The following is a 56,728-nucleotide window of genomic DNA, read 5'->3' on the forward strand; positions in this document are numbered from 1 at the left end:
GTTCCTCAACATTTCTGAATACGTGACCCTGGGGTACTCGGTATTCGTCCCCGCTACGGCAGAGCTGGAGAGCTGGCGGCCGGCAATCACCAAACAGATCGAGTTGCTGATCAAGACCTTCGACATCCAGTTTGGCCTGATTCACCCCGAGTACTTCGTCACCGCTGACGGTGAAATGTACTTTGGTGAAGTGGCCTATCGTCCGCCGGGGTTCAAGGCGTTTGAGTTGATCGAGCGCGCTTACGGATTCAATGCCTACCAGGCATCCATGCTGGTATTCGACCCGAAAAGCACGAAAGAAGAAGTCGACGCCTTCTTCCCCCGCGAAGTGGAAGATGCCAAGGGCTATGCGGGTTGTTTCGGCGTCTATCCACGCCGCCGTGTGGTCAGCAAACTGGAAATGCCGCCGGAAACGATCGAACATCCCTACTTTGAATCGCACGAACTGGTCGCGCCGGCAGAAGAGACCGTTCCAGACCGGTCAGCCTTTGGCACCCACTGGGGTCTGATCTTCTTCTTCGGCGATGATCCGATCAAGATGCGGGATCTGTTGAAAGCTCAGGAAGATCTGGACTTTTACGTCTAGCGAGAAGCCCGCCACCACCTTCCGGTTGTGGCGGGAATACCGTCAACTGCTGCGAAACTCTGCCGCCATGTCCTGCAACTGTGCCGCCAGACGGGCCAACTCGGCGCTGCCTTCGGCGACATGCTGAGAGCCCGCGTGGTTCTCTTGTGCTATTCCCATAATCGACGACACATTACCGCTGACCTGATCAGCAACAACGGATTGCTGTTCAGCAGCGCTGGCAATCTGGGTACCCATCTCGGTTACCTGATCCAGAGCGGCCGAAATGTCTCTGAGTTGCTCCGCGACTTTTTCCCCAAGAGCCCGTGTGTCCTCGACCTTTTCTCGTCCGGACTGCATGGCAGCCGTTGCCTCCTGGCTTTCCCGCTGCAGCGCACTGATGACTGTGGTGATTTCTTCAGTGGAATCCTGGGTTCGCTTGGCCAAAGACCGGACCTCGTCAGCCACTACCGCAAACCCTCGGCCTTGCTCACCGGCTCTGGCTGCTTCAATCGCCGCATTGAGAGCCAACAGATTGGTCTGGTCGGCAATCGAGGTAATGACCTCTACTACCTGGCGGATGTCTGAACTGCGTTGCGCCAGATTGGCAATGCTGTCAGCGATACGACCAATCTCCTCAGACAGCTCGGCCAGACCCCGGCTGCCGTCCTCGCCGAATTTCCGCCCCGTGTGGCTGAGCGTTTGGGCATTGGTCACCGCTGACTGGGTTTCGGTGGCGCTGCGCGATACGTCGGCAGCCGCAGCGGCCATCTCGTTCATGGCGACAGCTACCTGGTTGGTCTGCTCGGTCTGGGCTTCAATGTTCCTCTTTGTCTGTACGCTCACAGAGGACATTTCCTCTGCCGCTGAGGCGGTTTCTTGAGAGGCGGCGGTCAAGCGTGAAAACACCTTGTCGATCCGGGCGACAACATCGTTAACGCTGAGCGCAACATCCGCAATCTCGTCTTTACCAATGACCGGCACCCTTACCGACAGGTCAGAGTGATGGGCAAGCTCATCCATGGACTTCCGTAACGCTTCCAGCGGCGTTTTGATCGAGCGGTACATCAGCAAGCCATACCCAACCAGGAGCAGCAACATCAAGGCAGTGGTACCGATATAGATGCGGTTGGATTGGGCATACAGTCGGGCCACCTGGTCCCTGGCTACGCCGGCTTCGTCGATCTGCAGGGCGACCAGTTCGGAGATCTTGTCCGTTACCGGATCTATGGCCAGGTACAGCGGTTCGATGCTGCTGTGCAATTCTTGTTCAGCGCTGCCAGGGTAGCGCGACAGCTGCGACAGGGCTGTTTCGATTTCGCGATTGGCCGGGCGAAACAGCGCCTGGGTCTGATCGACAAGGGTGCGCTCTGTGGCCGTTAATTCGGTAGCCAGGTATTCCTGCCAGCGGCTATCAATCAATTGCCGGGCCTGAGTGATCTGCTCGGCAGCCTCGCGGCCACTTACCATGCCGGCATTGGCCTTGTTCACCGCATCAATGACCAATACTGCGTAATTGTCCGAAATGTCTTTCAGATCCTGCAGAGGAACGACGCGGTCGCTATAGATACCGGTGACGCCGGCGTTGATATTCTTGAAAACCAGCAAGCCGTAGAGGGAAAGGCACAGCATTGCGGCCAGGGGAGTAACGATAACGACAATCAGACGATTTTTGATCGACAACAAATTAAGCACAGCAGTGTCTCCACTTGAAGGTAACAAGCAACATTCAAACTACGTGGGATAAAGGGATCTAACGGGTCATTGTCGCCGGGTTATGTTTCAGCGAAACACTGCCAACGGCTTGATCTCAGTAACTCGGTTATTTCGTATCGACATAAAGGCGGGGGACTTTAGCAGATTTTGTCTCAAGGCGTCATACAATCACGGTTGTGTTGCCCTGATATGTTCAGCGCCAGACCTTGCTTGCTGAATGTAATCCGCGTGTCGGGCCATAGCGGCGGGCGCGGCGGCGGGCGCGCTCACAGGCTGAGTCGTGGCAAATACGACTTGCCTGCAGGTTCTCGACGCCGGCCATCGTGAAGGGTTACATTGAACGCTTCTTGACTTGGCCGCCCCGATCCCGGGAATTTACCGCACAAGGCGTTTGATTTGTCTACAGGATTCCTGCGATGAAGCAGCCGTTGCAAAACCTCGAGCAACTGCTTGATCACATCGGTGAGCTGGCGCGTGACAACGATCGGGTATCGATTGCGATGGTCGTAGAGTCGATCGGCAGCCGGTCCTTTGGACCGATGCTGATGCTCATTGGCATGATACTTTTTTCGCCACTGAGCGGCGTGCCGGGCATGTCGATTTTCATGGCAACGGTCGTCTTGCTGGTAGCGGTACAAATGTTGATTGGAAGAAAGCATTTCTGGTTGCCGCAATACATCCTGACTCGCTCGGTCAACAACGCCAAATTACAGAAGGCGCTGGACTGGCTCAGCAAGCCGGCCCGGGTCATAGACCGGGTGCTGAAACCCCGGCTGACATTTCTGGTGCGAAGAACAGGCAGCTACGGAGTAGCCGCGCTTTGCGTCGTGGTGGGGCTGGTCATGCCATTCATGGAACTGGTGCCATTTTCCTCATCGGCCGCCGGACTGTCCTTCCTGGCACTCGGGCTTGCGCTGGTCGTGCGTGACGGGCTGCTGGTACTGTTTGCGCTTGCAGTGCTCGGTACCGCTCTGGCGTTGGTAGGTACTAACCTGCTTGGATAAGGTGAGGAACGCACCTCGATTTTTTGACGACGTCATCGGCACTTGCTTCGCGCTGAGCAAGGCCGGCATCCCAGAGAATCCTCGCTGATATGGCCTTGTGCTGTGATGGTGTCAAGGTACAGGTGTAACGCTGTCAAAGTAGGGGGTATATGCGCATTCTGGTCATTGAAGACAATAAAGATATCCTGGCGAATGTGCTGGATTACCTTGAGCTCAAAGGCTTCTCGGTGGATTGCGCCCAGGACGGTGTGACGGGGTTGCACCGGGCGGTGAGTGCACACTATGACCTGATTGTATTGGATATCATGCTGCCCGGTATGGATGGCTACCAGGTCTGTAAGCGATTGCGTGAAGATGCCGGGTTTGCTACACCGATCATAATGCTGACAGCGCGTGATGCGCTGGATGACCGTCTGCAGGGGCTGCACTCTGGGGCCGATGATTACCTTGTCAAACCCTTTGCATTATCCGAACTGGTTGCACGCATCTATGCGATCTTGCGTCGCAGCCAAGGTAGCTCTGCACAGCAGTTGAGCGTGGCAGACCTGAGCTACGACCTGGATACACTGCAGGTCAGGCGAGCGGGGCAGCTTTTAAAGCTGAATCGCACCGGTCTCAAGCTGCTCGAACTGCTCATGCGGCGAAGCCCTGCGGTATTACGTCGAGAGGTGCTGGAGGAGGGGCTGTGGGGCGAGGAACTGCCACAAAGCGATAGCCTGCGTAGCCAGATCCACCAATTACGCCAAGTGATTGACAAGCCTTTTGCGGCACCTTTGATCCATACCGTGCATGGTGTTGGATACTGTCTTGCCGAGCGAGCGGAATGATGCCTGCGCAACCACTAGCCCGGCGGATTACCATTGCTTTCACGCTTATGACGCTGGTAGTCAGTGGCGTTTTTTCGCTTTCCATTGTTGCTATTGTCCACTTCCTATAGCTCCTCCCCTGGCGCCGGATTACCCCGAAGATGAAGTGGGTTATCTGGCCGCTTCTTTCGACGCCTCATTTGGCCAATTGCGCAGTGCATTGCAGCGTGAGCGTCTGTTTACCAGCGACGTCAGCCATGAATTGCGTACCCCCTTGATGATTATTACCTCTTCGTCCGAGTTGCTGGAGGCGTCAACATTGGCGGCCCGTGAGCGTCGTCAGGTGACCCGGATAAAGCGGGCGGCCGAAGAGATGCGTGGATTAGTCGAAACCTTTCTGTTACTGGCCCGGTCGACCTCGCGCTCTGAGCGTCTTACAGGCAGCGCAAGCCTGTTACAGAGAGCTCAATGGCAATTTGAACAGTGGCAAGCCGCCTTTGATGACAAGGGACTCGACTTTCAGTTGCTGCTCGAGGATGACGATGAAGGCGAGTATCACCCCGGTCTGCTCAGTACGATCGTATCCAATTTGTTGCGCAATGCGTTGCACTACACGAACGAGGGAGAGGTACGGCTTGTGCTGACAACTCACGGGTTCCGGGTTGAAGACTCCGGGCAGGGTGTGCCCGGCGCACAGCAATCAGATATTTTTCAGCCTTTTTTCCGCGGCAGCGAGGCACGGGGTGAAGGTTTTGGGTTGGGCCTGTCTTTGGTCAAGCGCATTTGTGAGTTGCAGGGTTGGGACGTGCAGATGTATTCGCTGACCCCCGAAGGAAGTTGTTTCGAAGTGCGACTAAAATAGGTATCCAACGGTTTTTTCACATCTTTTTGACGCAGCATTGATCCGCGGGCTCTTAGTCTGGTGGCAACTTTTCAGAGGATTGTTGCCATGTCAGAAAACAACACGATTGAACTCGATTTTTCCAGTAAATACGACCAGCAACATGCTCAGCAATACCTCGTGAAGCATCAGGACGGTTTAGCCCGCCGACTTTCAAACTGGCGCGACATGCAATTGGCCCGCAAGGCGTTGAAAGACGCGGGAGAACCTGGCCTGGTTCTTGACCTGCCCTGTGGAGCTGGTCGCTTCAGGCCCGTTCTGGCTGAAGCACCCCAACGTACGATTCTGGCCGCTGATTATTCCAGTGACATGCTTGAGACGGCGCGTAACGCACAGCCACCCGAGCTGGTTGCCAGAGTTAAGATGTTCCAGACCTCCGCTTTTGACATTGACCTCGGTGACAACGCTGTGGACAGCATTTTCTGCATGCGGCTCATACATCACGTGGCATCCGCAGAGCATCGTCTGGCCTTGCTGCGCGAGTGCGCGCGCGTCACCCGAGATACATTGATCATTTCCCTGTGGGTTGATGGCAACTTCAAAGCCTGGAAACGTCGTCGGCTGGAAGCACATCGCTCTGCCCATGGGCGTCCGGGCCAGAATCAGAATCGTTTTGTTGTGGCGCGAAGCGCTATTGAAGCAGAATTTCGCGAGGCGGGTTTTTCGCTGGTAAACCGGCATGATTTTTGCCTGGTTATGCCATGTGGCGCGTCTATGTACTGCGAAAAAACGCGGTGTGATTCCGACCGGTCCCATAACTGCCGTCAGAACGGGTTGTTAACACCATAATCCACGAAGGCTGCTCAGGTGCGTGCATGGATTGTGGGGCAATTTCACTTCAGTGAAGTCCATATGAACTTCACTGAAGTCAGGCTGATAACCAGGCGTTCTTAGGTACCTGATGCCGGGGCTGGACCGCCCGAACCTTGCGGGGGCGTTTGATTCGTGCCACTCGAGGATGTGTTTGACGGGAACTGTCTGCCAACGGCATAAATAGCTGTGCCGGCGAATTCCATGAAACTTTCAAACTCGGAATCAGCATAGATATTGCCAGTGCTCAGATCCACTGACATAGTGGTGACCCTGCCATCAGCCTCGCCACCAAGCCGTTCATGCAAGACTTTTTTGGTGCTCTCGTTTACTTGATAATACTTTGTGGCTCCATCGATGTTTCTCATTATTGCTTCAGACGCAGTGGAAACAACCGGGTTGTTCTGAAACCCGTGAAGGGAAAACATCTGGCCGGGGTTGACGGTAAATGTCTTGCCGGTTGCGGCGTGGGTAATGATCAGTTGGCCGCTGGTACACACCATATTGCCTGCCGTGTCGATTGCCCAGGACGTACCCGCTACCTTCAGGGTTGCAACGTCGGTAGCAAAACTGAAGTCTGCGCCTTCTCTAAGGCCGAGCAGAGACATGGTATAAAAACCTGAGACCGCTTCAAAATGACCACCGAGCACCTCGCCGGCTTCGGACACCTTGTACGAGGTCATTTTCAGCCGCGCATTCTTGCCAAGGTTAATGTTGTTCGTCTCGTCGCCGGTGAGGATTACTTTGGCAAAGGAGTCATCACCGGTTGTCAGTTCATCCCCTTCGAATACCAGGTCGCCAACTGCCAGGGTTATCGTTTCCCCATCGCGAATCGCCTTCATTTGTCCGGTTTGAATGGCGACGATGCCAATGGGACCAGCGGCCTCGTCAGCGTGAGCAGGCGAAACGCCGACTATGATTGCAATCATGCAAAGACTTAAGAAAAAGTTGCGCATTAGCCTGATTATCCAATTGGTTGGTTTTTAGTCTGTGTGTGAGGCACTAGATCGCAAAAGGTCGCAGAGTTTACTGCAATCTGACGTGCGCTTTCAGTATAGAGGCGGGGGCATGCCTGTCAACGTGATTGCCTTTCAAGTCATGCAGCCGGCGTGGGGCCACACAATCGACTCCAATCTGGTGCACTGGTTTCATTCTGTTTATCTGAGGTCATACCGGTTTGCTTGTGCGCATGCATGTGAACTCTGATTGATCTCGCATTGCCTTTGCCAGTGTTGACGCATCCTTGCCTTATGCTGCCTGCACTGTGTTGACCCTTCTTTGAATAGTCCGCAGCTGGCCCTTGTCTCCTCTACCACGGTTACATAAGGTTGTGCGCGCTGGGCAGTGCTTTGCTGAGAAGCTTCAGGGCCCGGCATGCTGATTGTGTTTACTGTCCCTGATGGTCGATAGTTCGCATCATTGAATACTGTTTGTCTTTCAGCGCTGTTTTCTGCGGTGTCATCAATCCACTCTATTTCAGCTACTGGATCAGGCTTGCAGTTTTGTTGCCTGATAACCTTGCCCAGTTCGGACTCGCTATCCTTGTAGGCCTCACACAACCCCCATTCGGTACTCTGGCTAAGCATCTCGTTCACTTGTTCCAGGTAAATATCCTTTGCAGCCTCGGCGGCTTCTCCAATATTCATGCTCTGGTCTGTTGCCAGTACGGGTGCTGACTCTTGATTCAGGTTCGCTGTGGGCTGTGTTAGCTGTTGCTCGTGATACTCCGCCCATCCGTTCCTGTCGGCCATATAAATAACGCCACCTATCACGCTGACGGCCAGTAGTATTGAGACACCTATGGGGCTTTTCTTCTTTCGACTTCGCACCCTGGTGGGTGCGTCGTCAATGCATGGTTTCAGGCTTTCCATTTGTCGCTTTATATTCTCATCCATGTCCGTTCCTTCGGGCGTACCAGCGCCTGGCTATTGCTGAATATAGTGGAACAAAGCTGACGGATATGGAAGGTTTGGTCTCTCCTCAAATTCCGGGCACAAAAAACCCCGACAATCACCAGGATTGTCAGGGCTTTTCGTCTTGCTTGTTTGGTGGAGCCGGGGGGATTTGAACCCCCGTCCGCCAGTCCGCCACTATCGGTTCTACATGCTTAGCCGTCTCAATTAAGTTAACTCCGCACCGCCCGAGAGGCAGGGTGTTTGGAGCGAGTTACGTGATGTTTAGTCGCTTCGTCCGTAACATACTAGGCGACGATCCTGTTCTATATGACAATCACTTCGAGTTTACAGGCATCCTCTAATGATTGCTGGAGCCGAAGCTACCAGAAGTGCGACTAGGCTGCTTACGCAGCTAGTTGAGCACCATAATTGTCGTCATTGGCAATTATATAGGTTTGCAACAGTGGATTTACGAGTTCTGTTACCAACTCGGCATGCCCCTCAAGCTTTGTAACCGTCGTCGAATCCTAATCGGCCCCAAGTCTTGCTGGTCTGTTACTAGGACAGCATTCTACGTGAGTGGTTCCACGGTTGCCAGTTGCTTTCGCGGCTGGCGGTGATTCTGTCCCTGAAATCTATCTGTGGGCGAACCGACGGATTTCAAGGGCTGGTATCGCAGGGCAGGGGGGCTTGCGGTGTGTGTTCGGCCAGAAAGCTGACCTGATCGCGGTAGTCCAGGGTCAGTTGCAGGCGGCAGGCCTGGCTGTTGTCGTACATGGTGGTGTTGTCGGCCATGGCGCGGTACAGGCCGCACTGGTTGGTGCGGTAGCTCTGCCATTGCTGCTGGGCGATCATGGCCTGCAGCTTGACTGCCGGGCACTGGTTGTCCAGCAGCGTGGCCTGGCGGGTCTGGGCCAGGTGCTCGAGTTGTTCGGTCTGTTCGCCGAGGCAATCACCGGTTGTTGCGTCCTTGCCCTGGGTGTCGGGGTGCTGTTGGCAGTAGGTCAGTATGTCTGTGAAGCTGGCGCTGGCCAGGTCGGGTGCGGAGCTACCCAGCGCAGAGGCGCTGAGTAGCAGGCTGGTAACGAGCAAGACTGCGTTGCGGCGAGTAATCGACATGCCGGGTTCCCTGGGCTGGATGGGTCAGGCGCTTTCGCCAACGGCCGCTGCCTTGTGGGCAGCTTTGTCTGGCACCGGGTAAAAGCGTAGTACACCATCGTCGATTGGGCTTTTGCGCATCACCTTACGGTCTTGCAGGTAATTCTGATAGACCTGCCAGGGTACGCGGTCGCCCTGCTTGGGCAATACCCTTGAGGCTCGCTGCACATAACCGGAGGTGAAGCTGAGGAAGGGCTCTTCGGCCACGTCAGGGTCACGCTCGGGGATGGCGACTGCCAGCTGGTTGGCATCCATATGGCGCAGCAGGCGGCAGACATAGTCAGCGGTAAGGTCGGCCTTCAGCGTCCAGGAGGAATTGACGTAACCGAAGGCCATGGCGCAGTTGGGTACACCGCTGAGCATCATGCCCTTGTAGGCCATGGTGTCGGCCGGGTTGACCGCTTTGCCGTCTACCTGCACCTGAATGTCGCCGAGCATATTCAGTTTGAGCCCGGTGGCAACGACGATCAGGTCGGCAGGCAGGGTGTTGCCACTCTTCAGTTGCACGCCATCGGCAGTAAAGCGTTCGATATGGTCGGTGACCACACTGGCACGCCCCTGGCGGATGTCCTTGAACAGATCGCCATCCGGAGCGACGCAGATGCGCTGGTCCCAGGGGTTGTAGTCCGGGGTGAAGTGTCTGGTATCCACATCCGGCCCCAATTCGTCCGATGCCATCTGAATCAGGCGCTTTTTGAACATTGCCGGGCGGCGCTTGGCCAGGCGGAAATAGAAAATGCCGAGCAGGATGTGCTTCCATCGCGTCAGGCTGTGCGCGACGCCGGCGGGCATGAACCGCTGCATTGTCAGGGCCATCTTGTCGCGCAGCGGGCGATTGACCACATAGGTCGGCGAGCGTTGCAGCATGGTGACATGCGCAGCCTCTTTGGCCATCGCCGGGATCAGGGTAATGGCGGTGGCACCGCTGCCGATGACCACGACCCGCTGGTTGCGGTAATCGAGGTCTTCCGGCCAGAACTGCGGATGCACAATCCGGCCCTTGAAGCTCTCTTCCTGCGGAAAATCGGGGCGATAGGCTTCCTCGTAACTGTAGTAACCGCTGCACAGGTACAGAAAGCGCCCACGCAGGGTGCTGTGTTGCGCGTTGCCGGCGCTGTCCGTATGCGCGACCTCCAGGGTCCAGCAAGCCTGTTCACTGGACCAGTCGGCCTTGATCACGCGGTGGCCGAGGCGAATGTGGTCACGAACGTGGTACTGGTCGGCGGTTTCGTTGATATAGGCGCGAATGTCCGGGCCGTCGGCGATGGCCTTGTCGTTGGTCCAGGGCTTGAAGTCGTAGCTCAGGGTGTACATGTCCGAATCGGAACGGATGCCCGGGTAGCGGAACAGATCCCAGGTGCCGCCGATGGCGTCGCGTGCTTCCAGAATGGTGAAGCTTTTATCCGGGCATTGCTGCTTCAGCCGAACGGCTGCGCCAATGCCGGACAGGCCAGCGCCAACGATGATGACATCCAGCAGGGTGTCCGGTTGCGGTTCGTGTGCACTCATGGGTAATGCTCATTCTTGTTATTGAGTAATTACTCTAAACTAAAACGCGCGTTTGAGTTTGGCAAGGGCTATCAGGATAAATGATAGGCAAAAAAAAGCCCCGCAAAGTGCGGGGCAAGTTGTGCGTGCTTTGAACCTCAGGACGGGCAGGTGGAGCTTTCCTGCCCGGTTACAAACTATGACTGGGGTAAAAAAGGAAAGTTCAGCGAATTTGGAAAAATTTATCGATTACTGTCGCGAACGATGCGCTGCTTCTCGCGATTCCAGTCCCGCTCTTTCAGCGTCTGACGCTTGTCGAAGTCTTTTTTACCGCGGACCAGAGCGATCTCGCATTTGACCAGGTGCTTTTTCCAGTACAAGGCCAGCGGTACACAGCTGAAGCCTTTTTGTTGCACACCGCCAAGCAATTTATCCAGCTCGCGGGCTTTCAGCAGCAATTTGCGCGTGCGCGTCGGGTCGGCAATCACATGGGTGCTGGCCGTGGTCAGCGGGCTGATGTGGGCACCGAGCAGGAAGGCTTCGCCGTCCTTGAGCAGAACGTAACTGTCGATCAGCTGGGCTTTGCCCGCGCGCAGGCTTTTCACTTCCCAGCCGGTCAGGGCAATGCCCGCCTCGAAGCGTTCTTCAACGAAATAATCGTGTTTGGCCTTCTTGTTCAGCGCGATGGTGCCGCTGTTGGCCTGGGATTTGGTTTGCTTGCTCATAGGCCGCGCATTATAGGCAGTTCGGAACCGTTCGGCTATGGCTGTGGTGCAAGGCTTGTCCTGTATGAGCAAAATCTGCACAATGCCCGGCGTTTCAAGCCTGACGGGGTGGCCCTCAAGTAGCCGCCGCTGTCCCCGATGGCGCTGGTGCTGTTACGCTATCAGGCTCCTGCGGGACTTTTGCTGCTTGTCCTCGCCGAATTTATCAAGTGAAACTGGCATGACTCATATTCAGCGCTCTGCGCTCTTACCCTATGCCGCGCCGCGGTTGTTTGAACTGGTCAACCGGGTGGAACATTATCCCGAGTTCCTGCCGTGGTGTTCTGCAGCCCGGGTGCTGGAAGAAAGCCCGGAGCACATGCATGCCAGCCTGACCGTGGCCAAGGCGGGGATGACGCAAAGCTTCACCACCCGCAACAGCCTGGTACCCGGCCAACGCATCGAGATGCGCCTGGAGCACGGGCCATTCAAGGAATTGCACGGGGTGTGGGAGTTCAAGGCATTGGGCGACAGTGCCTGCAAGATCAGCCTGGATCTGCATTTCAGTTATTCCGGTCCGGTGGTCAAGGCGACCCTCGGGCCTCTGTTCAATCAGGCGGCCAACACCATGGTGGAAGCCTTTTGTCTGCGCGCCAAGGAGGTTTACGGTGGCTGAACGCACGCTGGCCATTGAAGTGGCCTACGCCCTGCCGCACAAACAGAAAATTCTCGGTTTTACCGTGCCCGAAGGTACCAGTGTGCGCGAGGCTGTCCGCCTGTCGGGGATCGACGCGCACTTCCCCGAGCTACAGCTGGATGAGTGCCCGGTGGGGATTTTCGGCAAAGCGGTACCCAAGCCGGATGAGCGCGCGGTGAACAGTGGTGAGCGAATCGAGATTTACCGGCCCCTGATAGCGGACCCGAAAGAAGTGCGCAAACAGCGCGCTGCCAAGGCCAAAGCCAAGGCAGCAGAAGAGAAAACAGCGGAGTAGGCGGCTTTACTCGCCGGTGCCCAGCGGAGCACCCAGATCGGTATCGGTCGAGTCTTGCTGCGGCGCAGCATTGCCCATAATGGCTTCGTCACGGCTGGTACCCGGCGTGAAATCGCCGCTCAGCGCAACCAGGCGATCATCTTCAAACACCAGGCTGATACGTTCCTGCACCCGTTCCCGGTGGCCCGGCGTCATGCTGTAGAGATAATCCCAACGGTTTTCATGGAAGGTGTCGGTGATCAGCGGGGTGCCCATGATAAAGCGCACCTGGCTGGTGGTCATGCCCGGGCGCAGCTGGTCTACCATGTCCTGGGTTACCACGTTGCCTTGCTGGATATCCAGCTTGTAGACACCGGGAAAGCCACAACCGGCAAGCAGCAGAGTGCCGGCACATACAAAGATACAGAGGAATCGGTTCAGGCAGTTTGGCATCGCGTGGTAACATCCACTATCTTGATGAATTGAATGATCCGAATCATACCCGACTGATCCCGCCCTGCGAAGCATAGAACGAGAATCTGCCATGGTTGAAAATAGCGAACTGCGAAAAGCCGGCCTCAAGGTCACCCTGCCGCGTGTCAAGATTCTGCAGATGTTGGACCATGCAGAAGAGCGCCACATGAGCGCTGAAGATGTCTACAAGGCACTGATGGAAGCCGGCGATGACGTTGGCCTGGCCACCGTTTACCGGGTCTTGACCCAGTTTGAAACCGCCGGCCTGGTCGTGCGCCACAACTTTGATGGCGGCCACGCCGTGTTCGAATTGGCCGACGGCGACCATCACGACCACATGGTCTGCGTCGATACCGGCGAGGTCATTGAATTTTTTGACCCGGCCATCGAGAAGCGGCAAAAGGAAATCGTCGAAGAGCACGGCTACGAGCTGGTTGACCATAACCTGGTGCTGTACGTAAAGAAAAAAGGCGCCTGAGCCCCTTGCCTGCAGCCGCCTGGCGCGGGTCGTTTTTCTGCCTGACACACCTTGAATGGGAGTGTTTTCGGTGGGCTGCAAGCGAACTTTTGCCCCCATTCACAGTCCTAGAAGGCAGTGATACACTTGGACGTCATTTTTGGGGAGTTCGCGCATGAGTACTGCGTTACAACCGATACATAGTCTGGTGCCCGGCGGCAATCTGGAGGCGTATGTCCAGACCGTGAGCGCTATTCCGATCCTCAGTGTCGATGAAGAGCGCGAACTCGCCGATCGCCTGTATTACCACGAAGATGTCGAAGCGGCCCGCCAACTGGTCATGTCGCACCTGCGCTTTGTCGTGCATATTGCCCGCAGCTATTCCGGTTATGGCCTGGCCCAGTCCGATCTGGTGCAGGAAGGCAACGTTGGCCTGATGAAGGCAGTCAAACGCTTCAACCCGGAAATGGGTGTGCGTCTGGTGTCCTTTGCCGTGCACTGGATCCGCGCCGAGATTCACGAATTCATCCTGCGCAACTGGCGCATCGTCAAGGTCGCTACCACCAAGGCCCAGCGCAAGCTGTTCTTCAACCTGCGCAGCGCCAAGAAAAAGCTCGCCTGGCTGAACCATGACGAAGTGGAAGCCGTTGCCGCTGATCTGGGTGTGGCCACCCGCGAAGTGCGCGAGATGGAAAGCCGGCTCTACGGCCATGACCTGGGCTTTGATGCCGGCGCCGATGATGACGACGACGCCAGCTATGCCCCGGTGCACTATCTGGAAGACAAGCGTTATGACCCGTCAAGCATGCTGGAATCAGCCGACTGGTCCGACAATTCCACCGGGCATCTGCAGGCCGGCCTGTCCGGGCTGGATGAACGCAGCCGGGATATTCTCTATCAGCGCTGGCTGGCTGAAGAGAAAGCCACCCTGCACGAACTGGCGGCCAAGTACCAGGTGTCGGCGGAACGTATCCGCCAGCTGGAAAAGAACGCCATGAACAAATTGAAGAAGAACCTGGAAACCGAGATGACGTTCTGACGGCATCTCCCGGTTATCCACCAAGGGCAGCTGCGTGCTGCCCTTTTTGTTGCCCACTGGGTTACTACAAAGTCAGTTATCGGAGATGACATGAATCGTTCGCTCGGCTTCCCATTGGTCACCGTCCTCAGTCTGGTGGCCGTGGCCTTCTTTGCCCTGGGCTATTACTTCTCCCGTGGCGAAGCAGCCGACCCGCTGCAGTGGCATGAGGAATACGAAGTCAGCCTGTGGCAACCACTGCGCGAACAGCAGCTGCTGCTGGGCGATGTCAGCCGGGTACTCGGGCCGGGGCAGTTATGGATGATCAGTGCCGAGGGCGAGCCAGCGCTGGTCAGCCGTTACCGTCTGGAGACCGACGGCCAGAGCTGGCGCGCGCAGGCCACGGTGCAGTTGGCTGCCGAACGGATGGACAGCCTGGTCGCAGCGCAGGACTGGCAGCCGGATATGTATGATCAGCCACTGTCGAACGAAGTAGCGCAGGCATTGAAAGACTACCCGATTATCCGCATGAGCATGCAGCCGGCAGAACCGATCGACGTCAACCAGGTACAGAGCTCATTCGGCAACCCGGACATGCGCCTGGAAATCGCCGGCGGCGAAACCTGGATCTATCAGGCCTCTGGCGCGGTAGTGGCGGTCAGTGATGAAGAGGCGCACTCGGTTATGTTCGGGCTGCGTTGAATCGCTGAGCCACCCACGCACGTCGGGCAGTCGCAACCAGTCCGGGCGTGACCACTCACGGCCTTTTTCCATCTGCCGCAAATAATGCGGGCCGCCCAACTGGTTCATCTGCTGTTGAATCCATTGCGCCCGCTGCTGCACATGCGCCGGCGGTTGTGCCGCACTCCAGTTGCGCGGGCTGGGTAATACCGCCGCCAAGGTGGACGCCTGCCGGGTAGACAGGTAGCTGGCGCCGATACCGAAATGCTTTTGCGCCGCCGCTTGAACTCCAAACACACCGTCGTCCCACTCGGCAACGTTCAGGTAAACCTCCAGAATGCGCTGCTTCGGCCAGAGCAGCTCGATCCAGATCGTGTACCAGGTTTCCAGACCCTTGCGCAGCCAACTGCGCCCGGACCAGAGAAACACATTCTTCGCCGTCTGCTGGCTGATGGTGCTGGCGCCACGCAGGCTGCCACCTTCGCGATTGTGCTCCAGCGCCATGCGGATCGCCCGCAGGTCAAAACCGTGATGGTCGGCAAAGTGCTGGTCTTCGGCAGCAATCACCGCCATTTTCATGCTGTCCGGAATTTCCCGGTAGGGCCGCCACTGCTGTTGCAGGGTAATCGGCGTGCCCTCACTGCGCGCCTGAATCCAGCGCTCGACCATCATCATTGAGCCGGGCAGGGGCACCCAGCGAAAGGCGATCACCGGCAAGATGCTGATAACCATCAGAATCAGCAGCCACTTGAAGATTTTGCCCAGAGCTTTTTTCAGTATTCTTGTCACGCATCGGGCTCCCGAAGAGTTGCCTGGCCACCGTGCGCAGCTTAGAGTGCTGGCCGGGGTGCATTGCTGCGGCCCAGTATAAACCGGAGGTTTTCCCCATGGCCAAGTGGTTCCTGTTGTTATCAGCAATAAGTGGCTTTACCGCCGTCGCTTTTGGCGCCTTTGCCGCCCATGGCCTGCGCGGGCAGCTGCCGGCCAATCTGCTGGCCGCCTTCCAGACCGGCGTGCAATACCAGTTCTGGCACACCGGCGCACTGATCGGTGTCGCCCTGCTGTTGCTGCAATGGTCGCACAGCCGCCTGTTCAAGGCCGCCGGCATCGGCTATATCACCGGCATCCTGCTGTTTTCCGGCAGCCTCTACCTGATGGCACTGAGCGGCATCACCGCGCTGGGCATTATCACTCCCTTCGGCGGCGTCAGTTTTCTCATCGCCTGGCTGCTATTCGGCCTGGGTGTGTGGCGGCAACTGTAAACAGCCGCTCTGCACCCTTGCAGGCTCGGAAAAGCCGGCGCATCGCGGTATCATAGCCAGCTGATCCACCTCTTATCGAGTGCCCCATGCAGATTCAACTCAATGGCGAAGCCTATGACCTGGAACGCCCGGTCACCCTGGCCGAACTGCTGGAACGGCTGGAGCTGGCCGGCAAGCGACTGGCCATCGAACACAATCTGGATATCGTACCGCGCAGCCAATACGCCGAGACCACCCTGCAAGCGGGTGACCGGGTAGAGATTGTGCACGCCATCGGCGGTGGTTAAACAGCGCCCCTGCCGGCATCGGCAATTACCTGACTGCGGGAGACAGCATGACTGATATGTCGCAAGACGCCTTCGAGATCGCCGGCGTTCGTTACAATTCGCGTTTGCTGGTCGGCACCGGCAAATACAAGGGCCTGGCCGAAACCGGCGCCGCGATTGAAGCCTCCGGCGCCGAGATCGTCACCGTCGCCATTCGCCGTACCAACATCGGCCAGAACCCTGGCGAGCCCAACCTGCTCGACGTGATCCCGCCGGACCGTTACACCATCCTGCCCAACACCGCCGGCTGCTATACCGCCGACGACGCCGTACGCACCTGTAAACTGGCGCGCGAACTGCTGGATGGCCACAAACTGGTCAAACTGGAAGTGCTCGCCGACCAGAAAACCCTGTTCCCCAACGTGGTGGAAACCCTCAAGGCCGCCGAAGTCCTGATCAAAGACGGCTTCGACGTCATGGTCTACACCAGTGACGACCCGATCATTGCCCGCGAACTGGCCGCCATGGGCTGTGTTGCCGTGATGCCGCTGGCCGGGCTGATCGGTTCCGGCATGGGCATCTGCAATCCCTGGAACCTGCGCATCATCCTGGAAGAAGCCACCGTCCCGGTACTGGTGGATGCCGGCGTCGGCACCGCCTCGGATGCCACCATTGCCATGGAACTGGGCTGCGCCGGCGTACTGATGAACACTGCCATCGCCCACGCCCAGCAACCGGTACTCATGGCCGAAGCCATGAAGCACGCCATACTCGCCGGCCGCGCCGCCTACCTGGCTGGCCGTATGCCACGCAAACTCTACGCCAGCGCGTCGTCGCCGCTGGATGGCACTATTACCTGAGAACGCGCTTACGAACTGCTGCGCGTCGGCACTACTGCGTTAAAAACAGGCTCGGCATGCTCATTTACTCGTTGTAAACTCCGCTGCCTCGCCTGCTTATGTGACCCACATGGATGTGGGAAATGCCGAAAGCCCGAAGGGAACGGGCTTGGCCCTTGTATTGCTCTAGCTCGCGAGCTCGTAAACACGTTCTACGAACTCTTTATTTTTGAGGCTTATCGATGACTGACCAGCCCGCCGCCCCGGAACACCGCCGCAGTATCCGCAGCTTCGTCATGCGCGCCGGGCGCATGACCGAAGGCCAGCAGAAAGGCATGGATCAGGGCTGGCCGCGCTTCGGCCTCAGCCTCAAGGATGGCCAACTGGATCTGGACAGCGTGTTCGGCCGCCAGGCCCCGTGCAACCTGGAAATCGGCTTCGGCATGGGCAACTCCCTGCTGGAAATGGCCCAGACCGCCCCGGAACAGGACTTTATCGGCATCGAAGTCCACCGCCCCGGCGTCGGCGCACTGCTGAACAACGTCCTCAAAGCCGGCATCACCAACCTCCGCGTGTACGACTGCGACGCAATTGAAGTGCTCGACAAAGCCATCCCCGACGCCAGTCTCGATCGCCTGATGCTGTTCTTCCCCGACCCCTGGCACAAGAAAAAGCACCACAAGCGCCGCATCGTGCAGCCAGACTTTGTGCAAAAAGTCCGGCAGAAACTCAAACCCGGCGGCATCTTCCACATGGCCACCGACTGGCAGCACTACGCCGAATACATGTTGGAAATCATGCAAGCGGCCCCCGGCTACCGCAACCTGGCTGAAGACAACACCTACGTCCCCCGCCCGGAAGAACGGCCAATCACCAAGTTTGAGAAGCGTGGTGAGCGGCTAGGGCATGGGGTGTGGGATTTGAAGTTTGAGCGGGTGGGGTGAGGGTGATTTGATTCTATAAAATACATTGAGCGATAACGATTGATCGCTAATTGAATAGATTTAGCGCTCCATTTTATGGTGACTTTGGCGTGTCTTCGAAAAACCTTGATTGCTTGATTTCTTGGGTGTGTCTGTTGTCAATCAACATTGAGTGAGTGATAGTTGTGCCTTCGAGGGATCTATTAATCAGGGTTGCGTATTTTGGATAAGAGGCAACTATCAGAGCGGGATATCTGCACCAAGTTCATCATGCCTGCTATACAGCAGGCAGGTTGGGAACAGCATCAGTTCCGCGAGGAGGTGAGGCTCACTGATGGTCGAGTCATGGTTCGGGGCAAGCTGGCTGCACGGATCAAGAATCCTGAAGCCAAAGGTGGCCCCAAGCGTGCTGATTTTGTCCTCTACGCCAGACCTAATATCCCGATTGCTGTCGTTGAGGCCAAACAGGCTAAATTCTCTGTGGGTCACGGTATGCAGCAGGCGCTGACCTATGCTGAAATGCTGGATGCTCCATTTGCTATCAGCAGCAATGGTGAAGGCTTCTTGCTTCATGATCGTACCGGACTCACCCAGCCCGTCGAGCGAGTGCTGCAGCTCAGCGAGTTTCCTCCACTGGAGGATCTTTGGTCTCTTTACCAAGAGTGGAAAGGCCTGACCGCCCCCGAATCTGTCAAGCTGATTGAACAACCTTTTTATACAGACGCCACTGGCCGTGCGCCGCGTTATTACCAGCGCGTAGCAATCAACCGGGCTGTTGAAGCGATAGCTAGAGGGCAGGAACGAGTTTTGCTGGTCATGGCCACAGGTACGGGCAAAACTTACACTGCGTTCCAGGTTATCTGGCGTATGTGGAAGGCCAAAGCCAAGAAGCGCATTTTGTTTCTTGCTGACCGCAACATCCTTGTCGATCAAACCATGCAACAGGACTTCGCTCCTTTTGGCGAAGTCATGCACAAGGTTTCCAATCGCGAAATCAAAAGAAACTACGAAATTTACTTGGCCTTGTATCAGGCCGTCACCGGTAAGGAAGAGTGGAAACAGATTTATCGGCAGTTCCCCGCAGATTTTTTTGATCTTATCGTTATTGACGAGTGTCATCGTGGCAGTGCTGCCGATGACTCGGCCTGGCGGGAGGTACTTGATTATTTCAACAGTGCCACTCACTTGGGGCTCACGGCAACGCCAAGAGAAACCAAGGAAGTCAGTAATATCACGTACTTTGGCGATCCGGTTTACACCTACTCGTTAAAGCAGGGCATTGAGGACGGTTTCCTTGCCCCTTACAAAGTGATACGCATAGCTACTGACGTTGATGCCGTCGGCTATACGCCCGAAAAAGGCAAGGTCGATAAACTTGGTCAAGCGATTGAACAGCGTCAATACAATACCAAGGATTTCGACCGAAACCTGGTATTGGAACAGCGTACCAAGCTTGTTGCCACCAAGGTGTGGGAGTACCTCAAGGCTGTTGATCCGATGGCAAAAACCATCGTCTTTTGTGACGATCAGGATCACGCTGAACGGATGCGTCAAGAGCTGGTAAAGCTGATCCCTGCAGCCGCAAGTAACCTCCGCTATGTTATGCGCATCACCGGGGACGACAACGAAGGTAAGGCCCAGCTCTCTTACTTCATTGACAATGACGAGCCGTATCCGGTCATAGCTACTACCTCTAAGTTATTGACCACAGGGGTTGATGCCAAAACCTGCAAGCTGATTGTGCTGGATCAGAATATCAACTCCATGACGGAGTTTAAGCAAATCATAGGCCGTGGTACCCGCCTGCGTGAGGATTATCAAAAGCTGTACTTCACCATTATGGATTTCAAGGGCGCCACCCGTCTTTTCGCAGATCCGGATTTTGATGGTGAACCAGTAGTGATTTACGAACCCAAACCTGGCGAACCGGTAGTGCCGCCAGATGATCTTGAGCCACCGACTACAGGCGAACCTGAACCGACGCCATATGGGCCCGGTACTAGCGGTGAAGGAGCTGATGACGATGCAAACGGGGGGGAAGGAGGGCAGGGACGCACCAAGTATGTGGTTGACGACGTCAACGTGCGTGTTGCCGTTGAGCGTTCTCAATACTTGGATGCTGATGGCAAGCTCATCACCGAGGATTACCGAGTTCTTCTCAAGGACGATATAAAAAAAGCCCTTCAGGCAGAGTTCGGCAGCCTTACCGACTTTTTGCGCCGTTGGAACAGCGCCGAGCGTAAGCAGGCAGTGCTGGAGGGACTGGCCGAACAGGGCGTGCCTATTGAGATATTGCAGCAAGCCGTGGCCAATGGCAGCGAGCTGGATGTTTTCGATCTTGTCGCTCATGTAGCTTTCGACCAAAAGCCTCTGACTCGCCGCGAGCGTGCCAACAACGTCAAGAAACGAGACGTTTTCGGCAAATATGGAGATCAGGCCCGCGCAGTACTGGAGGCCCTGCTCGACAAGTTTGCGGACCACGGCGTGCAAGACATTGAAGACGCCAAGGTATTGGAGCTGCCGCCATTTGATCAGTTCGGCAGTAAAACCCAGATCCGTCGCGGCATCTTTGGCAGTCTTGAACAATACACTCAAGCGATACAAGAGCTTGAAAAAGCCTTGTACGACGATAAAAGCGCCTGAACTTAGTTATCTATAGGACATTTCATGAATCTCAGCAGTACCATCAAGTCCATCCAGGACATCATGCGCAAGGACGACGGCGTAGACGGTGATGCCCAGCGCCTCGGCCAGCTGACCTGGATGTTGTTTCTCAAGGTTTTCGATCAGCGTGAAGAAGAATGGGAAGACGACAACAAGCAGTATAAATCGCCGTTGCCTGAGCGCTACCGTTGGCGTAACTGGGCGGCGTACATCGTGGATGCGGATGGCAAAAAGAAGCCACAGATCGCCGGCAGCGAACTGATTGCTTTCGTTAATAATAAGCTATTCCCCGCCCTTAAAGATCATATTGATGCTAGTCAGAGCCCCCAGCACGCGGTAGTACAAAGTGTCTTCGCAGATGCCAACAATTACATGAAATCTGGCCCGCAAATGCTGGCTGTGATCGAAAAGCTGGAAGATGCCATCAACTTCCACGACTTCAAGACCCGTGCCAGCCTGGGTGACGTGTATGAACAGATGCTCAACGATTTGCGAGGCGCAGGCAATGCAGGCGAGTTTTATACTCCGCGCGCCATTACTGCCTTCATGGTTGCACAGGTTAATCCCAGCCTTAAAATGCGCGAAAGAGTACTTGACCCAGCCTGTGGTACCGGAGGGTTTTTGACGGCTGCGATTGATCATTTTCGCAAACAGATCACCACCAAATCTAGCACTAAAGACGAACGTGCTCTCGAGGAGCTTATTCAAGGTTTCGAGAAGAAGCAGCTACCGCATTTGTTGTGCACCACCAATATGCTGCTACATGGCATTGACGTACCTAGCCAGATCCGCCACGAAAACACCTTGGGCAAGGGATGGAATGAATGGAACGCCAACCATAAAGTTGAGTGTCTTATCACTAATCCGCCTTTTGGCGGATATGAGGACGACACCGTTGGGGGCGACTACCCGGCCGACCTGCGTACCCGCGAGACCGCCGACATGTTCATGGCGCTCATCGTCAAAAAGCTCTTGAAAGAGAACGGCCGCGCTGCCGTGGTGCTGCCCGATGGCTTCTTGTTTGGCGATGGCATCAAAGGCACGCTGAAAAAATTGCTGCTGCGCGACTGCAAGCTGCACACCATCATCCGCCTACCTAAGGGGGTATTTGCGCCGTACACCACCATTAAGACCAACCTGCTGTTCTTCACCAAGGGCAGCACGGTGGATGATGGCACTGAACACTTCCACACCGATACCATCTGGTTTTACGAGCACCCCTATCCGCCTGGCTACAAGAGCTATTCCAAAACCAAGCCCATCCGGCTGGAAGAATTCAAACCCGAGCAAGACTGGTGGGGTAGTGAGGCTAACGACTTTACCGAGCGCGTGGAAAACGAATTCGCCTGGAAGGTAGATTTCAAAACCAAGCGCGAACAGGCCGAAGCTGCCGCACGACCGCAATGGCAACGCGCTGAAGATCTGAACAACCAAGCTTCCGCACTGGAAAGCGAAGCGGGCGACTTACGCAAGAGCTTGGTAGGCACCACTGATGCTGCCTATCGTGAAAAGATCGACGCCCAGATCGCAGAGTTACGCGCCAAAGCCGAACCACTGCGCCTGCAAGCGCGCGACGCACAGGTGGCGGGCGATCGCCTCTACTGGCCGATCTTTAATCTCGACATTAAAAACCCCAACGCGCCAGAAGAAGAAACCCACGATCCGGATCTGCTGCTGGAAAAGTATAAAAAGTTGTTGGGCGAAATTGAAGAAACCGAAAACCAGCTTAAAAGCGAACTGGCCGCAGCGCTGGCGCATCACTTTGTGAGTGAGGCCGACTGATGGAAGCGCAGCAGTTTTTGGCGGAATTTGGGCATATTGCCAATGCGCCAAGTGGAATCGATCGTTTAAGGGATATGGTCCTAGACTTGGCTGTTCAAGGTCGCTTGGCTCTTTCGAGCGAAAGCAAGGAATCGACGTTAGGTTTGCTTGATGAAATTGGGCGCTGGAGGGCCAGTCAAACTCAATCAAAAAAAGGACGTCGTGCAAAATTCGAAGTGCCGATCTCAGATCTAGATAAGCCATTTTCAATTCCAGAGCATTGGGTCTGGGTGCGCAATTCCGACATATTTAGCTTAACCAAAGGCAAGAATCCCAAAGATCTGGGTCCAGAAGGAAAGTACCCGTACTTAGATATTGAAGCTCTTGATCGTGGAAATATCCAAAGATACACAAATGACGAGCAAGCTCCCCGCTCATCAAAAGCCGATATTTTGGTGGTCTGCGATGGCTCGCGAAGTGGTCTTGTCTTAGATGGGAACGATGGTGTCATTGGTTCAACTTTAGCAAGAGTTGATACTCTCCCTACGATTCAACATTTCGTGAAATTGCTCTTCCTGCACGGCTATCGACGGTTTAATGCGGAAAAGAAAGGAGCGGCCATTCCTCACTTGGATACAGCACGTTTACTTGCTAGGCCCTGTGGATTGCCTCCGATAAGTGATCAGGAAAGCATCGTCGCCAAAGTCGATGAGCTGATGGCCTTGTGCGACAAGCTTGAATCGCAGCAGCAGGCCCGCCGCAAACTGCAAAACGCGCTGCGCAAGTCCACCTTGCAAGCCGTTGCAAGTAGCCAAAGACCGCATGAACTGCAAACCACCTGGGCGCGCCTGGCCGATAACTTCGGGCAGCTGTTTCATGCCCCTGAGGATGTCGTCGCGTTCAAGGGATTGATTCTTGATTTGGCGGTGTCTGGCGAATTATTGAACACCGAACATCGCCACACCGCTAGTGGAGCCGACTTGCTCCGTGCCATTGCAAAGAAACGTATCGAATGGTCAATAGAGTCAGAGGGGCAGGAGCAAAAAGAAGCTTTGGCGATGCTAAAAAAGCTCCGCTCACAACAAATGACTATTCCCGACGCAGTATTGCCAGAACATTGGGCATGGGCATCACTGCTACAGGTTTCGCAAGCCGTTGTTGATTGTCACAACAAGACCGCGCCATACGTCAGCGAAGGCATTCACCTCATTCGAACAACTGACATTCGTAATGGCAGAATGGATTTGTCCAGAACGAGGAAGATTTCAGAAGAAACATATGCCTACTGGGCAAGGCGTATGCCACCAAAAAGCGGCGACATATTCTTTACGCGCGAGGCTCCGATGGGTGAGGCAGCGATTGTTCCTGATGGAGAAAAGGTATGTCTCGGACAGCGCTCGATGCTGATCCGACTCTTTCCTGATCTATTTAGTAATCGCTTTCTTCTGTACGTAATTCAGAGCCGGAGTTTTCAAACGCGAATGATCGAAGCAGCCATTGGCATGACAGTCAAGCATTTGCGGGTCGGTGGCGTGGAAGATCTCGTTGTTCCGGTTCCACCCATGGCAGAGCAAGATCAAATTGTTGCCATCGTTGATGCGCTTTTCCGTATGTGTGAGCACTACGAGGATCAGCTCTCTCGAAAGCGGCGCATCGCAACCAATTTTGCAGCTAGCGCCGTGTCCAGCCTCACAGGCATCGCCATCGAAGAAGAAGAGGAACCCATGAAAGCTCCGCAAACCCAGTTAATCGCCCCGCTGAGTTTGGGCACGGCGCCTGATATTAAAGCTCAAGCACCGCTGGCCACCATTCTGGCCCGGCACAATGGCGAGATGGACGCCAAGGATTTGTGGCAGCGCTTTGGTGGCGAAATCGATACCTTTTATGCGCAGCTGAAAACCGAGGTGGCCCGCGGCTGGATTCTGGAGCCGACTCCTGCCGAAATGCGTGAAAAGCCAGCCGATACGGTGAACGTCTGATATGAAGCTACTTCGCATCCGCATCCCTAATTTTCGCAATCTACGTGATCTCGACATCAGCTTTGCGACGCACTTGCCATTCAGCGAGAGCGCGCCTACGGATCATCTCAAGCAGATTTGTAGCCATGCCCTGATTGGCCAGAACGGCACCGGTAAATCCAACCTGATCGAAGCCCTGATCACCATGTTCCGTGATGTCGATTTGGACCGCGAAGCAGCCTTCGATTACACGCTGGAATACAGCATTCGTGGCCACGCGGTGCACGTCGAAGCTGACACAGCCAAGCAAAAGCGCCCCTATGTGTGGGTGGACGGACAAACGGAATCGCAAGGCTATCTGCTGAAAAATCGCGAGCTTCTGCCAGCGCACATTTTTGCCTATTACTCCGGCCGCAACGAACGCATCGAGGCGTTGTTTCAGGAACATCAGCGCCGCTTCAACCTGCGCCAGGAAATCACCACAGACGAAGTGCTACCCGACACCTATGAAGCTCCTGACCGTATGATTGCGCTTGAGGAAGCCTTGCGTAAGTTCAGCGGAAAAGAACAGAACGACCTTGACGGTGCTGAACATGATGAAATTCGTAAGATTCAGGATGAACTAAAGCCATTTCACGAGCAAAGGGCACAATTTTTTGCTAAAGCAGAAGATCGGCATCGTGGGCGCTTGAAGCACCTTGGCGACGATCGCTTGCGTAGACTGTTCTATTGTCGAGGCGGACACAGCCAGTTAGTGTTGCTGGCATGTTTGTTGTCTGATGACCCGGTGTTTCAGAAGGTGCTGAAGAACCTGCACATCGAATCATTGGAATCCGCGCTGTTTGTACTTAAGGAGCCGCACCGCCTGCGCGAAAAGCGCCGGGGTGGCAAGTTCGATGAACAGGAGTTGAATGAAGGCGACCCGCGCTTCTGGTATGCACGCGGTAACGTGGTCAGTGAGTTTCTGGACAAGCTCTGGCAGGTGTCCTGGGCGCCCATTGAGCAGGAGGCGACCAAACAAATCGACTTTCGTGGCCGCACCGAAAAACAAAAGCAGCTTTATTTGTTCGTGCCGAGTCAGGAGAAGCTCAAACAACTGGGCGAGCTGGTTGGCAGCACCGACAGCTTCTTCCGTTACGCCGAGGGCGCCTATATTGGTGATTTGATTGATGAGGTGCGCATCACTGTCAAAAAACGCGACGAGCACGGTGGCAAGGTCAGTTTTACTCAGCTGTCCGAAGGCGAGCTGCAGATGCTCACCGTGCTTGGCCTGATGCGCATTACCCGCGAAGACCATTGTCTATTCCTGCTCGACGAGCCAGATACCCACCTTAACCCAATCTGGAAGCTTCGCTACTTCGATGATATTGAAGGCGTATTGGGGACTAAAGAGGATGCGCTGATAGAGGGTGACTCGCAAATTCTTATCACCACCCATGATCCCATGATGGTAGGTAGCCTGAAGCGCGAGCAGGTGCATATTCTGCGACGTGATGGTGGACGCACCGTAGTGGATACGCCGGATGAACACCCGCAGGGTATGGGTGTGACCGGGCTACTGAAAAGCGAGTTGTTCGGGTTGTCGTCCACGCTGGACATTGAAACCGAGCGCCGTCTTTTCCGACGCAATGAATTGTTCGTAAAGAACCATCGTACCCCCGAAGAGGATGCCGAATTAACTCGCCTGTCTACTGAGTTGGCTGATCTGGGCTTCTCGACCGCAGACTTCCGTGATCCGGATTACGCTTTGTTTGTTCGGAAGATGGCCCAACACCGCCAGTTCCGCAAACCCGTGCTAACGCATGAAGAGCAAGCCGAGCAGGATAAAATTGCGGATTCCATCATTGACGAAATTCTACGTGAAGAGGAACGCCGGTGATCTGGATTGATCTGGAACATAAGCTGCCCACCGACGGAGATATCCCGGGTTGGGCGCCCTGGACTCAAGAGAAATGGGATGCATGGCAGGCGAAGTCTGCGAATTTGGTAACTGAATTAGCCGCACTAGATGCTGTAGGGGACCGTGACGCCCGCAACGCACTGATTGATGCCAACAGTGCTCACTGGGGTGCCTTGAAGGAATGGCTTTTAGCGTTGTCGTCGGGCAAGTGCTGGTTTTCTGAGGTGCGTGAGCTGTATTCGCATTACGACGTAGAGCACTTTCGCCCCAAGAAAGAAGCGAAAGCCTTGGATGCCAACGTGCGAGACGGCTATTGGTGGCTGGCTTTCAATTACATGAATTTTCGGGCATGCGGTAACGTAGGTAATCGTAAGAAAGGGGGCTGGTTTCCCCTAGTCAACGGATCGCTATGTTCCTCCTTTAATAATCAGTGCGAGGAGTCCGAAACCTTCTACCTAATCGATCCTATAGACGCTGAGGATGTAAGTCTGATCGCATTTGATGAGGAAGGTAAGGTCATCCATATACCGGGCGCATCCGAATGGGACCAAGAGAGAGTGAAGGAAACAGTCAATCGCCTCAAACTAAATGAGCATGAGCCTTTAGCTGAAGCACGCAGGAAGGTTTGGCAGAAGGTGGATCAACTGATCTGGGATTTTAACAGGACTAAAGCCCGCTGCGGCCCTCTTAACCCGGCGGCGAAAGCCAAGCTTCGAGAGGTGTGTATCGATATTCGTGAGATGACACACTGTACAGCAGAATTGTCAGCAGTCGCTCGCTGGTGCGTGTACTTCCGAAACGACCCCATGCTTTCAAAGCTTGTGGCATAAGGATGGCGTATCAAGCTGATTTATAAATGATGGTGTAGTGGTCTACTAATCCCGGACACGAGGGTGTTCAAAACTCTGTGTCACCGACAGCAGCGTCACAGACTGATGTATTCGTCCAGGCGCTCGGGGAAGTGGATGGCCATCTGCGACAGCGTCAGGTTCCAGTTCTGAACGGGGTGGGTCCAGCGCTCGGATGCCTTGAGTATACCGGCATAGAGCAGCTTCAGTAAGGCGTTCTCACTGGCAAAGCCGCCCTTGGTCTTGGTCAGCTTGCGGAACTGGCGATGCACAGCCTCCACCGCATTGGTGGTGTAAATCGCAGTGCGGACGTAATCGGGATACTTGAAGTAGGCCGATAGGGTCGGCCATTTGCCCCGCCAAGACTTGATCACCATTGGATATTTCTCGCCCCATTTGGCTTCCAGTTCATCGAGTGCGATTTCTGCGGCGTTCAGCGTTGCAGCCTTGTAGACGGGCTTCAGATCAGCCATGAAGGCTTTCTGGTTTTTCGATGCGACATACTTCAGCGAGTTGCGTATCTGGTGAATCACGCAATGCTGGATTTCCGTTTTCGGGTAAATGCTCTCGATGGCTTCCGGGAAGCCTTTCAGGCCATCTACACAGGCGATCAGGATGTCCTTAACGCCACGATTGTAGAGGTCTGTCAGCACGGAGAGCCAGTGATGGGCGCCTTCCTGGTCGGACAGATACAGGCCAAGCAGCTCCTTCTTTCCCTCGATGTTCAGGGCGAGAATGGTGTAGATGGCCTTGCTGACGTAACGCCCGTTTTCCTTGATTTTGTAGTGAATGGCGTCAAGCCAGACAATTGGATAGATGACTTCAAGATCACGCTCTCGCCATGTGTCAATGGCCATTAATTTTGACCCACTTTTGGCCAATAAAATTGACCCACTTGCGTACCGCTAACCGCCGGTTTTCTGCTTCAGTCGATAGCTCTCACCTCCCAGCATAAAAATGTGTGAATGGTGGATAACGCGGTCGATGATGGGCACGGCCACGTTATCGTCATGGAAGAACTCGCCCCAACTGGTGAAGTCCTTGTTGGTGGTCAGGATGACCGAGCGGTACTCGTACAGGTTGTTGATCAACTGGAACAGGTTGTACCGGGCCTGCCGTGTCATCGGCAGATAGCCCAGCTCGTCGATGATCAGCACGTCGTACTTGCTCAGCTGATTCAAACGCTTCTTCAGCTCGCCCTTCATCTCTGCCAGTTCTAGATCCTCGACCAGTGCCAGAGCGGTGCGGAACAGCACCTTGTAGCCAGCCTGGACCGCCTTGTGGCCAATCCCAATGGCCAAGTGGGTCTTGCCCACGCCCGGTGGTCCGATGAACACCAGGTTGTCCCGGTTGTCGATAAAGCTGAAGTCCAGCAAGGCACTGACCTGGCGCTTGGTGATGGTGGTCTGGTGCCGGTAGTCGAAGGCCTCCAGATGCTTCTCCGAGGGGAACTGGGCCTGCTTGAGGTTGCGGCTCACGCGGCTGCTGGAGCGGGCGTTCAGCTCATGCTCGACCAGTGACTGGGCGAAGTTCAGGTAGGACAGTTCATTGGCTTCGGCCTTGGTCAGCAGGGTGGCCAGCTCACCAGCGGTCGCGCTGAGGCGAAGGCTGCGGTACTGCGCGATGGTGCTGTCGAGCAGGCTCATGGGGTCACCCCGTGGCCAGTCGACTGGCCAACCCGGGCGTAAGCGTTCAGGTCGGCGTGACTGACCTGGCTGCCAGTTACGGGAGCATAGTCCTGATCGCTGATGACCCGCCCCCGCGCCTTGGCTTGCTGCCAGGCTTCGAGATAGCGCTTGAGTCCAGTGGCAGTCAGCTCGCCGCGCCCGCACAGCTCACCAAGCAGCGTCGTATCAACCGGCGCATGGGCCATGAGTAGGTCGCGTGCGGCGACCAACTGGTCCTTGTAGATGCGCGGGGAAGTACGCTTGAGCAACTGGCACAGGGTTGCCCCCAGGTCATCGGGCAAGATCGAGTCGATGCTGTGCTCCAAGTCGGTGATGCGCTGGGCATGGTCGCGGTAATGGTTGTTGTTCTTGATCATCCGGCCCTTGGCCTTGCACAGGTCATGGGTGGCGATGAGTTCACCGCTCTCCAGGTCATGGATCAGTAACTGGTCGTCCTGTGCGCTGACACCGACACGGGCTTGCTGCCAGGCCATGGGTACCGAGTACTTGTTGGCCTGCCAGGAGATCAAGCCGGTCTTGTCGACCTTGCGTGTCTCCCTTGTCGGCGCCAAGTGCAGCAGGCTCTGCGGGACCAGATAGGGCTTGAGTTGGCTACGCTCCAGCGCCTCGAAATGGACCCGTGGATGCTGGCCCGTCGTGCCATGCAGGCGGGCGTTGGCCACCGTCTCAAGCCAGTCATGCAGGTGCTGGCGAACGGCGTTCTCGTCCTGGAACTGCTCACCGTAGAAGCAGTCGCGCTTGACGTACTTGACCCCGGACTCCACCTTGCCCTTGCTCTCCGGGTCATAGCCCTCGCACGCGTGGATGCGGTACCCGACGGTAGTCGCATACTGGTGGAAGCGCTGGTTCAGCGTCAGCTCACGGTACTGCTCGTTAATCACCACCATCTTGGTCTGATCGTAGATGCACTCCTCGGTGACGCCGCCGAAGTAACGGAAGGCCTCGTCGTGCATCTGAATAAATCGCTCGGTGTGCAAGGGACGGAAGTCGAGGCCGACATACATCAAGCGGGAACAGGACAGCACAAACACCACAAAGTGAACGACACGCTCCAGGCCGCCGATCATGACGCCTCGCAGCTCACCAGGATCGACCTGACACTGGACGCCCGGTACCGACTCAACGACCGGTTCGTAATAGCGCAACTGACCGCTGGCAACCTGCTGCTTGAGCTCTTGCACATACCGGCGGATGCTCCGGTCTGACACCGCTAGGTCAACGGTGCGCTGCCTCAGACGACGGGCCAGCTTGACCGCGCTGAGGGCTGGAAACTGACCCAACTGATTGATCAGATAATCACGGTGCTGGTCGAGCAACTTGGTGCGTGAAGGGTCAGCAATGGCAGTGCTGATTTGCACCTCATCCAGGTGCAGATACTTGCGTACGGTGTTCCGGGATATCCCCAGCTCGCGACTGATGGCACGGACCGACAGGCCACGGCCCTGGTCATACAACCCCTTGATCTTGTGAATCACAACCCACTCCTTCAATGATCTGTCCCCGGCCTGTGCATAAGGCGGGGGACGCTACATGGATCGGTGGCCTATGCCACCATGGGTGGGTCAAAATTGTTGGCCAGAGGTGGGTCAGATTAATTGGCCATTAACACCATGCCTGTAGCTCTGGCAGAAGTTTGTCGGTGACAGCATTGATGGTGCCGTTGGACAGCTCAATATCATATAACTCAGCAATGTGAGCGCGGATGTCCTGGTAGCTGTTGCCGAGCGCAAACAGGGCCAGGATTTTGCGCTCCAGCTCATCGGTCAGGTGCGTCTGGTGTTTCTTGATAAGCTGGGGCTCGAAGGTGCCGCTGCGGTCACGGGGCGTCTTCAATTCGAAGCTGCCGACGGGGCCTTTCATGGTCTTGCCAGTCGTGCCATTCTTGCGGTTCGGCGTGGCCTCTTTGGCAAGATGATTGTCCAACTCAGCCTGCATGGCGGCTTCGGTGAGTTGCTTGATCAACGGCGTGAGAATGCCGTCTTTACCGGTCAAATCCTGGCCGTCACGCAGGGCTTGCAGGGCGGCGTCAATGTCGAATGTGGGTTTGCTCATGGTTCACCTCTCTGATGAGTAGATTAAAGAGGTGACACAGAATTATGAACACTACCCCGGACACCAACGTAGGTGGTAAAATCGCCACCCTAAGCGAGGTGTCAGATGACCAGGAAACGACGCACTTTTTCACCCGAGTTCAAGCAGGAGGCAGCCAGCCTGGTGCTTGATCAAGGATATAGCATTCCCCAGGCTTGTACTTCTCTCGGCGTGGGAGAAAGCGCTCTTCGCCGCTGGGTCGATCAGTTGTCGCAGGAGCGTCAGGGTGTCACGCCCAAGGGCAAAGCCCTGACGCCAGAGCAACGCAAGATCCAGGAGCTCGAGGCTCGCTGTAAGCGCCTTGAGATGGAGAAAACTATATTAAAAAAGGCTACCGCTCTCTTGATGTCGGACGAAATGAATCGTACGCGCTGATAGACCAGTTGAGTGAGCAAATGCCTGTCGAGATGGTCTGCGCAGCGTTCGATGTTAGTCGTTCAAGCTATTACGATTACCGGCAACGCCGGGGTCGGATAGATATTGAACGGCTTGCCTTGAAAGCAAAGGTAAACCGGCTGTTTTCGAAGAGCCGGAGCTCTGCCGGTAGCCGGACCATGGTGGGTCTGCTCAGCGAGGAAGGCATAGCTGCTGGACGCTTCAAGGTGCGGCGTCTGATGAGCGAGCTGGGACTGGTTTGCAAACAGCCAGGGCCTCATGCCTACAAACAGGCGACGGTCGAGCGGATCGACATTCCGAACCAATTGGCCCGGGAGTTTGTAGTCGATCAACCCGATCAAGTCTGGTGCGGCGACATTACCTATGTATGGACCGGTCAGGCCTGGAGTTACCTTGCAGTAGTGCTGGATTTGTATGCGCGCCGTGTCGTTGGCTGGGCTATGTCAGCCAGACCAGATGCAGGCCTTGTTGTAAAAGCGCTTGATCACGCCTGGGAGCAAAGGGGCCGACCGGAGAAGGTAATGTTCCACTCGGACCAAGGAAGTCAGTACAGCAGCCGCAAGTTCCGCCAGCGGCTCTGGAGGTATCGCATGCAGCAGAGCATGAGTCGACGTGGAAATTGTTGGGATAATGCCCCGATGGAAAGGCTATTCAGGAGTCTGAAATCGGAGTGGATACCGGTCATCGGCTATCGAAACATGTACGAAGCGCAAAGGGATGTTGCTGACTACCTGATGGGCTATTACAACGAGCAACGACCGCATACGTTCAACGGTGGTGTATCGCCGGTAGCGGCGGAAGAAAAACTTAAAATACTGTCCGGTATCAGTTGACCACTACATGGCGAGTACAAGGAGAGTCTGATGGCCAGAATGTGGATGGTACGGGGTGACGCAGGGAGCTTATACGACTCTTTCCGGGAGCGGAAGGTAGTTGCGATAGGTTGGAGCCAACTAGCCCCCCACGCCAAACCGGGGCTTGAACGAAAGGAGATAATATCCCTTTTCCGCTCCCTTGAGCCGCAAATGAAAAAGGGCACGGTTATTTCAGGTGCTTCGCAAGTTTGGCGTTTCGTTAATGAGGTCAAGACTGATGATTGGGTCGTAACCTATTCTCCCGCCAATAGGTTGTATTTGATTGGCAAAATTATGGGGCCCGCCGAACACCATCCTGAGTGGGCAGAACAAGGCATGCCGTTGGTTCGGGCTGTTCAGTGGCAGGAACGTGAGTTGTCGCGTGATCTCTTGGGCGTTAGCACGAAAAATAGTTTGGGCTCTACTTTGACCTTGTTCGAGGTGCCTCCTCTAGCTGCCACTGAGATAATTCAAGCACTTAACGGTAAACCCGTGCTGCCAGTTGAAGAAGAGTTCGAATATAACATCGCAGATCCGTTAGCAGATGTTGACTCACAGGCTTTAGAGCGAATTAAGGACCTTGTAAGCGAGCTGGACTGGGATGATATGCAGCAACTAGTCGCTGGTATCCTTCGGGCTATGGGCTACAAGACGCAAGTTTCTCCACCTGGCTCTGATCGTGGAAAGGATATCGTTGCGTCGCCTGACGGCTTTGGTTTTGAGCACCCGCGAATTGTCGTCGAGGTCAAACACCGCAAAGGTCAGATGGGCAGTCAGGATATCCGTGGTTTTTTGGGGGGGCGGCACAAAGATGATCGTGGCCTGTATGTAAGCACGGGAGGTTTCAGTAAAGATGCTCAGTACGAGGCTGACCGCGCTTCTATCCCTCTCGCAATGTGGACGTTGGATCATGTCGTGCGCGCGCTGATTGAACATTACGATGCGACTGATGCTGAAACTAAACGGCTTGTGCCGCTCAAAAGACTGTATTGGCCGGCTTGATCGGAAAATGGGGCATACGCCCCTGAAAAAATGCTAGGCCGTAAGTCATACCAGGCAAAAAATTATCAGAAGGGTTCGACGTGCTACTTGAGCGCTTTTCCAAGGAACTGCCAACGATCCAATATCTTGGTACTGAGTATACTCAGCCATGTTTAAATGCCTTGCGGTCATTAATTCAATCGAGAGTTCCTATCTCTCAAGTAAGACTTCTTACCGCTGACGCTGGTCATAGCAAAATACACGGTTTTTTGATAAGCACAGAGCTAGATGAGCTTATTGCTATCCGTCCTGGGTTCGCGTCCGGCTATCCTGGAGAGGGCCCCAAAGGGTTAGCTAGTGCCATCAAACTACTACAATATTTTCGTTTTGAGATTGAGGAATATTCGGTTCCCCATAACCTGCTCAGTCGTATCGAGCGCGCAGCTTTGACCTTGAAGGATATTAGGTTTATCGATAGCGCTACTCCTATCATGCCTATAAGGCTACATGATTACGTTTACGGCGCAGGTATGTTTGAGCAACCGCCGTGCTTTTCGCTGCGGGGGTTTGAACCGTCCATTCCGTTAGCTCTAATTGATGACCGTCTGGCAGATTTGGTTATAGACTTTTTCGAGCACTCCAGTGCTCGTTTAATGAGCGGTTACGCTCGCTTGGAAGTACTCATCAAAGACCGGACCGGTTTAAATAAAACCGCAAGTGATCTTTTTCAGGCTGCATTTGGAGGAGCTTCGCCCTTATTGATCTGGCCAGATATTAGCCGAGGTGAGCAAGAGGGAAGGTTATTGCTTTTCAAAAGTGTTTACCAAACCTATCGGAACCGGAGAGCTCACAGTGAAGTGGAGCCAAGCGAACGCCATGATTTGGCTGAGCTGATGTTGCTAAATAACTTATATATATTGGAAAGCTCTGTCGTAGCCTCTGGTAGTTAATTCTGACGATTATGATCCGAACTAAAAGCTGCCAGACCTTTTTCTGTCGGTTTTTGCTGAATCAGGCAGCACGATTGCTAGACAATCCCACTCGATACTGCATAAAAGTGGACAGATTTATTTTCTCTTAGGCTTAGCCCCCCTTGAGATGGCGTTGACCCCCTTGCGACCTGCCTCATCATTTTTGCCAGTGGCAGCTACGCCGTTTCGCTTGCCAGTAATAACGCGACTTCTGTTTGCAGGCAGCGCCGCCATCAGCCCCATGCGCAGGCCAAACTTGCGCAATATCGAATCGACGGTGCTCAGCGTCGGATTACCTTTGTCGGTTTCCAGCTGATAGAGGGCTCTGGTGGACATGCCGCACATTTCAGCAAAGGTTTCCTGATCGAAACCAGTAACCTCCAACCGAAGCCTGCGTATCGCCATGCCGAGGGTTATTTCACCATCAGTGTGCATCTGGATGATCTCGTCGATCAGTTGCTTGCGCTGTTCTCCGGTCATGGTGTTCATAGCAGTTCCCATAGCTTGAGGTGCTTCTCCAGGTCGTTGACGGGAATAGCCTTTGATTGGCGAATATCCAGGGGCATATTCACGAGTAAATCCGGCAGCGCTTTGAGCCCTTCGGCGACATTACGGATGCGGTCATACAGATCATCCGGGGCATACCATTCCGGGAAGCAGGCACAGATCTCGCGCCATTTTGGGCTGCCTTTTTTTTCGGCTTCCCATTTGGTTGCCCGGGTTACCCCTTCTGCATCCAGAACCATCGGGGCAAGGTCGTAGATCGGGGCCAGATCAAACCTTTCCCGGTAGCGGAGTATGGATGTGTTGCGACCGTGGTTGTCGCTGTTGCCAAGGATTCGGTTTAGCAGGTCTCGACGTATGTACTCAAAGATCAATTCTGGAATCTCAGCGGTCTGCCCGCTCAAGCACCACAACTCAATCAGCTTCGCCAGCACAGCCTCATGCTTGAGCCTGGAGCCAGGCTCGGTGTTACCCAGTAAGGAGTAAACCGATTCAACAGGGATACGCTCGACGTATTCGCCATCCACGATTCGGTCAAAGCGTGGCATCCAGAGACTTGGCTTGTCGGCTTCTTCCAGGCTCAAACCTTTCGTTGAAACGGTATTCAAGCCCAGGCTGGCAACTGCTTTGTAGTATTCGTATTCAGCGCGAAGGATGTTCTTGTCGTTCTCTGTCACCGAGTTCCGAGCAAACTTGACCAACCAATGTGATTGAGCCAGGGAATCATCCAGCATGGCATCTGCGTAAAGCAGTCCGTCGCGCCCCTCGACCAGCAACAGCTTGGGTGCCTCACCCTGAGCACCAGTGGCACCACTCATTGCAGCCCCAGCTTCATAGGCGTACTCCAGAAAGTCGTTGCTGCGCGCAACCACTGCCTGGCGAGGAAAAGCTTCGGCGCCGCTTTCCTCAAGGGCTTCAACGGACTCTTTTACGCGTAAATTGCCGATAGGTGATGGCGTGCATCGACCCAGTAAAAACAGATCAAGATCCACTTCAGGCGGCTTTTCATCATGGAATCGTTTTAACAGCGACTTCCTGGCATGGCCAGCTGGAATGATGTCGAGAATAAAGGCGGGGAAGCCCTTGGTATCCACAGGGCTCCAGTTGACCGGCAAGTTAACGCTGACCGCCTGCTCGAATGTGCTTTCTATCTCGGCATAGAAGTCATGCAGGTAAGCCGTGTTGTACGAGGTGGTTATGCGCGAGTCCGCAACAGCCTGCGTATCAGCGATGCTCAGCTCAAAAGCGTCGTGCCATTGGCCGTTTACATAGATTTGTAGGGTAAGCGCTTCGTACATTGCGGCAGGCTCAATCAGCATTAATATGCTGATTACCATAGATCATGGGGGATTAGTCGGCAATATAAATCTTGATGCTGCTTTATTCTGCATATAACCGGCAATTTAATTCCGATATGATCTTGTCTGCCCCGTTTTACCTGGTCGGCATCAACGCCGCTATATGCTCAGAATGCTAAGATCAATCATGCTTCTGAATCCCACTCACAAAGGCACCCACATGCACCTGGTCCCCTACATTTTCCTGTTTCTGGTCGGCATGCTCGGCCTGCTGTTGCTGACGGTTGATCCGGAGGGTGGCTACCACTGGATGGGTTACACGGGTGTGCGCAGAGGCCCTTTAGACGTTGGCGTGGTGCGGGTGGTGGGGGCGGTGCTGGTTGTGCTTGCGGTGTTGCCGCTGCTTAAAAATAAAAGGAAACGTTGAACTCAGGTCTGATCAGCGTTGCTGTCAGTTCCCGTCGCACAGGCCTGGCAAATGCAGGTTTTGTTGATCTGATCCTGTGGTATTCGTTCCAACGCATCCGGGCTGATGCTGGCGCTCATGCACCAGCAATCGGCGACGGTCTGGCCGGGCTTGGTCATGGCACAGTTGCTGCCGCCGCTACAGAGCGGGCAGGTGTTTGTGTTGCGGGGGCTGTTATCGGTCATGCCGAAAAGGTGACAGGTTTTGGGTCACAAGTCACCGGGTAAGTCGCTTTCTGCACCTTGCCACCTGGCTTGGGCGATGCCGATGGTCGTCGCCATGACCGCCTGTTCTGCCGGGCAGTCCAACAACTTCTGCTTCAAACCCATCGATTTCCAAATCGTTCGCTGCAGTGATTAGGTGAAATGGCTACCCTTGGGTATGTGAGCCATTTTATTACGCATACATGAGCCGCGAATGAGCTACTCCATTGCAGTGATTGGTAGTGGTATGGCGGGGCTGGCGGCGGCCTAACGGGCGCGCTGTGCCGGTCATGCTGTCACCGTATTCGAAGCCTGCAGCAGCCACGGTATGGACGCCCATGCCCTGACGCTGGATGGCGGGCTGGTGGATGTGCCCTTGCGGGTGATGAGCCCGGATGCCTGGCCCAGCGTACTTGCCTTGGCCGACGAGGTGGGTGTCGGCGTGTTCGATGTGCGCACTCTGGTGTCCTGCAGCTGGACCGGGGGGCAGACCTGGTTTCGTGCTGGCGAGCTGCCGTTGGTGGGCTGGCCCTGGGTGGGTTCCTGGCGTTACCTCAATGGCCGCGCCTTGCGTATCGGACGGGGAATCTGGCAACTGGCCCGCTTGACCCGTGAGCTGCAAGAAGGGAGTAGCAACATCACCCTGGGCGAGGTGCTGCAGCAGCATGAGTTCGATCCGCTGTTCTGGCGCGGGCTGGTGCTGCCCATCCTGACCACCATCTGCACCTGTGAAGAAAAACACCTGCTGGACTGGCCGGCGGCACAGTTGCTTTCGCTGCTGCACGGCATCCTGCATGGCTCGACCCTCTATCGCCTCAAGGGCGGTACCTCGGCACTGGTGAAAGGCCTGGCCAGGGATCTGCCGCTGCATGCCGGCAGCCCGGTGGTGCGGGTTGAGCAGGGCAGTGACGGGGTGATGGTGTATAACGCCCGCGGTGATGGTTGTGTGTTCGACCGGGTGATAGTCGCGACCCAGGCCAATCAGTTGAGCTTTCTGGACGATGCGCAGTTTGGTGACGAGCGCTGCGTGCTGGACAAGATCCCCTTCGATTCAGGTGAGCTCTGGGTGCATCAGGACCCGCGCTTTATGCCCGCCGATGAAGCCGACTGGACTGCGTTGAATTTCCAGATGGACAAGGGGCTGGAAAAGCCCATGTTCACCGTCTGGGTCAACCAGGTGGAGCCCACGCTCAAGGACAGCTCACCCGTCTTCCAGACCTGGAACCCGCTGTTTGAACCCGCGCCGGACACCGTACTCGCCCGCGTGCCGCTGGAACGCGCCGTGGTAAACGCCGACACCGCCCAGGTCCATCAGGCCCTCAAGCAATGGCACAGCCAACCGTGGCGCAAAGTGTTCTATTGCGGTTCATGGGCCTATGAGGGTGTGCCCTTGCTGGAGTCGGCCGTGCGCTCGGCCAATGCGGTGGTGGGGGTGATCAACCAGCAGGCGTGAACGTTAAGGGGTCAGAGTGTTATTGCATAAGTGCTAGCAATTTGACGTTATTTTTTTGTTGAACTAATTTTAATGTGAGCATGGCTGGCCATGCGGCACATAAAAACAACCTGGGTGCTCAATGGAGGAGCCTCTGCCATGCTTTTTTCAAGCGCGCAAGGCCGCAAGCAGCAGCTTGCAGAACAGCAGTCCCAGATCGAACAGCTGACGTTTGAACTCCGAGCCATACGTGAAAATGTTGCCGTGATTGAATTCACCCCTGAAGGCAACATACTCAATGCCAATTCGCTGTTTCTTCAGACCACCGGCTACTCGCTAGAGCAGATTGTCGGCCAGCACCACCGGATGTTTTGTGACGAGCACACGGTTGCTGATCCGTCCTATGCGTCCTTCTGGCAGCAGTTGGCCGCGGGGCAGAGCCAACACGGGACCTTTCGGCGGCGTCGCAAGGATGGCTCGACGCTCTGGCTGGAAGCTTCGTACTTTCCGGTTCGCGATGATGCGGGCGCCGTTGTCCGGGTGATGAAGATTGCCAAGGACGTTAGTGCGGATCAGGAAGCGTTGCGCATGAAAAATGCCATGTTCACCGCACTCAACCTCTCGCTGGCGGTGATTGAATTCACGCCTGACGGGCATATTTTGCATGCCAACGACAATTTCCTCGCGACCACCGGCTACAGCCTGAATCAGATAGTCGGCAAGCATCACAGCATGTTCTGTTATGACAACTTTTACCGCGATAACCCGAATTTCTGGGCGTCGCTGGCGGCCGGCCATTTCTCTTCCGGTCGCTTCGAACGGCGGCATGCCGAAGGCCATACGATCTGGCTGGAAGCTACCTACAATCCCATCCTTGATGACAACGGCAAGGTTCACAAGGTGATCAAGTTCGCTGCCGATATCTCGGAGCGGATCAATCGCGCCATGCGTGCCGGCGAAGTGGCGGCTTCGACGTCCGAGGAGGCCTCACGCATTACCGTGCAAGCGAAACAGGCTCTGGAGCAGGCGGTTGCCGCATCGGAACGCGTCAGCCAGCAGGTCGAGCAGGCCAATGCCATCAGCCTTCGGCTGCAAGCACAGTCCAACAACATCAATGACATTGTTTCTACTATCCGCAGTATTGCCGAGCAGACCAACCTGTTGGCGCTGAATGCTGCCATCGAGGCGGCGCGCGCTGGCGAGTCGGGTCGAGGCTTTGCCGTGGTTGCCGATGAAGTCAGAACCCTGGCTGGGCGAACCAGTACAGCGACCACCGAGATCGGCAATGTAGTCAGCGCAAATGCTGACCTGATTAGTCAGGTCAGCCAGCAGATGGAGCAGATCAACAGTTCATCGAACAAGGGGCATGAGTTGATCGCTACGGTGAATGCCGGTATCGCTGAAGTTGAAAGCGGCGTACAGCATCTGGCGGATACTATCCATCAGATTGTTTCCTGATCTGTCTGGTGGGGTGATCAACGGGTGATTCAGTGGCGATGCCGGCTTGTGAAAACACTGTGTCTGGACAGTGGCCGCCCGTCACTGGAATAGACGCTCAGCGCGGTGACTGTGACCAGGATCAGGCCCATGCCGAGCCCTTGATGCCACACCAGGCTTTCATCCAGCAGCAACAGGCCGAACAGTGACGCAGTTACCGGCTCGATCATGGCAACCATGGAGGCCAGGGCCGGGCTGGTTTTCCTCAGGCCGTAGATATACACCACAAAGGACAACCCCGCCCCCAGTACGCCCAGCGCAGCAAACAGGGGCCAGTCGGGTGTGCTCAACACGGCAAGGGTCTGTGCGCGATCCGCGGGCCAGATCAGCGCACACGCCAGGACCAGAAAGGCAATCGACAGAATCGCCTGCGGGCTGCCGTGGGGTGCGGCGTATTTGAAACCGAAAATGAACAGCGCATAGCATAGCCCGGCCAGTAAGCCGGCACCTATGCCGATGGGGGTGATGCCATTGGCGCCGATATCGTGCACTTCGGTCAGCAAGCCCATGCCCAGGATTACGACCGCGATGGCGGTCCATTTGAGCGCGTTGGGCTTTTCCAGCCGCAGGGCAAAGGAGGCGAGATAAACGTACAGCGGGGCGCAATACATCAAGGTGGCTGCCACTGCGACGCTGCCGTGCTCGATACTGAGGAAATAGAAGGCAAAGTTACCCGCAGCGCCCAACCCTGCAACGGTGGACCAGAACCATAACCGATGGCTTCTCAGCCCGTTGTCATGCCGGCGCAATGACAGCCAGACAAGGATGAACAGCAGCCCGATCACTCCACGATAGAAGGCGACAACGAACGCATCCCAGCCGGCAGCCATCAGCATACCGCCGATCCCGCCCGACAAGCCCCAGAAGAAAGCTGCCAGGGCCACCAAAGCTGGACTCGCGCCCCTCATGCGAAGCTCATCCTCTCATAATGAATACACCTGTCAGGCTAGTCGCTTGGTGCGGCTTTCGCGTAACGAGAGCACGATGCGGGTAATGATTGATTCAACGTCGGTATGCCGGGAATCAGGCTGCAGGAAAAAAACATGAATTATTGTCGGATTGGTTTGAACCTGCTGCACAGTCACCACGACTCACTTCATGAGAACACCACAACCAACCAACAAGCTGGAGAGCATTCTCATGAAAACTGCAAAACTGATCCCTGCCATTATGATTGCTGCAATGGGTTTTACCGGGCTGGCGATGGCCAACTGTGCTGACGATGCAATTGACAAGTGCAATGAAAAGCACCCGGACCCGGATAAAAACTACGGTGCCTACGAGTTGTGCCTGAAAGCACAACTCAGTCAGAAGTGCCCGGAAAATGTCGGCTCAACTGCCGCGTCAGGCCAGCTTATGGCGCCGCAGCAGAGACCGACCCTGCCCAGGCCGGCAACCCGGGAGCTCGTTATCCAACAGCCGGAGGCATCACGCAGCGGTCGCTAAAGGCGCTATGGCCGGGCACTGGGTGCCCGGCCATGGGTCTGTGGCGTCATGGCCAGTACCTGCTTCAAGTGCCGCGCCTCTTCTACCGGGCTGCGACCAAACAGACGCTTGAACTCCCGACTGAACTGCGAGGCGCTTTCGTAGCCTACGTATTGCGAAGCGATGACGGCGCTGCAGCCTTCGCGGATCATCAGCAAGCGTGCCTGATGCAGCCGGATGGCTTTGATGTACTGCAGGGGCGAGGTGTCGGTCACGGCTTTGAAGTGGCTGTGAAATGCGGGAATGCTCATGTTGGCTTCGCTGGCCAGGACGCCGACATTCAGACTCTGAGCGTACCGGGTATGGATGTATCTCAGCACGTTGGCGATCCGGCCAAAGTTACCGTTTTGCAGCAGCGCTGCACGCAATCCACCGCCTTGTTCGCTGATCAATACACGGTAGGTAATTTCCCGGAAAATCGAGGGGGCGAGCACCGCCGTTTCCAGTGGTGAGCTGAGCGCTTCGAGCAGCCTGAGCGTGGCATCTTCCAGTTTGTCGTCCAGGGGTGTGGCGAAGAGCGTGGCGGGCTTGCTCGCGGGTTTGGCTAGCGCCTTGTCAACGTCCAGGGCCAGTTGGGCGGTCACCGCCTGATTGATGCGCAACACCAGCCCGAGCATTGGCTCGGTTTCACTGGCTTCGGTTTCGGTCAGAAAGGGCAAGGGTACCGACAGCGCCAGATAATGCCCGGCGTCGTAGATGTATCTTTGGCCGCCATAAAAGCCGCGTTTTTTCCCTTGCAGCACGATTACGATGCTTGGCTCGTACAGCGCCGGTGTCACCGGGATCGCGCGATTGGCGCGCATGAAGGTGACGTCATCAAGCAGCGACTGGGTATAGCCTTCCGTGGGTGCCAGACGCTTTACCAGCTCGATCATGCGCGCCTGTTTCAAGGATGTGCTGTTCACCTGACAATTCCCGATTAGATAAGCAGGCTATATATCATCACATATTTCGGTTTTTTGCAGACCTGTTGATACGAATAGGCAAGAACCGAATACGAACAGGTCTTAGCGTATCGCCCTGTGCTCTCTAGCATATGCCCTGTAGTGATTTTTCAGGTTCTCAACGCTCAGGAGTACAAGTAATGAGCAATCTCATTGATGGAAAGGTCGTTCTGATCACCGGCGCCAGCAGTGGTATTGGCGAGGCGACGGCGCGCTTGTTGGCAGAGCAGGGCGCGCGCGTGGTGCTCGGGGCAAGGCGGACTGAACGCCTGGACAGACTGGTGACGGAAATCAGCGACGCGGGTGGTATGGCCAGGGCGCGTCAGTTGGATGTGACGCAACGCGAGGAGGTGCAGGCTTTTGTCGACTTCGCCCTGGACGAGTTCGGTCGTGTCGATGTGCTGATCAACAATGCGGGCGTCATGCCGCTGTCGCCCCTTGCGGCGCTCAAGGTGGATGAGTGGGAGCGCATGATCGATGTAAACATCCGTGGGGTGCTGTACGGCATTGCTGCGGCGCTGCCGGTTATGCAGGTGCAGGATCGCGGACAGATCATCAATATCGCCTCCATCGGCGCCCATGCAGTGTCGCCAACGGCAGCGGTGTATTGCGCCACCAAGTATGCGGTCTGGGCGATTTCCGATGGCTTGCGTCAGGAAAACTCCAAACTGCGGGTAACCACCATCAGCCCTGGCGTTACCGAATCCGAGCTGGCCGACACTATCTCTGATGCGCAAGGACGCGAGGAGATGAAGGCGTTCCGGCAGGTAGCCGTCAGCCCCTTTGCCATTGCCCGTGCGATCCGCTTTGCCATCGAGCAGCCCGAGGATGTGGACACCAGCGAGATCATCGTTCGGCCTACCGCTAGCGCGCATTGAGACAGGGATTGCCGGATGATGAAAAAATGAGATGTTGGCCAGTTGGGCCTTTGGCGCGATAGTCTATGTCTCACTTTCGCGCCTGAGCCAAATCGCATGTCTGACCAACACTCGCAATCCGGCAACGACACCGTTGCCCGTTCCCAACTGACCGCACTGGCCCGGCAGACGCTCGAGCATTACCAGCAGAATGCCGAAGGTTTTCGTGAGGGCACGCGGGATCATGATGTGAGCCAGAATATCGATGCCTTGCTGCGCCATATTCAGGCCCCCGCGCCGCTGCAGATTCTCGATATGGGCTGCGGGCCGGGGCGAGATCTGCGCACCTTTACGGAAATGGGGCATGTGGCGGTGGGGCTGGATGGCTGCGAGCGCTTTGTCGAGATGGCTCGGCAAGATAGTGGTTGCGAGGTATGGCTGCAGGACTTTCTGGCGCTGGACTTGCCGCCTGAGCGCTTTGACGGCATCTTTGCCAACGCCACCCTGTTTCATATCCCCAGCAAGGTCCTGCCTGCTGCGCTGCGGCAACTGCATCAGAGCCTGAAGCCGGACGGGGTTCTGCTCAGTTCCAACCCACGCGGGGACGACCAGGAGGGTTGGACCGGTGACCGCTACGCGGCCTATTACCGGCTGGAAACCTGGCAGGCCTTTATGCAGGCGGCGGGTTTTGTCGAGATTGAGCATTATTATCGGCCAGCCGGTTTGCCGCGCGAGCAGCAGCCGTGGCTGGCGAGTGTGTGGCGACGGCTTCCAGCCTGAAACGGTGATCTGGCTTGCTCCCGGCGTGGGAAAATGTGTAATTATCCCGTTCCGGCGTTGGTGAACGTCCGGGATCTGAAACTGTGGGGGGATAGTCTGATTCATGGGAATTTTGCACACCTTGCGGCCGCCTTTTCTGCTGCTGGCCCTGGTTACCGTTGCGCTGGCCATGGCCATTGCCCCACCCGGGCCGCTTCAAGGTTATTGGCCCTGGGTGTTGATGGGCGCTGTGGCTGCGCATGCGGCGGTGAATGTGCTGAATGAATATGCCGACTTTCACAGTGAACTGGACCTGCATACTGAGCGCACGCCTTTCAGTGGCGGCAGTGGGTATCTGCCGGCCCATCCGGACGCAGCCACTGGCGTATTGTGGCTAGGGCTTGCCCTGCTGGCGCTGACCGCAATGATTGGCTTGTGGCTTTGCTGGCAGGTAGGCAGCGGTCTGCTGCCGGTTGGTGTTGTCGGTATGCTGCTGGTCGCCTTCTATACCCCCTGGATTACCCGAAATCGCTGGCTCAGCCTGCTGGCGCCGGGCATTGGCTTCGGTTTGCTGATGTTGCTCGGCAGCCAGTATGTGCTCTCCGGCGAATACACCCGCGCTGGTTTGGCTGCCGGTCTGGTTCTGTGCTTTCTGATCAATAATTTGTTGTTGCTCAACCAGTTGCCAGATTGCGAAGCCGATCGACAGGTTGGGCGCGACAACCTGGTGGTGCACTACGGGGTGACTGTGGCTCGTGCTGTGTACGCCGGGCAATGGCTGCTGTCGCTGACAGTATTGTTGTTGGCGGTGGCTGCTGGCTGGCTGCCGCCTGCCGTACTGGTAGCGCTGCCGTTTTTTTTGCTTGGCCTGCACAGCCTGTGGCAGTCACGAGCTGCAGGAAATCTGTTCTCCGCTTTGCGCAGTAACGTGTTGCAGTGCCTGCTGGTGCCGGCGCTGATGGCGCTGGGGATGTGGTGGTTCGGCTGATGACATGGCCGCTCTTGTTATCCCTTCAGCCTATGCCTGGATATACACCGCAGTGAGGCAGCTGGTGACGCTGACCGGTGGGTTCTACACTGGGCAACATTTGTTGACCACTGTGGAGTCTGTATATGTCTTACGAAACCCTCGATTACCAGGTGCAGGATGGCATCCTGACCTTGACCCTGAACCGCCCGGACCGGATGAATGCCTTCAATGGCCTGATGCGCCGCGAGCTGATTGCGGCCTTTGATGCGGCGGATGCCGACGATGCGGTGCGGGTGATTGTGGTCACCGGTGCTGGTAGGGCGTTCTGCGCCGGGGCGGATCTGGAAAAGGGTGGCGATACCTTCAACCGGCACAAGCGCGCGGACCAGCCGGAAGGTGATGATCTTCGTGACGGCGGCGGTACCGTGTCGCTGCGGATCTACGAATCGACCAAGCCGGTGATTGGTGCCTTCAACGGCGCGGCCGTGGGCGTCGGGGTGACCATGACCCTGCCGATGGATATTCGCCTGGCCTCGACCAAGGCCAAGTTCGGCTTTGTGTTTGCCCGTCGTGGCATCACCATGGAAGCCTGCTCAAGCTGGTTCCTGCCACGCCTCGTCGGCCCGATGCAGGCAGCGGAATGGGTGTTTACCGGTCGCGTATTCGATGCCGAAGAGGCGCTGAAAGGTGGCCTGGTGCGCAGCCTGCATGAGCCGGATGAATTGATGCCGGCAGCCTACAAGCTGGCGCGGGAAATTGCCGACAACACCTCGGGCATGTCCGCCATGCTCAACCGCCAATTGCTCTGGCGCATGATGGCAGCGGATCACCCGATGGAAGCGCATATTGTCGATTCGCGGGCGATTGCCTTTATGGGTGAGTCTGCCGATGCGCAAGAGGGTGTGCAGTCGTTCCTGGAGAAGCGCGCGCCCGAATTCAAATTGCGCCCGAGTCAGGATAAGCCACCGTTTTATCCCTGGTGGGATGAGCGCAAGTTTCGTTGAATCTGGGCACCAGGCGTTGTTTGGAGGCTCACTGGTTGTCGCGTTTCTGGCTCGGACCTTTCACCCCTCTCCCCTCGCGGGGTAAGGGCGGTTAAAAGCGAAGCACTGCTTCGCCCGCCCGAACGCCCTGAGCTCTGCGAAGGGCAGGGGGCCGAAGGCGGGGCAGGGGGAGAGGGGGCATGCTGAGACCGACACACCCTGTTGTAGCTGTGGCGTTTGTTGTCTTGGGGGTGGGTGGTAGTCTGCTTGTATTTGCTGCTGACTGAGGAGTTTGCTGATGAGTCGTCATTTCGAGTCTGCGCCGGGTTTGTGCGAGAACCGTGATCGGGATACCGAGGGGTTTGTGTTCAATCAGACCATGTTGCGCATCAAGTCGCCGGAGGCGACGCTGGATTTCTATACCCGCATCATGGGTATGACGCTGGTGAAGAAGATGGACTTTGAAGAGATGAAGTTCAGTCTGTATTTCCTTGCGGCGATTGATACCCACGACCTGGGCAACTGGTCGGCGGACCCTCGGGTGCGTTTGGTACAGACCTTCGGGCGCCCGGCGATGCTGGAGTTGACGCATAACTGGGGTACCGAAAACGACGAGGACTTTGCTTACCACAACGGCAACGACGAGCCCAAAGGCTTTGGCCATATCGGTTTTGCGGTGCCGGATCTGGATGGCGCTTGCGAGCGCTTCGAGAAGTTGGGGGTGAGTTTCGTCAAGCGGCCGCAGGACGGCAAGATGAAGGATATTGCCTTTATCCGCGATCCGGATGGTTACTGGATAGAGCTGTTTACCCCGAGCAAGTTGCCCGGCGTTCTGGGCTGAGTCCGTTTTTCCTCTGAGCTGAAACGACAACGGGGGCTGCATTATGCAGCCCCCGTTGCGTATTGCCTTGCTGACGGTCAATCAGACCAGATCATAACGATCGGCATTCATGACCTTGTTCCACGCCTTGACGAAATCCTTGACGAATTTCTCCTTGGCGTCGTCCTGGGCGTAGGCTTCGACCAGCGCACGCAGTTGCGAATTGGAACCGAATACCAGGTCTACGCGGGTACCGGTCCACTTGACCTGACCACTGTTGCGATCCTTGCCTTCGAACACATCGGGGTCAGCTGCGGTGGGTGCCCATTCGGTTCCCATGTCGACCAGATTGACGAAGAAGTCATTGCTCAGCGTGCCCGGCTTGTCGGTGAATACGCCGTGCTTGCTGCCACCGTGGTTGGCGTTCAGGACGCGCATGCCGCCGACCAGTACGGTCATTTCCGGGGCGCTGAGGCCGAGCAGTTGCGCCTTGTCGACCAGCATTTCTTCCGGCGACACGGTGAACTTCGCTTTCGCATAGTTACGGAAACCATCGGCTTCTGGCTTCAGCCACTCGAAGGAATCCACTTCGGTCTGCTCGTCGGTCGCATCGGTACGGCCCGGTGCAAAGGGCACGGTGATGGTGTGACCGGCATCCTTGGCGGCTTTTTCGATGGCAGCTGCGCCACCAAGTACGATCAGGTCAGCCAGTGAGACTTTCTTGTTGCCCGATTGGGCCGCGTTGAAGTCGCTTTGCACCCCTTCGAGTACCTTGATGACCCGGGCCAGTTGCTCGGGCTGGTTGGCTTCCCAGTCCTTCTGCGGGGCCAGGCGAATGCGGGCACCGTTGGCACCACCGCGCTTGTCCGAATCACGGTAGATCGAGGCTGCCGACCAGGCCGTGAACACCAGTTCGGAAACGCTGAGGCCGGAGGCGAGCAGCTTGGACTTGAGGTCGGCAATGTCCTGATCGTTGATCAGTTCATGATCGACTGCTGGCACCGGATCCTGCCAGATCAGGTCTTCCTGCGGTACGTCCGAACCGAGATAGCGGGATTTCGGCCCCATATCGCGGTGGGTCAGTTTGAACCAGGCGCGGGTGAAGGCGTCGGCGAACTCTTCCGGGTTCTTGTGGAAGTGCTCGGAGATCTTGCGGTAGGACGGGTCCTCGCGCATGGCCATGTCGGCGGTGCTCATCATGATGCCGACGCGCTGGCTGGTATTTTCTGCATCCGGTGCCTTGTCTTTTTCTTCAAGGTTTTTCGGTGCCCACTGATTGGCACCCGCCGGACTCTTGGTCAGTTCCCATTCGTAGCCGAACAGCACATCGAAATAACTCATGTCCCATTGGGTTGGCGTCGGGGTCCAGGCACCTTCCAGCCCGCTGGTGATGGTGTCGCGGCCTTTGCCGCTGCCGTGGCTGTTTTTCCAGCCGAAGCCCATCTGCTCCATCGGCGCTGCTTCCGGCTCGGGGCCGACATTGGCTGCATCGCCGGCACCGTGTGTCTTGCCGAAGGTGTGACCACCGGCAGTCAGGGCGACGGTTTCGTAGTCGTTCATGGCCATGCGGGCGAAGGTTTCACGAATGTCTCTGGCTGATGCCAGTGGGTCGGGGTTGCCATCCGGGCCTTCCGGGTTGACGTAAATCAGACCCATTTGTACGGCGGCCAGTGGGGTTTCCAGCTCACGATCACCGCTGTAGCGGCTCTTCGGCTTGTCACTGGTGGCCAGCCATTCTTCTTCGGCGCCCCAGTAGATGTCTTCTTCAGGTGCCCAGATATCCTGACGGCCGCCGCCAAAGCCAAAGGTTTTGCAGCCCATTGAGTCGATGGCGACGTTGCCGGCGAGAATGTACAGATCGGCCCACGACAGTTTGTTGCCATACTTTTGCTTGATCGGCCACAACAGGCGGCGAGCCTTGTCGAGGTTGCCGTTGTCCGGCCAGCTGTTGAGCGGGGCAAAGCGCTGGTTGCCGGTGGAGGCGCCACCGCGGCCGTCAGCGACTCGGTAGGTACCGGCTGCGTGCCAGGCCATGCGGATCATGAAGGGGCCGTAGTGACCATAATCAGCCGGCCACCAGTCTTGCGAGTTGGTCATCAGCTCGGTGAGGTCTTTTTTCACCGCTGCGAGGTCGAGCTTCTTGAATTCGTCGGCATAGTTGAAGTCTTCACCCATGGGGTCGGACTTGGGATTGTGCTGATGCAGGATGCTGAGATTCAGCTGGTTCGGCCACCAGTCCTTGTTCATGGCGCCACTGCCGTGCAGCTTGGTGTTCGAGCCATGCATCACGGGGCATTTGCCGTTGTTGTTGTCACTCATATCTGTCTCCGATTCCATCTGGGTGGTTTGATTCTGCGGATAGCAGTTTCATGCATCGGTATGACCGGATCACGGTCATACAGGTTTGTTGGTTCCAGACCCACAGGCGTGTTCAGGCTCGCTTTTGTGCGCCGGGTTACATAGTTTTAGCAACGGGTAGCGATTGCCGCCAGTAGGATTTTGGTAGGGGGTTGATAGCTTTTGTTTATCGCTGGAGGCAGGCGGGTTCTGCAGTCTGCCCCCAGGGCCTTGTGATGCAAGCCCTGGAGGATTGGTTTGAATCAGTTGGTCAGGCGCTGCAGGGCGGCGCGGGGGCCGTCGGGGATGGGGCAGGGGCGGTTGCTGCTGCGTTCGACGAAGACGTGGACGAAGCGGCCGGCGGCACAGGCGTCGTTGCTGCCGGGTTTGAAGATGGCGAGTTCGTAGTTGACGGAACTGTTACCGAGTTTTGCGACGCGCACGCCGACGTCGATGGGGTCGGGGAAGGCGATGGGGGCGAAGTAGTCGCAGCTGGAGCTGACGACGAAGGCGATCTGCTGTCCGTTGTGGATGTCGAGGCCGCCTTGGGTGATCAGCCAGCTGTTGACGGCGCTGTCGAAGTAGCCGTAGTAGGTGACGTTGTTGACGTGGCCGTAGATGTCGTTGTCGTGCCAGCGGGTGGTGATGGGGTGCAGGTAGGGGTAGTCGCTGCGCTGGGGTTTGGTGGTCATTGAGTGCTCTGCTTGGTCATGTTCAGTTGTGGTTTAAGTTTTTATCTTTCAGCATCTGTGCGATGGCGCCCTTGCTGATCCACTGGGCTGGACACGCGGCAAGTACGTCCCTGTAGCTCGTCGATGGCGTCCATGCCATCGACGGTCCAACCCAGTGGATCAGCAAGGACGCCGTAGCGTTGCGTGCATTCTGCAAGAATTAAAACGCCTGCCGATAAATCGCCAGTGCATCGGCTTCAGTCATCTCACGCGGGTTATTCACCAGCAGGCGCTGTTGCAGCATGGCGTCGCGGGCGAGCATTTCCAGGCTGGATTCGGGGACGTCGGCGTCGCGCAGGCGGCTGGGCAGGTTGCAGCGCGGGCTGAGGTCGGCCAGGGCGTTGACCAGTTGTTCGGTCAGGCTGGCGGCGCTGCCGGGCTTGAGGTCTTTGACCAGTAACGGGGCCAGTTCGGCGTAGAGCTCTTGCGCGGCGGGCGCGTTGTAGGCGATGACGCTGGGCAGGACCAGGGAGTTGGACAGGCCGTGGGGGATGTGGAAGTGGCCGCCCAGCGGGTAGGCCAGTGCGTGCACGGCGGCGACCGGGGCGTTGGCGAAAGCCTGGCCGGCAAGCAGGGCGCCGAGCAGCATGGCTTGGCGTGCTTCGCGGTTTTTGCCGTTGTGTACGGCTTCGTCGAGGTTGCCGGCGAGCAGGCGCAGGGCTTCGCGGGCGAGCATGTCGGATAGTGGGTTTTTCTTGATCTTGCTGGTATAGGCTTCGATGGCGTGCACCATGGCGTCGATGCCGGTGGCGGCGGTGACGGCGGAGGGCAGGCCGAGGGTGAGGTCGGCGTCGAGCAGGGCGAGGTCGGGCAGTAGCAATGGCGAGACGACGCCCATTTTGGTGGTTTCGCCGGTAGTGATGATGCTGATCTGGGTGACTTCGGAGCCGGTGCCGGCGGTGGTCGGTACCTGGATCAGCGGCAGGCGCTGGCCTTTGGCATTGCCGACGCCGTAGATGTCGGCGAGTGTCTGCTGGCTGTTCGGGTGGGCGAGCAGGGCGACCAGTTTGGCGACGTCCATTGAGCTGCCGCCGCCGAAACCGACGACCATGTCGGCTTGCATGGCGATGGCCTGATCAACGGCGGTTTGCACCACGGCTTCCGGTGGGTCGGCGACAACCTGGTCAAACACCTGCACGCTCAGGTTTTGCCTGGCAAAATCAGCCAGGCTGGGTTCGAGCAGGCCGAGTTGGGTGATGCCGGGGTCGGTGACCACCATGACGCGGGTGGCGCCGCGTTCGCGGCAGAGTTCGGCCAGGCGTACGGCGGAACCGGGTTCACAGAGAATCTGGGCAGTGGTGGCAAACAGAAAAGGAGTCATGGCAGCCTCAATCAGGATCAATTGCATACACTCTATGCAGCCTGTCTGTCGGGTGCAAGTCGATGCGTGACCCTGTGGTCTGTGGCGGCTGCTGGAGGCTTTCATGCGCAAGAACGCGCCGCCGGCTCTGCAGACTCTGATAGGCTGTCGATATATGCCCAGTAGCGGCGGTATTTCCTTGTTGGATTCAGTCATGCCCGCACCACGCTTTGACCAGTTGCACAATCAGATCGGCCCGTTCTTTCTGCCCTTGGGCGGTGCGGGCATGTTCGGGGCGAATTTCTATTTGTTCGGTTCTGCCGGTCAGTGGATCGCAGTGGATTGCGGCTTTGCCCTGCAATCGCATCCCAGTGGACGCAATCAGGTGTCGATTCCCAGTCTGGCGGCATTGGAACGCTATGACATCAAGCTCTCGGCGTTGTTGATTACCCACGGCCATGAGGATCATATCGGTGCGGTGGCCCATCTGTGGAAGGCGCTGGATTGCCCGCTGTATGCCAGTCCCTTTGCTGCCCGCCTGATTCGCAACAAGCTGGATGCGCTGCAGGAGTGGCCGCGGCTGCACGAGATCAAGCCGCTGGAGCCCATTGGTATCGGCAATTTTCAGGCGGAATGGATCCCGGTGACCCATTCTATACCCGAGTCCCATGCCATCATGCTCGAGGTGGCCGGCAAGCGCCTGTACCACAGTGGCGACTGGAAGCTGGATGCCGAGCCGCTGGTGGGTGGCCTGACCGCGCAGGCGCGCCTGCAGGCGTTGGGCCGTACCGGGGTGGATGTGATCATCGGCGACTCGACCAATGCCCCGGTGGCGGGTGCCAGCCGTTCTGAAGCGGCGGTGCGCGAAGGCCTGCTGGATGCGGTGCGTGAATGCAAGCAGCGGGTGGTGGTGACCTGTTTTGCCAGCAATCTGGCGCGTTTGCATGCACTGGCTGAGATCAGCCGCGATACCGATCGCTATGCGGCACTGCTCGGACGCAGTCTGCTGCGCATGCAGGGGGTGGCGCGGCAGATGGATTACCTGACCGCAACCGACAGTTTTATCGGCCCCTGGGAGCTGGGTTTCCTGCCGCGCAGTCAGCAGTTGTGGATCTGTACCGGCAGCCAGGGTGAGCCGGCGGCAGCCCTGGGGCGGGTGGCCAGCGGGCGGCATCCGCAACTGGTGCTGGAGCGCGGCGATACGGTGATCTTTTCCTCGCGGCTGATTCCGGGTAACGAGGAGAGTCTGGCACGCATACGTGCCGATCTGACAGCCAAGGGCATCGAGATCATTGATGACGAGATGGCGCCGGTGCATGCCTCCGGTCATCCCCCACAGGAGGATCTGCGTCAGCTGTATGGCTGGTTGCGAGCCCGTTATCTGTTGCCGGTGCATGGCGAAAACTATCACCAGCAAGCGCATATGGCCTTTGGTCGTGAACTGGGTTTGCAGGGCCTGGTGCCGAACAACGGTGACCTGATCGACCTGTCGGCTCAGCCGGCCCGGGTGGCGGAGCTGCCCTGGGGCCTGGTCGAGCTGCCACCGTCCTGAGTGTCGCCGGGCGTTGCCTCGCCCTCTGCCAGCTCGTCGAGCTGGCAAAGACGGCACTCTCCCGGATCCTGACGGTTACCCTCGACATAGCGCACCCGGCGCGAGGCCGAGCGCCGGTCGGCGCTCACGCGATAACCGGCGGGCCTGTCGGGCGCCTTATCCGTCATTGCCGCGTCCTTCAGGCGTTATCCGCCTGCAGTTGAGCGCGGCCCCGCGTTACGGCTGCACGCACCTGGGCCGGTGCGGTACCGCCGATGTGGTCACGAGCATTCACCGAGCCTTCCAGTGTCAGTACGTCAAACACATCCTGCTCGATCTGGTCGCTGAACTGGCGCAGTTCAGCGAGGCTCATTTCGGCCAGATCCTTGCCCTGGTCGACGCCGTATTTCACCGCCAGGCCGACGATCTCGTGACAGTCACGGAACGGCAGGCCCTTGCGTACCAGGTAGTCGGCCAGGTCGGTGGCGGTGGAGAAGCCACGCAACGCGGCTTCACGCATCATGTCCACGCGGGGCTTGATCGCCGGAATCATGTCGGCGAAGGCGCGCAGGCTGTCGCGCAGGGTATCCACGGCGTCGAACAGCGGCTCCTTGTCTTCCTGGTTGTCCTTGTTGTAGGCCAGCGGCTGGCTTTTCATCAGGGTCAGCAGGCCCATGAGGTGACCATAGACGCGGCCGGATTTGCCGCGCACCAGCTCGGGCACATCGGGGTTTTTCTTCTGCGGCATGATCGATGAGCCGGTGCAGAAGCGGTCGGGCAGGTCGATAAAGTTGAACTGTGCGCTGGTCCACAGCACCAGCTCTTCGGAGAAGCGCGACAGGTGCATCATGGCCACGGCGGCGGCGGCGCAGAATTCGATGGCGAAATCGCGGTCTGAGACGCCATCCAGCGAATTGCCGGAGACGGCATCGAAGCCGAGCAGTTCACAGGTAATGCTGCGGTCGATCGGGTAGGTGGTGCCGGCCAGTGCGGCGCTGCCCAGCGGCATGCGGTTGACCCGCTTGCGGCAGTCGAGCAGGCGTTCGGTATCGCGGCGCAGCATTTCGTACCAGGCCAGCAGGTGGTGGCCGAAGGTCACCGGTTGGGCGGTCTGCAAATGGGTAAAGCCGGGCATGATCACCTCGGCATGCTGCTCGGCCTGATCCAGCAGGCCGCTTTGCAGGCGCTCCAGCTCGCTGAGGATGATGTCGATTTCCTCGCGCAGCCAGAGGCGAATGTCGGTGGCGACCTGATCGTTGCGCGAGCGTCCGGTGTGGAGTTTCTTGCCGGTGATGCCGATGCGCTGGGTCAGGCGGGCTTCGATGTTCATGTGCACATCTTCCAGTTCGACCTGCCAGTCAAACTCACCGGCTTCGATTTCACTCTGGATGGCGCGCAGGCCTTCAATGATGGTGTCGCGTTCGTCCGTGGTCAGTACACCAACCTGAGCCAGCATGCTGGCATGGGCGATCGAGCCCTGAATGTCATGTTTGTACAGGCGCTGATCGAAATTCACCGAGGCGGTGAACCGGGCAACAAAGGCATCTACCGGCTCGCTGAAGCGGCCACCCCAGGATTGGTTGGTCGTTTTTTCTTGGCTCATTGCGCTGCATCCGCTGTTGATTTGGATAAACAGCTACTATACCACTTCACACTTGCGCATTCGCGCCCAGCTGGCGGACACTGCAGCCATGAAGAACGGACTCTGGACCTTGCTCAAACGACCCTATGCGGGAGATGATTTCTTCCTCCCGGACCTGTGTTCGTCGATTGCCGTGTTTACCATGGTGATTCTGGCTGAGTTGGTGGTCTTGCTGTGGGTGCTGGCGGAGCCGGGGGGCAGCGGCTTTGACTGGATGCGGCTGGCCATGGCCTCGCTGTTCGTGCAGTGGGTGGTGTTGCTCTCGGCAGCCTTGCTCTGTCGTTTGCGCCCATGGATGCAACGCCAGGCCCTGTGGCTGTCGATTGCCGCCTGTTATGCGGTCGTGGTCGGTCTGACGCTGCTGTTCACGGTGCTGGCCAACTGGGTCCTGCTGCAGGGAATGCTCGGTACGCCGCTGACTGACTTTGCCCAGTTGCTGCGGCACGGATTGATTGCGTTGATCATGACCAGCCTGTTGTTGCGCTATTTCTACCTGCAGCTGCAATGGCAGCATCAGCAGCAGGCCGAATTGCGCGCCCGCTTGCAGGCCTTGCAGTCGCGCATCCGGCCCCATTTCCTGTTCAACAGCCTGAACAGCATCGTCAGCCTGATCGGAACGGCGCCGGACAAGGCGGAAAACGCGGTGCTGGATCTGGCTGATCTGTTTCGCGCCAATCTGACGGAAGTGGAAGGGGTTGCTACCTGGGGTGAAGAGCGGCGTCTGTGCGAGGGGTATCTGCGGATTGAGCAATATCGTCTGGATGAGCGCTTGCAGGCCAGCTGGCAGGTGAGCGGGTTGCCGGACGCTACGCCAATGCCTTTGCTGACCCTGCAACCCATTCTGGAAAATGCGATCTTCTATGGCGTGCAGCCCAACCCGCAGGGCGGTGATATCCTGATTCGGGGTCGGCGCGAGAATGACCGGGTTGAACTCGAAGTCAGCAACAGTGTCTGTGCTCAAGAGCCTGCTGGTGAAGGAGCACACATGGCGCTGGACAATATTCGCGCCCGATTGCAGGCCCTGTTTGGCCAAGAGGCACGATTGGATGCCTGGCAAGAAGACTCGCGCTACTTTTGTCGCGTGGTCTACTCTTGTAAACAAGGACCCTCAATGCGGAGTAATCATTAAGGCATGAAAGTATTGATCGCCGATGATGAGCCTTTGGCCCGTGAACGCTTGCTGCGCCTGGTAGATGCCTTGCCGGGCTATCAGGCATTGAGTGACAGTGCGACCAACGGGCACGAGGTGCTGCAGTTGGTGGCTGAGCAGCAGCCGGACATAGTGCTGCTGGATATCCGCATGCCGGGTATGGATGGTTTGCAGGCTGCAGCCCGGTTGTGTGAGTTGCCGCAGGCTCCCGCGGTGGTGTTCTGTACCGCTTACGGTGAGTATGCGCTGGAGGCCTTCAATGTCAGCGCCGTGGGTTATCTGCTCAAGCCGGTGCGCCGCGAGGAGCTGGCCGAAGCACTGGACAAGGCGCAGCGACTCAATCGCATGCAGCTGGCCAGTCTGGGCCGCCCACCGAACGAGCAGGACGTCAGTCAGGCCCGTAGCCATATCAGTGCACGCACGCGCAAGGGGATTGAGCTGATTCCGGTCTGTGACGTGATGTACTTCATTGCCGATCACAAGTACGTCACTCTGCGTCACGAGCAGGGAGAGGTGCTGCTGGACGAGCCGCTGAAAGCCCTGGAAGACGAATTTGGCCAGCAATTTGTGCGCATTCACCGCAATGCGCTGGTTGCGCGGGACCGGATTGAGGGCTTGCATCGCGAGGGCAGTCATTTCCAGCTCTATCTCAAAGAGTTTCCGGACGAGCCGCTGACCGTCAGTCGCCGTCATGTTCCCGGTGTGCGCAATTTGATCAAGCAGCTGGAGCGTCGCTGAAGCAGCGCCACCCGGTCGCATGGATGCTTGCTGCCGCATGACGTATCATGGCGCTGACATTGTTAGCGAGATACCCATGACACGAGAACTGCGAATTGCCACCCGCAAGAGCGCCCTGGCCCTGTGGCAGGCCGAATACGTCAAAGCGCGTCTGGAAGAACTGCACCCCGGCCTGAAGGTCAGCCTGGTGCCCATGGTCAGCCGTGGCGACAAGTTGCTCGACTCGCCGCTGGCCAAGATTGGTGGCAAGGGGCTGTTCGTCAAGGAGCTGGAAACCGCGATCCTGAATGACGAGGCCGATCTGGCCGTGCACTCGATGAAAGACGTGCCCATGGCCTTTCCCCCCGGACTGGAACTGCCGGTGATCTGTGAACGCGAAGAACCCACCGATGCGTTTGTTTCCAACCATTATGACAACGTCGATGCCTTGCCGGCGGGCAGTGTGGTGGGTACCTCCAGCCTGCGCCGTCAGGCACAGTTGCTGGCACGCCGTCCCGATCTGGTCGTGCGCTTTCTGCGTGGCAATGTGAATACCCGCCTGGCCAAGCTGGATGCCGGTGAGTATGACGCGATTATTCTCGCCACTGCCGGTTTGATGCGACTGGGTTTTGATGACCGTATCCGCTACGCCATGCCGCCGGAAGAAAGCCTGCCGGCTGGAGGGCAGGGCGCCGTGGGTATCGAATGCCGTACGGATGACGATGAGCTGAAAGCGCTGCTGGCGCCACTGAATGACCATGACAGTGCGCTTCGGGTGCGCGCCGAGCGGGCATTGAATACTCACCTCAACGGCGGCTGCCAGGTGCCGATTGCGTGCTATGCCATACGTGAAAACGGTCAGCTCTGGTTGCGTGGCCTGGTTGGCGACCCCATGGGCACCACCATGCTGCGAGCCGAGGCCAGCGGGCCGGAAGAGGAGCCGGTAGCCCTGGGCATTGCAGTAGCTGAAGACTTGCTGCGCCAGGGTGCCAAGGCGATTCTGGATGCCGTGTACGAGGAGGCTGACGGCCAGTGAGACGGGTGTTGTTGAC

The 56,728-nt window shown here is 56.9% G+C and carries 50 protein-coding genes, 1 other RNA gene and 8 pseudogenes (2 of these 59 only partly in view); 37 read left to right on the plus strand and 22 right to left on the minus strand.

Annotated features, from left to right (window positions below):
* Positions 1 to 586 carry the 3' portion of an ATP-grasp domain-containing protein gene (locus BLU07_RS01005; RefSeq protein WP_092383277.1) on the plus strand. Its footprint begins 722 nt before the window's first position, so the window shows 586 of its 1,308 coding nt (coding positions 723-1,308); its start codon lies off the left edge, out of view; the stop codon is at positions 584 to 586.
* Positions 587 to 628: 42 nt separating this feature from the next.
* On the opposite strand, the gene BLU07_RS01010 is transcribed toward BLU07_RS01005, so the two are convergent.
* On the minus strand, positions 629 to 2,260 hold the full coding sequence (locus BLU07_RS01010) for a methyl-accepting chemotaxis protein (protein WP_172830078.1): 1,632 nt from the start codon (positions 2,258 to 2,260) through the stop codon (positions 629 to 631).
* A 437-nt stretch (positions 2,261 to 2,697) separates the two neighbouring features.
* On the opposite strand from BLU07_RS01010, the gene BLU07_RS01015 reads away from it, so the two are divergent.
* The 4 genes and pseudogenes from BLU07_RS01015 to BLU07_RS01030 all read left to right on the plus strand — a co-directional run bounded on the left by BLU07_RS01015 (position 2,698) and on the right by BLU07_RS01030 (position 5,732).
* Positions 2,698 to 3,285, plus strand: a complete 588-nt coding sequence (locus BLU07_RS01015) for an exopolysaccharide biosynthesis protein (protein ID WP_092383281.1) — start codon at positions 2,698 to 2,700, stop codon at positions 3,283 to 3,285.
* A 149-nt stretch (positions 3,286 to 3,434) separates the two neighbouring features.
* Positions 3,435 to 4,112 (plus strand): response regulator transcription factor, encoded by a 678-nt coding sequence (locus BLU07_RS01020; protein WP_092383283.1) that lies wholly within the window; start codon positions 3,435 to 3,437, stop codon positions 4,110 to 4,112.
* A 145-nt stretch (positions 4,113 to 4,257) separates the two neighbouring features.
* Positions 4,258 to 4,953 (plus strand): sensor histidine kinase, encoded by a 696-nt coding sequence (locus BLU07_RS01025; protein WP_331457074.1) that lies wholly within the window; start codon positions 4,258 to 4,260, stop codon positions 4,951 to 4,953.
* An 87-nt stretch (positions 4,954 to 5,040) separates the two neighbouring features.
* A pseudogene (locus BLU07_RS01030) lies at positions 5,041 to 5,732 on the plus strand (class I SAM-dependent methyltransferase).
* A 150-nt stretch (positions 5,733 to 5,882) separates the two neighbouring features.
* Here the strand turns inward: BLU07_RS01030 and BLU07_RS01035 are convergent.
* The 6 genes from BLU07_RS01035 to smpB form a co-directional block, all read right to left on the minus strand.
* Positions 5,883 to 6,758, minus strand: a complete 876-nt coding sequence (locus tag BLU07_RS01035) for a hypothetical protein (RefSeq protein WP_157719043.1) — start codon at positions 6,756 to 6,758, stop codon at positions 5,883 to 5,885.
* 201 nt (positions 6,759 to 6,959) lie between these two features.
* On the minus strand, positions 6,960 to 7,697 hold the full coding sequence (locus BLU07_RS01040; protein ID WP_092383287.1) for a hypothetical protein: 738 nt from the start codon (positions 7,695 to 7,697) through the stop codon (positions 6,960 to 6,962).
* A gap of 151 nt (positions 7,698 to 7,848) precedes the next feature.
* Positions 7,849 to 8,236: a transfer-messenger RNA gene (gene ssrA / locus BLU07_RS01045) on the minus strand.
* A 121-nt stretch (positions 8,237 to 8,357) separates the two neighbouring features.
* A complete protein-coding gene (locus tag BLU07_RS01050) occupies positions 8,358 to 8,816 on the minus strand; it encodes a lysozyme inhibitor LprI family protein (RefSeq protein ID WP_092383289.1) in 459 nt (152 codons plus the stop codon).
* Positions 8,817 to 8,840: 24 nt separating this feature from the next.
* Entirely contained in the window at positions 8,841 to 10,364 is a 1,524-nt protein-coding gene (locus tag BLU07_RS01055; protein WP_092383291.1) for a flavin-containing monooxygenase, read from the minus strand.
* Between the two features lie 221 nt (positions 10,365 to 10,585).
* Entirely contained in the window at positions 10,586 to 11,068 is a 483-nt protein-coding gene (smpB, locus tag BLU07_RS01060) for an SsrA-binding protein SmpB (protein WP_092383293.1), read from the minus strand.
* A gap of 220 nt (positions 11,069 to 11,288) precedes the next feature.
* Here smpB and BLU07_RS01065 point away from each other — a divergent pair, with 220 nt between their 5' ends.
* Together BLU07_RS01065 and BLU07_RS01070 are read left to right on the plus strand one after the other, a co-directional pair.
* The gene (locus BLU07_RS01065) at positions 11,289 to 11,723 is read left to right on the plus strand and encodes a type II toxin-antitoxin system RatA family toxin (RefSeq protein WP_092383295.1); all 435 of its coding nucleotides are present in this window, start codon (positions 11,289 to 11,291) and stop codon (positions 11,721 to 11,723) included.
* Positions 11,716 to 12,039 (plus strand): RnfH family protein, encoded by a 324-nt coding sequence (locus tag BLU07_RS01070; protein WP_092383297.1) that lies wholly within the window; start codon positions 11,716 to 11,718, stop codon positions 12,037 to 12,039. Before BLU07_RS01065 ends, BLU07_RS01070 begins: the two co-directional genes overlap by 8 nt.
* Positions 12,040 to 12,102: 63 nt before the next feature.
* Here the strand turns inward: BLU07_RS01070 and BLU07_RS01075 are convergent.
* Positions 12,103 to 12,471, minus strand: a pseudogene (locus tag BLU07_RS01075) (outer membrane protein assembly factor BamE); the annotation flags it as partial.
* Between the two features lie 91 nt (positions 12,472 to 12,562).
* Between BLU07_RS01075 and fur the strand changes: the two are divergent.
* The 3 genes from fur (at position 12,563) to BLU07_RS17795 (ending at position 14,669) form a co-directional block, all read left to right on the plus strand.
* Complete coding sequence (fur, locus tag BLU07_RS01080) at positions 12,563 to 12,970, plus strand: ferric iron uptake transcriptional regulator (protein WP_092383301.1); 408 nt, start codon at positions 12,563 to 12,565, stop codon at positions 12,968 to 12,970.
* A gap of 154 nt (positions 12,971 to 13,124) precedes the next feature.
* Positions 13,125 to 13,988 (plus strand): RNA polymerase sigma factor RpoH, encoded by an 864-nt coding sequence (rpoH, locus tag BLU07_RS01085; RefSeq protein WP_092383303.1) that lies wholly within the window; start codon positions 13,125 to 13,127, stop codon positions 13,986 to 13,988.
* A gap of 90 nt (positions 13,989 to 14,078) precedes the next feature.
* Complete coding sequence (locus BLU07_RS17795; RefSeq protein ID WP_231701665.1) at positions 14,079 to 14,669, plus strand: hypothetical protein; 591 nt, start codon at positions 14,079 to 14,081, stop codon at positions 14,667 to 14,669.
* Between the two features lie 33 nt (positions 14,670 to 14,702).
* Here the strand turns inward: BLU07_RS17795 and mtgA are convergent.
* Positions 14,703 to 15,428: pseudogene (gene mtgA / locus BLU07_RS01090) on the minus strand (monofunctional biosynthetic peptidoglycan transglycosylase); the annotation flags it as partial.
* Positions 15,429 to 15,535: 107 nt separating this feature from the next.
* On the opposite strand from mtgA, the gene BLU07_RS01095 reads away from it, so the two are divergent.
* From BLU07_RS01095 to BLU07_RS01135, 9 genes are all read left to right on the plus strand, one after another.
* Positions 15,536 to 15,910, plus strand: coding sequence for a DUF423 domain-containing protein (locus tag BLU07_RS01095; protein WP_092383305.1), 375 nt, complete (start codon positions 15,536 to 15,538; stop codon positions 15,908 to 15,910).
* Between the two features lie 86 nt (positions 15,911 to 15,996).
* Positions 15,997 to 16,197 (plus strand): sulfur carrier protein ThiS, encoded by a 201-nt coding sequence (thiS, locus tag BLU07_RS01100; protein ID WP_092383307.1) that lies wholly within the window; start codon positions 15,997 to 15,999, stop codon positions 16,195 to 16,197.
* Between the two features lie 47 nt (positions 16,198 to 16,244).
* Complete coding sequence (locus BLU07_RS01105) at positions 16,245 to 17,036, plus strand: thiazole synthase (RefSeq protein ID WP_092383309.1); 792 nt, start codon at positions 16,245 to 16,247, stop codon at positions 17,034 to 17,036.
* A gap of 221 nt (positions 17,037 to 17,257) precedes the next feature.
* Positions 17,258 to 17,959, plus strand: coding sequence for a tRNA (guanosine(46)-N7)-methyltransferase TrmB (gene trmB / locus BLU07_RS01110; protein WP_092383311.1), 702 nt, complete (start codon positions 17,258 to 17,260; stop codon positions 17,957 to 17,959).
* 201 nt (positions 17,960 to 18,160) lie between these two features.
* Complete coding sequence (gene hsdR / locus BLU07_RS01115; protein WP_092389490.1) at positions 18,161 to 20,581, plus strand: EcoAI/FtnUII family type I restriction enzme subunit R; 2,421 nt, start codon at positions 18,161 to 18,163, stop codon at positions 20,579 to 20,581.
* A 24-nt stretch (positions 20,582 to 20,605) separates the two neighbouring features.
* Positions 20,606 to 22,384, plus strand: coding sequence for a class I SAM-dependent DNA methyltransferase (locus BLU07_RS01120; protein ID WP_092383313.1), 1,779 nt, complete (start codon positions 20,606 to 20,608; stop codon positions 22,382 to 22,384).
* Positions 22,384 to 24,342: a restriction endonuclease subunit S gene (locus BLU07_RS01125; RefSeq protein ID WP_092383315.1), complete on the plus strand. Its 1,959-nt coding sequence runs from the start codon at positions 22,384 to 22,386 to the stop codon at positions 24,340 to 24,342. Before BLU07_RS01120 ends, BLU07_RS01125 begins: the two co-directional genes overlap by 1 nt.
* Before the next feature lies 1 nt (position 24,343).
* Positions 24,344 to 26,200: an AAA family ATPase gene (locus tag BLU07_RS01130; protein WP_092383317.1), complete on the plus strand. Its 1,857-nt coding sequence runs from the start codon at positions 24,344 to 24,346 to the stop codon at positions 26,198 to 26,200.
* Positions 26,197 to 27,051 carry an HNH endonuclease family protein gene (locus BLU07_RS01135; protein WP_092383319.1) on the plus strand — a complete coding sequence of 285 codons (855 nt, stop codon included), beginning with the start codon at positions 26,197 to 26,199 and terminating at the stop codon, positions 27,049 to 27,051. Before BLU07_RS01130 ends, BLU07_RS01135 begins: the two co-directional genes overlap by 4 nt.
* 95 nt (positions 27,052 to 27,146) lie before the next feature.
* Here the strand turns inward: BLU07_RS01135 and BLU07_RS01140 are convergent.
* The 4 genes and pseudogenes from BLU07_RS01140 to BLU07_RS01155 all read right to left on the minus strand — a co-directional run.
* A pseudogene (locus tag BLU07_RS01140) lies at positions 27,147 to 27,911 on the minus strand (IS256 family transposase); the annotation flags it as partial.
* A gap of 63 nt (positions 27,912 to 27,974) precedes the next feature.
* Entirely contained in the window at positions 27,975 to 28,715 is a 741-nt protein-coding gene (istB, locus tag BLU07_RS01145) for an IS21-like element helper ATPase IstB (protein WP_092383322.1), read from the minus strand.
* On the minus strand, positions 28,712 to 30,232 hold the full coding sequence (gene istA / locus BLU07_RS01150; protein ID WP_092383324.1) for an IS21 family transposase: 1,521 nt from the start codon (positions 30,230 to 30,232) through the stop codon (positions 28,712 to 28,714). Before istA ends, istB begins: the two co-directional genes overlap by 4 nt.
* Positions 30,233 to 30,365: 133 nt before the next feature.
* Positions 30,366 to 30,809, minus strand: a pseudogene (locus BLU07_RS01155) (transposase); the annotation flags it as partial.
* Between the two features lie 105 nt (positions 30,810 to 30,914).
* On the opposite strand from BLU07_RS01155, the gene BLU07_RS01160 reads away from it, so the two are divergent.
* From BLU07_RS01160 to BLU07_RS01170, 3 genes are all read left to right on the plus strand, one after another.
* Positions 30,915 to 32,077 (plus strand): IS3 family transposase gene (locus BLU07_RS01160; RefSeq protein WP_092383326.1). Its coding sequence is split into 2 segments (ribosomal slippage): positions 30,915 to 31,170 and positions 31,170 to 32,077, totalling 1,164 coding nucleotides; the frame shifts between segments, so codons are not numbered across the junction.
* 30 nt (positions 32,078 to 32,107) lie between these two features.
* Entirely contained in the window at positions 32,108 to 33,100 is a 993-nt protein-coding gene (locus BLU07_RS01165) for a restriction endonuclease (protein WP_092383328.1), read from the plus strand.
* Between the two features lie 80 nt (positions 33,101 to 33,180).
* Positions 33,181 to 34,029, plus strand: a complete 849-nt coding sequence (locus BLU07_RS01170) for a TIGR02391 family protein (RefSeq protein ID WP_092383330.1) — start codon at positions 33,181 to 33,183, stop codon at positions 34,027 to 34,029.
* A 117-nt stretch (positions 34,030 to 34,146) separates the two neighbouring features.
* Here BLU07_RS01170 and BLU07_RS01175 read toward each other — a convergent pair whose 3' ends face one another.
* Both BLU07_RS01175 and BLU07_RS01180 read right to left on the minus strand, forming a co-directional pair.
* Entirely contained in the window at positions 34,147 to 34,539 is a 393-nt protein-coding gene (locus BLU07_RS01175; protein WP_231701666.1) for a helix-turn-helix domain-containing protein, read from the minus strand.
* The gene (locus BLU07_RS01180) at positions 34,536 to 35,852 is read right to left on the minus strand and encodes a type II toxin-antitoxin system HipA family toxin (RefSeq protein ID WP_092389492.1); all 1,317 of its coding nucleotides are present in this window, start codon (positions 35,850 to 35,852) and stop codon (positions 34,536 to 34,538) included. The genes BLU07_RS01175 and BLU07_RS01180 overlap by 4 nt, the downstream gene beginning before the upstream one ends.
* A 187-nt stretch (positions 35,853 to 36,039) precedes the next feature.
* On the opposite strand from BLU07_RS01180, the gene BLU07_RS01185 reads away from it, so the two are divergent.
* Positions 36,040 to 36,279: a hypothetical protein gene (locus BLU07_RS01185; RefSeq protein WP_157719045.1), complete on the plus strand. Its 240-nt coding sequence runs from the start codon at positions 36,040 to 36,042 to the stop codon at positions 36,277 to 36,279.
* A gap of 2 nt (positions 36,280 to 36,281) precedes the next feature.
* Here BLU07_RS01185 and BLU07_RS01190 read toward each other — a convergent pair whose 3' ends face one another.
* Positions 36,282 to 36,503, minus strand: a complete 222-nt coding sequence (locus tag BLU07_RS01190; protein WP_092383336.1) for a cysteine-rich CWC family protein — start codon at positions 36,501 to 36,503, stop codon at positions 36,282 to 36,284.
* Positions 36,504 to 36,816: 313 nt separating this feature from the next.
* On the opposite strand from BLU07_RS01190, the pseudogene BLU07_RS01200 reads away from it, so the two are divergent.
* The 3 pseudogenes from BLU07_RS01200 to BLU07_RS18030 all read left to right on the plus strand — a co-directional run.
* A pseudogene (locus BLU07_RS01200) lies at positions 36,817 to 37,974 on the plus strand (FAD-dependent oxidoreductase); the annotation flags it as partial.
* A 138-nt stretch (positions 37,975 to 38,112) separates the two neighbouring features.
* Positions 38,113 to 38,880, plus strand: a pseudogene (locus tag BLU07_RS18025) (PAS domain-containing protein); the annotation flags it as partial.
* Positions 38,881 to 39,015: 135 nt separating this feature from the next.
* A pseudogene (locus tag BLU07_RS18030) lies at positions 39,016 to 39,411 on the plus strand (methyl-accepting chemotaxis protein); the annotation flags it as partial.
* A 29-nt stretch (positions 39,412 to 39,440) separates the two neighbouring features.
* Here BLU07_RS18030 and BLU07_RS01210 read toward each other — a convergent pair.
* Positions 39,441 to 40,358, minus strand: coding sequence for a DMT family transporter (locus BLU07_RS01210; protein ID WP_092383341.1), 918 nt, complete (start codon positions 40,356 to 40,358; stop codon positions 39,441 to 39,443).
* A gap of 232 nt (positions 40,359 to 40,590) precedes the next feature.
* On the opposite strand from BLU07_RS01210, the gene BLU07_RS01215 reads away from it, so the two are divergent.
* Positions 40,591 to 40,896: a hypothetical protein gene (locus BLU07_RS01215; RefSeq protein ID WP_092383343.1), complete on the plus strand. Its 306-nt coding sequence runs from the start codon at positions 40,591 to 40,593 to the stop codon at positions 40,894 to 40,896.
* Between the two features lie 5 nt (positions 40,897 to 40,901).
* Here BLU07_RS01215 and BLU07_RS01220 read toward each other — a convergent pair whose 3' ends face one another.
* Positions 40,902 to 41,810 carry an AraC family transcriptional regulator gene (locus BLU07_RS01220; RefSeq protein WP_092389494.1) on the minus strand — a complete coding sequence of 303 codons (909 nt, stop codon included), beginning with the start codon at positions 41,808 to 41,810 and terminating at the stop codon, positions 40,902 to 40,904.
* A 209-nt stretch (positions 41,811 to 42,019) separates the two neighbouring features.
* Here BLU07_RS01220 and BLU07_RS01225 point away from each other — a divergent pair, with 209 nt between their 5' ends.
* The 5 genes from BLU07_RS01225 (at position 42,020) to gloA (ending at position 46,289) form a co-directional block, all read left to right on the plus strand.
* A complete protein-coding gene (locus BLU07_RS01225) occupies positions 42,020 to 42,757 on the plus strand; it encodes an SDR family oxidoreductase (RefSeq protein WP_092383345.1) in 738 nt (245 codons plus the stop codon).
* A 96-nt stretch (positions 42,758 to 42,853) separates the two neighbouring features.
* Positions 42,854 to 43,516 carry a class I SAM-dependent methyltransferase gene (locus BLU07_RS01230; protein WP_092383347.1) on the plus strand — a complete coding sequence of 221 codons (663 nt, stop codon included), beginning with the start codon at positions 42,854 to 42,856 and terminating at the stop codon, positions 43,514 to 43,516.
* A 103-nt stretch (positions 43,517 to 43,619) separates the two neighbouring features.
* A complete protein-coding gene (locus tag BLU07_RS01235) occupies positions 43,620 to 44,483 on the plus strand; it encodes a prenyltransferase (protein ID WP_092383349.1) in 864 nt (287 codons plus the stop codon).
* Between the two features lie 125 nt (positions 44,484 to 44,608).
* Positions 44,609 to 45,469 carry a crotonase/enoyl-CoA hydratase family protein gene (locus tag BLU07_RS01240; protein WP_092383351.1) on the plus strand — a complete coding sequence of 287 codons (861 nt, stop codon included), beginning with the start codon at positions 44,609 to 44,611 and terminating at the stop codon, positions 45,467 to 45,469.
* 277 nt (positions 45,470 to 45,746) lie between these two features.
* Positions 45,747 to 46,289: a lactoylglutathione lyase gene (gene gloA, locus BLU07_RS01245; protein WP_092383353.1), complete on the plus strand. Its 543-nt coding sequence runs from the start codon at positions 45,747 to 45,749 to the stop codon at positions 46,287 to 46,289.
* 81 nt (positions 46,290 to 46,370) lie between these two features.
* Here the strand turns inward: gloA and katG are convergent, their stop codons facing one another.
* From katG to BLU07_RS01260, 3 genes are all read right to left on the minus strand, one after another.
* Positions 46,371 to 48,587 carry a catalase/peroxidase HPI gene (katG, locus tag BLU07_RS01250; RefSeq protein WP_092383355.1) on the minus strand — a complete coding sequence of 739 codons (2,217 nt, stop codon included), beginning with the start codon at positions 48,585 to 48,587 and terminating at the stop codon, positions 46,371 to 46,373.
* Between the two features lie 281 nt (positions 48,588 to 48,868).
* Positions 48,869 to 49,297, minus strand: a complete 429-nt coding sequence (locus BLU07_RS01255) for an acyl-CoA thioesterase (protein WP_092383357.1) — start codon at positions 49,295 to 49,297, stop codon at positions 48,869 to 48,871.
* 199 nt (positions 49,298 to 49,496) lie between these two features.
* Positions 49,497 to 50,657: an iron-containing alcohol dehydrogenase gene (locus tag BLU07_RS01260; RefSeq protein ID WP_092389496.1), complete on the minus strand. Its 1,161-nt coding sequence runs from the start codon at positions 50,655 to 50,657 to the stop codon at positions 49,497 to 49,499.
* 103 nt (positions 50,658 to 50,760) lie between these two features.
* On the opposite strand from BLU07_RS01260, the gene BLU07_RS01265 reads away from it, so the two are divergent.
* On the plus strand, positions 50,761 to 52,188 hold the full coding sequence (locus BLU07_RS01265; RefSeq protein ID WP_092383359.1) for a ribonuclease J: 1,428 nt from the start codon (positions 50,761 to 50,763) through the stop codon (positions 52,186 to 52,188).
* A gap of 178 nt (positions 52,189 to 52,366) precedes the next feature.
* Here the strand turns inward: BLU07_RS01265 and argH are convergent, their stop codons facing one another.
* On the minus strand, positions 52,367 to 53,770 hold the full coding sequence (argH, locus tag BLU07_RS01275) for an argininosuccinate lyase (protein ID WP_092383363.1): 1,404 nt from the start codon (positions 53,768 to 53,770) through the stop codon (positions 52,367 to 52,369).
* Positions 53,771 to 53,858: 88 nt separating this feature from the next.
* Here argH and BLU07_RS01280 point away from each other — a divergent pair, with 88 nt between their 5' ends.
* The 4 genes from BLU07_RS01280 to BLU07_RS01295 all read left to right on the plus strand — a co-directional run.
* Entirely contained in the window at positions 53,859 to 54,938 is a 1,080-nt protein-coding gene (locus BLU07_RS01280) for a sensor histidine kinase (protein ID WP_092389498.1), read from the plus strand.
* A gap of 3 nt (positions 54,939 to 54,941) precedes the next feature.
* Entirely contained in the window at positions 54,942 to 55,697 is a 756-nt protein-coding gene (locus BLU07_RS01285) for a LytR/AlgR family response regulator transcription factor (RefSeq protein ID WP_092383365.1), read from the plus strand.
* 76 nt (positions 55,698 to 55,773) lie between these two features.
* Positions 55,774 to 56,712 carry a hydroxymethylbilane synthase gene (gene hemC / locus BLU07_RS01290; RefSeq protein ID WP_092389500.1) on the plus strand — a complete coding sequence of 313 codons (939 nt, stop codon included), beginning with the start codon at positions 55,774 to 55,776 and terminating at the stop codon, positions 56,710 to 56,712.
* On the plus strand, positions 56,709 to 56,728 hold the beginning of the coding sequence (locus tag BLU07_RS01295) for a uroporphyrinogen-III synthase (protein ID WP_092383367.1). 736 nt of this gene lie beyond the right edge of the window; 20 of the gene's 756 nt are visible here — the first part of the coding sequence; it begins with the start codon at positions 56,709 to 56,711; its stop codon lies beyond the right edge, outside the window. Before hemC ends, BLU07_RS01295 begins: the two co-directional genes overlap by 4 nt.

Source organism: Halopseudomonas salegens, assembly GCF_900105655.1.
GTDB lineage: Bacteria > Pseudomonadota > Gammaproteobacteria > Pseudomonadales > Pseudomonadaceae > Halopseudomonas > Halopseudomonas salegens.

Excerpts from the sequence above, each read along its gene's own strand:
- BLU07_RS01015 (WP_092383281.1), top strand. The coding sequence starts at position 2,698 with ATGAAGCAGCCGTTGCAAAACCTCGAGCAACTGCTTGATCACATCGGT.
- BLU07_RS01020 (WP_092383283.1), top strand. The coding sequence starts at position 3,435 with ATGCGCATTCTGGTCATTGAAGACAATAAAGATATCCTGGCGAATGTG.
- BLU07_RS01035 (WP_157719043.1), bottom strand. The coding sequence starts at position 6,758 with ATGCGCAACTTTTTCTTAAGTCTTTGCATGATTGCAATCATAGTCGGC.
- BLU07_RS01040 (WP_092383287.1), bottom strand. The coding sequence starts at position 7,697 with ATGGATGAGAATATAAAGCGACAAATGGAAAGCCTGAAACCATGCATT.
- BLU07_RS01050 (WP_092383289.1), bottom strand. The coding sequence starts at position 8,816 with ATGTCGATTACTCGCCGCAACGCAGTCTTGCTCGTTACCAGCCTGCTA.
- BLU07_RS01055 (WP_092383291.1), bottom strand. The coding sequence starts at position 10,364 with ATGAGTGCACACGAACCGCAACCGGACACCCTGCTGGATGTCATCATC.
- smpB (WP_092383293.1), bottom strand. The coding sequence starts at position 11,068 with ATGAGCAAGCAAACCAAATCCCAGGCCAACAGCGGCACCATCGCGCTG.
- BLU07_RS01065 (WP_092383295.1), top strand. The coding sequence starts at position 11,289 with ATGACTCATATTCAGCGCTCTGCGCTCTTACCCTATGCCGCGCCGCGG.
- fur (WP_092383301.1), top strand. The coding sequence starts at position 12,563 with ATGGTTGAAAATAGCGAACTGCGAAAAGCCGGCCTCAAGGTCACCCTG.
- rpoH (WP_092383303.1), top strand. The coding sequence starts at position 13,125 with ATGAGTACTGCGTTACAACCGATACATAGTCTGGTGCCCGGCGGCAAT.
- BLU07_RS17795 (WP_231701665.1), top strand. The coding sequence starts at position 14,079 with ATGAATCGTTCGCTCGGCTTCCCATTGGTCACCGTCCTCAGTCTGGTG.
- BLU07_RS01095 (WP_092383305.1), top strand. The coding sequence starts at position 15,536 with ATGGCCAAGTGGTTCCTGTTGTTATCAGCAATAAGTGGCTTTACCGCC.
- thiS (WP_092383307.1), top strand. The coding sequence starts at position 15,997 with ATGCAGATTCAACTCAATGGCGAAGCCTATGACCTGGAACGCCCGGTC.
- BLU07_RS01105 (WP_092383309.1), top strand. The coding sequence starts at position 16,245 with ATGACTGATATGTCGCAAGACGCCTTCGAGATCGCCGGCGTTCGTTAC.
- trmB (WP_092383311.1), top strand. The coding sequence starts at position 17,258 with ATGACTGACCAGCCCGCCGCCCCGGAACACCGCCGCAGTATCCGCAGC.
- BLU07_RS01120 (WP_092383313.1), top strand. The coding sequence starts at position 20,606 with ATGAATCTCAGCAGTACCATCAAGTCCATCCAGGACATCATGCGCAAG.
- BLU07_RS01125 (WP_092383315.1), top strand. The coding sequence starts at position 22,384 with ATGGAAGCGCAGCAGTTTTTGGCGGAATTTGGGCATATTGCCAATGCG.
- BLU07_RS01130 (WP_092383317.1), top strand. The coding sequence starts at position 24,344 with ATGAAGCTACTTCGCATCCGCATCCCTAATTTTCGCAATCTACGTGAT.
- istB (WP_092383322.1), bottom strand. The coding sequence starts at position 28,715 with ATGAGCCTGCTCGACAGCACCATCGCGCAGTACCGCAGCCTTCGCCTC.
- BLU07_RS01165 (WP_092383328.1), top strand. The coding sequence starts at position 32,108 with ATGGCCAGAATGTGGATGGTACGGGGTGACGCAGGGAGCTTATACGAC.
- BLU07_RS01175 (WP_231701666.1), bottom strand. The coding sequence starts at position 34,539 with ATGAACACCATGACCGGAGAACAGCGCAAGCAACTGATCGACGAGATC.
- BLU07_RS01180 (WP_092389492.1), bottom strand. The coding sequence starts at position 35,852 with ATGTACGAAGCGCTTACCCTACAAATCTATGTAAACGGCCAATGGCAC.
- BLU07_RS01185 (WP_157719045.1), top strand. The coding sequence starts at position 36,040 with ATGCTTCTGAATCCCACTCACAAAGGCACCCACATGCACCTGGTCCCC.
- BLU07_RS01190 (WP_092383336.1), bottom strand. The coding sequence starts at position 36,503 with ATGACCGATAACAGCCCCCGCAACACAAACACCTGCCCGCTCTGTAGC.
- BLU07_RS01210 (WP_092383341.1), bottom strand. The coding sequence starts at position 40,358 with ATGAGGGGCGCGAGTCCAGCTTTGGTGGCCCTGGCAGCTTTCTTCTGG.
- BLU07_RS01215 (WP_092383343.1), top strand. The coding sequence starts at position 40,591 with ATGAAAACTGCAAAACTGATCCCTGCCATTATGATTGCTGCAATGGGT.
- BLU07_RS01220 (WP_092389494.1), bottom strand. The coding sequence starts at position 41,810 with ATGATCGAGCTGGTAAAGCGTCTGGCACCCACGGAAGGCTATACCCAG.
- BLU07_RS01225 (WP_092383345.1), top strand. The coding sequence starts at position 42,020 with ATGAGCAATCTCATTGATGGAAAGGTCGTTCTGATCACCGGCGCCAGC.
- BLU07_RS01230 (WP_092383347.1), top strand. The coding sequence starts at position 42,854 with ATGTCTGACCAACACTCGCAATCCGGCAACGACACCGTTGCCCGTTCC.
- BLU07_RS01235 (WP_092383349.1), top strand. The coding sequence starts at position 43,620 with ATGGGAATTTTGCACACCTTGCGGCCGCCTTTTCTGCTGCTGGCCCTG.
- BLU07_RS01240 (WP_092383351.1), top strand. The coding sequence starts at position 44,609 with ATGTCTTACGAAACCCTCGATTACCAGGTGCAGGATGGCATCCTGACC.
- gloA (WP_092383353.1), top strand. The coding sequence starts at position 45,747 with ATGAGTCGTCATTTCGAGTCTGCGCCGGGTTTGTGCGAGAACCGTGAT.
- katG (WP_092383355.1), bottom strand. The coding sequence starts at position 48,587 with ATGAGTGACAACAACAACGGCAAATGCCCCGTGATGCATGGCTCGAAC.
- BLU07_RS01255 (WP_092383357.1), bottom strand. The coding sequence starts at position 49,297 with ATGACCACCAAACCCCAGCGCAGCGACTACCCCTACCTGCACCCCATC.
- BLU07_RS01260 (WP_092389496.1), bottom strand. The coding sequence starts at position 50,657 with ATGACTCCTTTTCTGTTTGCCACCACTGCCCAGATTCTCTGTGAACCC.
- BLU07_RS01265 (WP_092383359.1), top strand. The coding sequence starts at position 50,761 with ATGCGCAAGAACGCGCCGCCGGCTCTGCAGACTCTGATAGGCTGTCGA.
- argH (WP_092383363.1), bottom strand. The coding sequence starts at position 53,770 with ATGAGCCAAGAAAAAACGACCAACCAATCCTGGGGTGGCCGCTTCAGC.
- BLU07_RS01280 (WP_092389498.1), top strand. The coding sequence starts at position 53,859 with ATGAAGAACGGACTCTGGACCTTGCTCAAACGACCCTATGCGGGAGAT.
- BLU07_RS01285 (WP_092383365.1), top strand. The coding sequence starts at position 54,942 with ATGAAAGTATTGATCGCCGATGATGAGCCTTTGGCCCGTGAACGCTTG.
- hemC (WP_092389500.1), top strand. The coding sequence starts at position 55,774 with ATGACACGAGAACTGCGAATTGCCACCCGCAAGAGCGCCCTGGCCCTG.